Genomic DNA, 56,812 nt, shown 5'->3' on the forward strand with positions numbered 1-56,812 from the left:
GCCCTCGCCCACCTTCTCGGCGGTGACGATGCCGCCGACCAGGCCGGTCTGCGACTCCAGGTCGAAGGACTGGCGCAGCGAGCTCTCCGGCCGCAGCTTCGTGAGGTCGATCTTCATCCACGGCTTGGGGGGGGGAGGGGGGGTGGGCGCGCGCGGGGGCGGTGAGGGGGTGGTGCGGAATCGGCGGGATAGAGTCGCTGTTTGACCGTTTGCGGCCAGCGGTGGCCGCGGCGTCGTGGCTTGGGGGTAGTGGGTGAGCGAGGCGCGTACGGCCGGGGGGCGGCCCGACACCTCGGCGGAGACGGCCGGCGGGCAGCCGGCGGAGTCGGAGACCACGCTGGTGGTGGTCACCGGGCTCTCCGGCGGCGGGCGTAGCACGGTGGCGCGGGCGTTGGAGAACGTCGGCTACTACGTGGTCGACAATCTTCCACAGGCGCTCATGCTCGACATGGCCGAGCTCGCGTTCAAGGCGGGCGGGGCGGCCCGACGGACGGCCATGGTGCTGGACGTGCGCTCACGTGCGTTCTCCACCGACCTGGCGGGCGCCATCCGGGAGCTGGGCGAGCGGGGCTTCGCCCCCCGGGTGGTCTTCGTCGACGCCGACGACGAGGTGCTGATCCGCCGGTTCGAGAGCGTCCGCCGCTCGCACCCGCTGCAGGGCGACGGGCGGCTGGCCGACGGCATCGCCGTCGAGCGGGGCCTGCTGGCCGAGGCGCGCGAACAGGCCGACGTGATCATCGACACCAGCCACCTCAACGTCAACCAGCTGCGCCGGCGCATCGAGGAGCTCTTCGGCGGCGAGGACGCCCGGCGGCTGCGGGTCACCGTGCTCTCCTTCGGCTTCAAGTACGGCCTGCCGCCGGATGCCGACTTCGTGCTGGACGCCCGGTTCCTGCCCAACCCGTACTGGGTGCCCGAACTGCGCGAGCACACCGGGCGGGAGGAGGCGGTCAGCGCGTACGTGCTGGGCCAGGAGGGGGCGGACGCGTTCGTCTCCACGTACGCCGACCTGGTCAACGCCACCACCGCCGGGTTCGAACGGGAGGGGAAGCGGTACCTGACCGTTGCGGTCGGCTGCACGGGCGGCAAGCACCGCAGCGTGGCGATCGCCGAGGAGCTGGCCGACCGGCTGCGGCACTCCGGGCTCGCCGCCAACGCCCAGCACCGGGACCTGGGGCGGGAATGACGACGAGGGTGGTGGCGTTCGGCGGCGGCCACGGCCTCTCCGCCTCGCTGCGGGCGCTGCGCCGGTGCGCCCCCGAGCTGGACCTGGAGATCACGGCCGTGGTGACGGTCGGTGACGACGGCGGCTCCAGCGGTCGGCTGCGCGCCGAGCGGGGCGGCCTGCCGCCGGGGGATCTGAGGCAGGCCCTGGTCGCGCTGGCCGGCGATCATCCGGCGACCCGGCGCAGCGCGGGGCTCTTCCAGCACCGTTTCACCGAGGTGCCCGGCGTGGGCCCGGGGGACGGGCTGGCCGGGCACGCCGTCGGCAACCTGGTGCTGGTCGGGCTGATGGAGCTGCTCGGCGACCCGGTGGCGGCGCTGGAGCACGCCGGCGCGATGCTCGGCTCGGTGGGCCGGGTGCTGCCGATGTCCTGCCAACCGGTGGGCATCGAGGCGCGGGTGCGCGGCGCCGACCCGGACCGGCCCGACGACGTACGGACGCTCACCGGCCAGCACCAGGTGGCGGTCGCGACCGGGCGGGTGGAGGCGCTGCGGCTGACGCCCGGCGAGCCGGAGGCCTGCCCCGAGGCGGTCGAGGCGATCGGCGCGGCCGACTGGCTGATCTTCGGCCCGGGCAGCTGGTACACGAGTGTGCTGCCGCACCTGCTGGTGCCGCGGCTGGCCGACGCGATCGTGTCCAGCCCCGCCCGCCGGCTGGTCACCCTCAACCTGGCCGCGGAGAAGGAGACGCTCGGGCTCTCCGTGGCCGATCACCTGGCCGCGCTGCGCTGGTACCTGCCGGAGCTGAAAGTGGATCACGTGCTGGCCGACGCCAAGGCGGTCGGTGACCCCGAACCTGTCGAACGTGCGGCAGAATCGCTGGGTGCCCGGCTGGTCCTCGCCCCCGTCGCCGTCACCGACGGCACTCCTCGCCATGATCCAGCGGCCCTGGGCGCCGCACTGGTGCCTGTCCTGGGCGCCGATCGTTAGACACGTACGTAATCTCCGGCGACACGCCGGAACCGGTCCGTGAGGGGACGCACAATGGCGATGACGGCTGCGGTCAAGGACGAGCTGAGTCGGGTCGACGTGCCCAAACCCTGCTGTCGGCGGGCGGAGATGGCGGCCCTGCTGCGCTTCGCCGGCGGGCTGCACATCGTCTCCGGTCGCGTGGTGGTCGAGGCAGAGCTGGACACCGGCGCGGTGGCGCGTCGGCTGCGGCGGGAGATCGCCGAGGTCTACGGCTACCCGAGCGAGATCCATGTGCTCGCCTCCGGCGGCCTGCGCAAGGGCAGCCACTTCATCGTGCGGGTGGTGAAGGACGGCGAGGCGCTGGCCCGGCAGACCGGCCTGCTCGACGTACGGGGCCGTCCGGTGCGCGGCCTGCCGCCGCACGTGGTCGCCGCGAACGTCTGCTGCGCCGTCTCCGCCTGGCGGGGGGCGTTCATGGCGCACGGTTCGTTGACCGAGCCGGGGCGCTCCAGCGCCCTGGAGATCACCTGCCCCGGTCCGGAGTCGGCGCTCGCCCTGGTCGGCGCCGCCCGCCGGATCGGCATCACCGCCAAGAACCGCGAGGTGCGCGGGGTGGACCGGGTGGTGGTCAAGGACGGCGACGCGATCGCCGCGCTGCTCACCCGGATCGGCGCGCACTCCAGCGTGCTCGCCTGGGAGGAGCGCCGGGTCCGCCGCGAGGTACGGGCGACCGCCAACCGGCTGGCGAACTTCGACGACGCGAACCTGCGCCGCTCGGCCCGGGCGGCGGTGGCCGCCGCGGCCCGGGTGACCCGGGCGTTGGAGATCCTCGCCGACGACGCCCCGAACCACCTCACCTCGGCCGGTCAGCTGCGACTGGAGCACCGCCAGGCCTCGCTGGAGGAGCTCGGCGCGCTCGCCGACCCGCCGCTGACGAAGGACGCCATCGCCGGGCGGATCCGCCGGCTGTTGGCGCTGGCCGACAAGCGGGCCCGCGACCTGGGCATCCCGGATACCGAAGCGGCCGTCACGCCCGACATGCTCGTGGTCTGATAGGACGGTGGCGGTCAGCGGAGGCGAGCGGGCCGGCAGGACGGCCCTGCCATCCGCCGTGCCGCGCGACGGGTGCGAAACGCGAGTCGGTCGCCACCCGGCGCAGTGCCCTGTCACGCGCTCGGATAGGGTCGCAGCGTACGGCAAGGGGGCCGGCACCGGTGCTCCGCGCCGCGCGTACCGCCTCGGGCGGTCGGGTCCTCACGGATCGCGGCGGGGTGGCCGAGTTCAACTGTCAACGGCCGGCTCCAACGGTCGGCGCACATCATTCCGCCGGCGCCACGGTCTGCGACCGGCGGACCAGAACGCGAGGAGATGGGACCTGTGACCATCCGGGTTGGCATCAACGGCTTCGGTCGGATCGGCCGCAACTTCTTCCGGGCAGTGCTGGCGTCCGGCGCTGACATCGAGGTCGTGGCGGTGAACGACCTGACCGACAACGCGACGCTCGCCCACCTTGTCAAGTACGACAGCATCCTGGGCCGCCTCGGCCAGGAGGTCAAGGCGACCGCCGACGAGATCACCGTGGGCAGCAAGACCATCAAGGCGTACGCAGAGAAGGACCCGGCGAAGCTGCCGTGGGGCGAGGTCGGCGCCGACGTGGTCATCGAGTCCACCGGTTTCTTCACCGACGCCAGCAAGGCGAAGGCGCACGTCGACGGCGGGGCCAAGAAGGTCATCATCTCCGCGCCGGCGAAGAACGAGGACGTCACGGTCGTCATGGGCGTGAACCACGACCAGTACGACCCGGCCAAGCACACCATCATCTCGAACGCCTCCTGCACCACCAACTGCCTCGCCCCGATGGCGAAGGTGCTGCACGACACGTTCGGCATCCAGCAGGGTCTGATGACCACCATCCACGCGTACACGCAGGACCAGAACCTGCAGGACGCGCCGCACAAGGACCTGCGTCGGGCCCGGGCCGCCGCGCTGAACATCGTGCCGACCTCGACCGGCGCGGCGAAGGCGATCGGCCTGGTGCTGCCGGACCTGAAGGGCAAGCTGGACGGCTACGCGCTGCGGGTGCCGATCCCGACCGGTTCGGTCACCGACCTCACCGTCACGGTCGGCCGGGAGACCACCGTCGACGAGGTCAACGCCGCGCTGAAGGCCGCCGCGGACGGCCCGCTGAAGGGCATCCTCATCTACAACGAGGACGCGATCGTCTCCACCGACATCGTCACCGACCCGGCGTCCTGCATCTTCGACGCGCCGCTCACCAAGGTGATCGGCAACCAGGTCAAGGTCGTCGGCTGGTACGACAACGAGTGGGGCTACTCGAACCGTCTGGTGGACCTGGTCAAGCTGGTCGGTAGCTCGCTGTGAGCATCCGAACCCTCGACGACCTGCTCGCCGAGGGGGTCTCGGGTCGGCGCGTCCTGGTGCGCGCCGACCTGAACGTCCCGCTCGACAAGCAGACCGGTGCCATCACGGACGACGGCCGGATCCGCGCCGTCCTGCCGACCCTGAGCGCGCTCACCGGGGCCGGCGCGAAGGTGACCGTCTGCTCGCACCTGGGCCGGCCGAAGGGCGCGCCGGACCCGCAGTTCAGCCTGCGGGCGGTCGCCGACCGGCTCGGTGAGCTGCTCGGCGCTCCGGTGCACTTCGCCACCGACACCGTCGGCGACTCGGCCCGCTCCACCGTCGAGGCGCTCGGCGACGGTGCGGTCGCCCTGCTGGAGAACCTGCGCTTCAACGTCGGCGAGACCAGCAAGGACGAGGCCGAGCGGAAGTCCTTCGCCGACCAGCTCGCCGGCTTCGGCGAGGCGTACGTCGACGACGCGTTCGGCGCGGTGCACCGCAAGCACGCGAGCGTCTACGACGTGCCGGCCCGGCTGCCGCACTACGCCGGTCGGCTGGTGCTGCGCGAGGTGGAGGTCCTCTCCGCGCTCACCGGCGAGCCGGAGCGGCCGTACGTGGTGGTGCTCGGCGGCTCCAAGGTCTCCGACAAGCTGGCGGTGATCGAGGCCCTGCTGCCGAAGGTCGACCGGCTGCTCATCGGCGGCGGCATGTGCTTCACCTTCCTCAAGGCTCAGGGCCACGAGGTGGGCACCTCGCTGCTGGAGAAGGACATGGTCGAGACCTGCCGCAACCTCATGGAGCGCGCGCCGGGCAAGATCATGCTCCCGGTCGACGTGGTGGCCGCCGACGCGTTCGCGCCGGACGCCGCGCACGACACCGTCCGCGCCGACGGCATCCCGAGCCACCGGTTGGGTCTGGACATCGGCCCGGAGACCGTGGCCGGGTTCGCGGCCGCGGTCAAGGGCGCGAAGACGATCTTCTGGAACGGCCCGATGGGTGTGTTCGAGATGGCGCCGTTCGCGCACGGCACCCGGGGTGTGGCCGAGGCCATCGCCGGTTCCGGGGCGTTCACCGTCGTCGGCGGTGGCGACTCGGCCGCGGCGGTGCGGGCACTCGGGCTGGACGAGTCCTCGTTCGGGCACATCTCCACCGGTGGCGGGGCGTCCCTGGAGTACCTGGAGGGCAAGACCCTCCCTGGCATCGCTGCGCTGGAGAACTGATGGCGGGCCCCACCCGCCGGCCGCTGATGGCCGGCAACTGGAAGATGAACCTCAACCACCTCGAGGCCAACCTGCTCGTGCAGAAGCTGGCGGCGAGCCTCACCGAGAAGCAGCTCACCGACGTCGAGGTGGTGGTCCTGCCGCCGTACACCGATCTGCGTACCGTGCAGACCGCGGTGGAGGGCGACAAGCTGCTCATCGGCTACGGCGCGCAGGATCTGTCGCCGCACGCCTCCGGTGCGTACACCGGTGACATCTCCGGACCGTTGCTGGCGAAGCTCGGCTGCACGTACGTGGTGGTCGGGCACTCCGAGCGGCGGATCCACCATCACGAGAGCGACGCCATCTGCAACGCCAAGGTGAAGGCGGCGCTGACCCACGGGCTGACCCCGATCCTCTGCGTGGGGGAGGGGCTGGACGTTCGCGAGGCGGGTCGGCACGTTTCGCACTGTGCCGTTCAGCTCGAGGGCGCCCTGAGCGGCCTGACCGCCGAGCAGGTCGTCAAGATCGTCGTGGCGTACGAGCCGGTCTGGGCGATCGGCACCGGCAAGACCGCGACTCCGGAGGACGCCCAGGAGGTCTGCGGGTCGGTCCGCGAGCGCCTGGTCGAGCTCTACGACCAGGACACCGCCGCGCAGGTCCGGATCCTCTACGGCGGCTCGGTCAAGGCGTCGAACGTCGCCGCGACCATGGCCCAGCCGGACGTGGACGGCGGGTTGGTGGGCGGGGCGAGCCTGGACGCCGAGGAATTCGCACAGATCTGCCGGTTCCCGGAGCACATCGCTCGCTGATCGCTCGCTATCCTTGACTCCGCCCGTCCGCCGGTCGGTGCCACCGTGCCCGACCTGTCCGGGCGAGGATCGCTACGAGAGGACTGACCCCAGCCATGCTGCCGACCTGGTTCGCATACACGTTGATCGTGTTGCTGATCATCACGAGCGTCCTGCTCACCATGCTGATTCTGCTGCACCGAGGTAAGGGTGGTGGGCTGTCCAGCATGTTCGGCGGGGGTGTCAGCTCCAGCCTCGCCGGTTCCTCGGTGGCGGAGAAGAACCTCGACCGCTACACCGTTCTGGTGGGCATCGTCTGGTTCGCCTGCATCGTCGGGCTCGGTCTCTGGCTCCGCCTGCAGATGAGCAGCGGAGCCTGATCGGCCGGCTCGAGTCGTACAATCTGCGCGCGGTCCGTCACTCGACGGGCCGCGCGCGAACTTTTTGCTGCACCGCGTCGCCCGCCGTCCCCCCTCGCGGCGGTTCCCCTCCGACGACAGGAGCGAGCAGCCGTGCAACATGGCAACGTGATCCGGGGTGCCCGGGTCGGATCCGCCCCCGAACGCCCACCCGAGCGCTACGCGCCGGCTCCGCGCCGCGCGGTCGTCTACTGGTGCCGCAACGGGCACTGGATGGAGATCCTGATCGCCGCAGAAGCCGACGCGCCGCCCCAGTGGGACTGCCGGCGGTGCGGGCAGCCGGCCGGCCGGGACGCGGAGAACCCACCCGGGCGCCAGCGTGCCGAGCCCTTCAAGACGCATCTGGCGTACGTGAAGGAGCGGCGCACCGACGAGGAGGGCGCCGCGATCCTCGCCGAGGCTCTCGCCGCCCTGCACCGCCGCCGCGGCCGGTGACCGCCGCGCCCCGCTCGCCCGCACGAGAACACGGAAAGAGTGGTCATTCCCGAAGGAATGACCACTCTTTCCGTGAACGAGGCGGTGCGGGGGCGCCCGGCGGGTCAGCGCAGGCTGCGGAGGCGGGCCGGGACGTCGGCCGCGGCGGGCCGGTCCAGCAGCCAGAGGGTACGGCTGACGCCTCGCACGCCGGCCGCGGGCAGCTGCACCGGCCCGGCGCCGGCCAGGGCCATGCCGACCGACCGCGCCTTGTCGGCGCCGCTGGCGACCAGCCAGACCTCCTCGGCCGTGTTGATCGTCGGCAGGGTGAGCGTGGTGCGCACCGGCGGCGGCTTCGGGCTGCCCCGCACCGCGCTGACCGGCCGGCTCTCGTAGTGCACCGGGTGCTCCGGGAAGACCGACGCGACGTGCCCGTCCTCACCGACGCCGAGCATCAGCACGTCGAAGTGGGGCAGCTCGGCGGTGCCGGGCCGGGCGGCCGCGGCCAGCTCGGCGGCGTACCGGGCGGCGGCCTCCTCCGGGTCGGGCCCGGCCGGGCCGTCCGACGCCGGCATCGGGTGCACCCGGGCCGGGTCCAGCGGCACCGCGTCGAGCAGCGCCGCCCGGGCCTGGGTCTCGTTACGCTCCGGATCACCGGCGGGCAGGAACCGTTCGTCGCCCCACCAGACGTCGACCCGCGACCAGTCGACCGCGTCCCGCGCCGGCAGGGTCGCCACGGCCCGGTAGACGGCCGCGGCGATCCGGCCGCCGGTCAGCACGACGGCTGCCTGGCCCCGTTCGGCCTGCGCGTCGAGCAGCTTCACCACGAAGCGTGCCGCCACCGCCTGCGCCAGCAACTCGGCGTCCGCGTGGACGGCGACACTCGCCTCACTCATCTTGTGCCTTTTTCATGTCGAGCCGACCGTCCGGCGGTCGGTACGTCGTTGCCCGGGTGGGTGCGGTCACGTCAGCTCTGGCTGGTGCCGGTGTGCGCGGTGACCCCCGCCTCAGCCCGCTGGGCGGTGGCCGGATCCTTCCAGACGTGGACCCGGGTGGCGGGACGCTGCTCCAGCCCGGTGACGCCGGCGATGGTGCCGAGCGCCTCCGCGTAGACCTGGTCGGCGTCGAGCCGGCGCAGCTCCTCGGCCAGCTCGTCGCCGAGCGGCCGGCGGACCAGCGGCAGCTGGCGGTCGTCCTGACCGGTCCGCCGGAAGACGGCGAGGTCGTCCTCCCGGGTCAGCGCGAACTGGTCGCCGTTGGCGCAGCGCAGCTGCACCTCCCGCAACCGGGGGAACTCGTCGGTGGGCTCCAGGCGCGGGCTGATGCCGAGCCGGCTGCCCAGCCAGCCGCACATCAGCGCCGCGGTCGGGTCCTGCCGCGGCGCCACCAGGGTGGCCTCGGTGACTTGCGCCTCGGTGGTGTCGAAGACACCCGCGACGAGGGTGCGCCACGGGGTGATCCGGGTCCAGGCCAGGTCGGTGTCGCCGGGGGCGTAGTCGAGGGCCCGCTTGCGCAGCGCCGCAATCGGATCCATGGCCTGCGCGGTGTCGGTGATCCGCCGGTCGGCCACCACGCCGAGGAAGTCGGTGGCGATCTCCTCCGGCGGTTCGCCGTGCCACCAGGTCACCACGGGCACGTCCGGCACGAGCAGCGGCATGACCACCGACTCGGCGTGCAGCGCCAGCCGGCCGTACATCCGCATGACCACGGCCTCGCAGGGGCCGAGCCGGCCGCCCACGACGATCTCCGCGTCGAGCCGGCTGCGGTCCCGCTCGATCTCGGAGCGGACCACCACCAGCAGCCGGCAGGGGTGGGCGGCGGCGGCGATGGTGGCCGCCGCCTCCGCCTCGCGTACCCGCTTCTCGTCCACCACCACGATGAGCGTGAGCGCCATCCCGCTGGCCACGCCGCCCGCGCTGCGCCGTTCGGCGGCGAGCGCCTTGACCACCTCGTTGCCGGTGGTGTCCCACAGGCCGATCACTGAAGCCTCCCGCTCCGCCGGCTCGCGCCGTCGCGCCGCGACGGCGCGAGCGCCCCGCGGCTGTGCCGAATGGTCCGTCCGCTCACGCCGGTCACGCCCGCCGCCAGCTGCGGCCCTCCCGGGCCACCATCTCGTCGGCGGCCCGGGGGCCCCACTCGCCGGCACGGTACGGCTCCGGCTTGACGCCCGTCCAGGCCCGCTCCAGCGGGTCGACGACCTGCCAGCTCTGCTCGACCTCGGCGGCGTCCGGGAAGAGCGTCCGGTCGCCGATGAGGACGTCCAGCACCAGCCGCTCGTACGCCTCGGGGCTCGACTCGGTGAACGCCTCGCCGTACTGGAAGTCCATCGCGATGTCGCGGACCTCCATGGCGGTGCCCGGCACCTTCGAGCCGAACTTCAGCACCACGCCCTCGTCGGGCTGCACCCGGATGACGAGCTGGTTGTTGCCGAGCGACTCGACGTCGGTCGGATTGAACGGCAGGTGCGGCGCGTTCTTGAACATGATGGCCACCTCGGTGACCCGTCGGGGCAGGCGCTTGCCGGCCCGGATGTAGAACGGCACCTCCGCCCAGCGCCGGTTCTGGATGCCCAGCCGGACCGCCACGTACGTCTCGGTGGTGGAGTCCTGGGGGACGCCCTCCTCCTCGAGGTAGCCGACGGCCCGCTCACCGGCCACCCAGCCGGGCAGGTACTGGCCGCGGACGGTGCCCTGGGTGACGTCCTTCGGCAGGGTGATCGCCTTGAGCACCTTCAGCTTCTCGGTGCGGATCTCGTCCGGGTGGAAGCTCGTCGGCTCCTCCATCGCCACCAGGGCGAGCAGCTGGAGGAGGTGGTTCTGGAAGACGTCGCGGGCCGCGCCCGCCGAGTCGTAGAACCCGGCGCGGCTGCCGATCCCGACGTCCTCGGCCATGGTGATCTGTACCGAGTCGACGTACTTGGAGTTCCAGAGCGGCTCGAAGAGGTTGTTCGCGAACCGCAGGGCCAGGATGTTCTGGACCGTCTCCTTGCCCAGGTAGTGGTCGATCCGGAAGACGTCCTTGCTGGTGAAGACGTTGTCCACCAGGTCGTTGAGCGCCTTCGCCGACGGCAGGTCGTGCCCGAACGGCTTCTCCACCACGACCCGGCGCCAGCCGCCGGACTTGGCATTGTCCGCCATGCCGGTGCGGGCGAGCTGCTTGAGCACCACCGGGAAGGCCGCCGGGGGGATGCTGAAGTAGAACGCCGCGTTGCCGGGGATGCCGTGCGTCTCCCGCAGCTCGTCGAGCGTGCCCGCCAGCTGGTCGAAGGCCTCGTCGTCGTCGAACGACCCACCCACGAACTTGATGTTGCCGGCGAGCCGCGCCCAGACCTCTTCCCGCCAGGGCGTGCGGGCGTGCTTGCGGGCCGCCTCGCAGGCCAGCGTCTCGAAGTCGCCGTCACCCCAGTCTCGGCGCGCGAAGCCGAGCACCACGAAACCCGGGGGCAGCAGCCCACGGTTGGCGAGGTCGTAGACCGCCGGCAGCAGCTTCTTCCGGGCCAGGTCGCCAGTGACCCCGAAGATCACCAGTGCGCACGGCTCGGGAATCCGCGGCAGCCGGCGGTCCTGCGGATCGCGCAGCGGGTTCCCGGCGCTCCGCTCCGACTCTTCCACGTCGCCCATCCTCACGCCCGCAATCCCCGGGCCGCATCGAGCAGCTGGGCCACGCCCGCGGACCGGTCGGTCAGGTGCAGGCGGAGCACCGGGCGGTTCCGCCCGGCGAGCGCCTGCCGGTCACCGGCGGCCTGGGCGGCCTGCAGCTCGCCGAAGGTGTACGGCTTGCCCGGTACCGGCAGGTCCTCGCTCACCGCGCCGGTCAGCTGAAGGTAGCTGCCGACCTGCGGGCCGCCCTTGTGGTACTGGCCGGTGGAGTGCAGGAAGCGCGGGCCCCAGCCGAAGGTGACCGGTCGCCCGGAGGCCTCGGCCAGCAGCGGGCGCAGCCGGGCCGTGTCGGCGTCGGCGAACCGGTCGAGGTACGCCATCGCAGCGAGGTACCCGTCGTCGCCCAGCCCGTCGAGGAGCCAGCGCAGCACGCCGGCCAGGTCGCCCGGGGCGCCGGCCGGGGCGTACACCTCGATCGCGCCCTCGGTGAACGACGGCGTCTCCGCCGGCAGCCCCTCGGCCAGGATCTTGTTGGTGTTCTCCTTGGACTCGGTGACGTTCGGCTGGTTGAACGGGTCGATGCCGAGCACGGCTCCGGCCACCGCGGTGGCGTACTCCCAGGCCAGGAACTGTGCGCCGAGCGGGCCGTTGACCGCGACGTCCGGGTCGCCCCCGCCGCCGGGCACCTCGCCCGCGGCGAGCGCGCCGCCGTAGCTCACCGAGAGCACGTCCGCGCCCTTGGCGCCGGCGCTCTGCGGGGACTCCACCACCACCGGCAGGATGCCGACCCCGGACTTGCCGGTGGACTCGGCGATCAGCTGCTCGGCCCAGTCGCCGAGCCCGTCGATGCCGGTGCCGTCGGAGACCAGGGCGACCTTGTCCCGGCCGTCGGTGGCGGCCGCGCCGAGCGCCGCGCCCAGCGCCAGGGCGGGATTGTCCTTGTCGCCGGTGAGGGTGGCGGCCAGCGCGTCGGCCTGGTCGAGCAGTTCGGAGACCTCCACGCCGGCCAGCGCCGACGGGACCAGCCCGAACGCGGTGAGCGCCGAGTAGCGGCCACCGACGTTCGGGTCGGCCAGCACGGTGAAGGCGCCCATTCCGGCGGCGGTCTCCTCGAGCGGGGAGCCCGGGTCGGTGACGATGACGAAGTGCCGTCCGGCCTCCGCCTCGGTCATCCCGGCGTCCAGGAACGCCTGCAGGTACGCCCGGCGGTGGCTGTCGGTCTCCACGGTCGAGCCGGACTTGCTCGCCACCACCACGACGGTGCGCTCGAGCCGGTCACCGAGAGCAGCGCGTACCTGGCCCGGGTCGGTGGTGTCCAGCACGGTCAACGGCCGGCCGAGCGTACGGGTGATCACCTCGGGGGCCAGCGACGAACCGCCCATGCCGGCGAGCACCACGTGGTCGAGGTCGGCCAGCTCCGCCTTCAGCTCGGCGAGCTGGGGCAGCAGTTCCCGGCTGCGCCGGTGGGTGTCCACCCAGCCGAGGCGGACCTTCGCCTCGGCCTCGGCGTCCGGCCCCCAGAGGGTCGGGTCCTTCGCGGCCAGCTTGGCGGGGACGCCACCGCTGACCAGCGCGTCGCGGGTGGAGGCCGGGGCGGCCTTGTCGACCGCCTCCGCCCCGTGCACGGTCAGTCCCGCGGCCGACTCGGCCGGGGTGGAGAGCAAGTCGCTCACGCGTTGCCCCCCGCCTTCGCCGCCGCCTTGGCGTTGCCCTGCGCCGCCCGGCCCGGGGTGCCCACGCCCTGCGCCGCCGACTCCAGCGACTTGCGTACGCCGTCGAGCAGCTCCAGCCAGCTCGCCTCGAACTTCTCCACGCCCTCGCGCTCCAGCACGTCGATCACCTCGGCCATGTTGACGCCGGCCGCCTCGAGGTCGGAGAAGACCTTGCGAGCGGCTTCGTACTCGCCGGTGATGGTGTCGGCCTGGGTCTCGCCGTGGTCGGCGTACGCCTTGATCACCGACTCCGGCATGGTGTTGACCGTGCCGGGGGCGATCAGCTGCTCGACGTAGATGACGTCCCGGTAGTCCGGGTTCTTGGTCGAGGTGGAGGCCCACAGCGGCCGCTGCGGGTGCGCCCCGGCGTCGGCCAGCGCCTGCCACCGGTCGGAGGAGAAGACCTCGCCGTAGCGCTCGTACGCCAGCTGGGCGTTGGCGATGGCGGCCTTGCCGCGCAGCGCCTTCGCGCTCTCCGAGCCCGTCTTCTCGAGGCGCTTGTCCACCTCTGAGTCGACCCGGGAGACGAAGAACGAGGCCACCGACCCGATCTTGGACAGGTCGTGCCCGTTCGCCTTCGCCTGCTCGAGGCCGGCGAGGAAGGCCTCCATGACCTGCGAGTAGCGGTCCAGCCCGAAGATCAGCGTGACGTTCACGCTGATCCCCTCGGCGAGCGTCGCGGTGATCGCCGGCAGGCCGGCCTCGGTCGCCGGGATCTTGATGAAGAGGTTCGGGCGGTCGACCAGCCACCAGAGGGCCTTCGCCTCGGCGACCGTCTTCTCGCTGTCGTGCGCCAGCCGCGGGTCGACCTCGATGGAGACCCGGCCGTCGACGCCACCGCTCTTCTCGTACGACGGGCGCATCACGTCGCAGGCCCACCGTACGTCGTACGTGGTGAGCATGCGGACGGCCTCCTCGACCTCCACACCCCGGGTGGCGAGGTCCCGCAGCTGCCAGTTGTACTCGTCGGCGTCGCTCAGCGCCTTCGCGAAGATCGTCGGGTTCGTGGTGACCCCGGCCACGTGCTTCTCCCGGCGCAGCTGGTCCAGCCCGCCGGAGGTCAGCCGGGTCCGGGAGAGGTCGTCGAGCCAGATGGCCACGCCGGCGGCGCTCAGCTCGCTCAGTCTGTCCGTCATTTCGTCCACGCTCCCCTTCAGTTTCCGGTCGTGTAACCGGTGATCTCGCCCACCCGGGTCAGCGACGCGCGCGCGGCGGCCACGATCCGGTCGGCGGTGAACCCGAACTGCTCGAAAAGCACGCTGTGCGGGGCGCTGGCGCCGTAGTGCTCCAGGCTGACGCTCTCGCCGCAGTCGCCGACGATGTGCCGCCAGGACATCGCGATGCCCGCCTCCACGCTCACCCGTGCCTTTACCCCGCGTGGCAGGACCGACTCCCGGTAGGCCTCGTTCTGCTCGGCGAACCACTCCTGGCAGGGCATTGAGACGACGCGGGTGGGAATGCCCTCGGCCTCCAGCCGGTCCCGGGCGGTGAGGCAGAGCTGCACCTCGGAGCCGGTGCCGACGAGGATCACCTGCGGCTGGGAGTTGGACGCCTCGGCCAGCACGTACCCGCCGCGGGCCACGCCCTCGGCGCCGCCCAGCGTGCCGCGGTCCAGCGTCGGCAGCGCCTGCCGGCTCAGCGCGAGCGCGGTCGGCCGGTCGGTGTGCTCCAGCGCCACCCGCCACGCCCACGCGGTCTCGTTGGCGTCGGCGGGGCGGACCACGTCGAGGCCGGGGATCGCCCGCAGCGCGGTGAGGTGCTCCACCGGCTGGTGGGTCGGGCCGTCCTCGCCGAGGCCGATCGAGTCGTGCGTCCAGACGTAGATGACCGGCAGCTTCATCAGCGCGGCGAGCCGCACCGAGGGCCGCATGTAGTCGCTGAAGACCAGGAAGGTGCCGCCGTAGGGCCGGGTGCCGCCGTGCAGGGTGATGCCGTTGAGGATCGCGCCCATGGCGTGCTCACGGATACCGAAGTGCAGGGTGCGACCGTACTCGTGACCGGGGAACGCCTTGGTGGCGTGCGCGGCCGGAATGAACGACGGCTCGCCCTTCATGGTGGTGTTGTTGCTCTCGGCGAGGTCGGCCGAGCCGCCCCAGAGCTCCGGCAGGACCGGAGCGAGCGAGTCCAGCACCTTGGCGGAGGCGGCCCGGGTCGCGACGCCCTTGGCATCGGCGGGGAACTCCGGCAGCACGTCCGTCCAGCCCGCCGGCAGGGCCCGGTCGGCCATCCGGTCGTAGAGCGCCTTGCGCTCCGGGTTGGCCTTCGCCCAGCTGCCGAAGGTGGTCTCCCACTGCTGCCGGGCCTGCTCGCCGCGGGTCAGCGTCAGGCGGGCGTGGGCGAGCACCTCGTCGTCGACGGCGAACGTCTGCGCCGGGTCGAAGCCGAGGATCTTCTTGGTGGCGGCCACCTCGTCCGCGCCGAGCGCCGAACCGTGGATCTTGCCGGTGTTCTTCTTGTTCGGCGCGGGCCAGCCGATGATGGTGCGCAGCGCGATGATCGAGGGGCGGCCGGTCTCCGCCTTGGCAGCCAGCAGCGCCCGGTACAGCGCCTCCACGTCCTCGTGGTAGTCGCCCTGGTCGGCGTCGCCGCGGCGCCAGTCGACCGTCTGCACGTGCCAGCCGTACGCCTCGTAGCGCGCCGCCACGTCCTCGCTCTTGGCGATCCGGGTGTCGTCCTCGATGGAGATCTCGTTGTCGTCGTAGATGACGACGAGGTTGCCCAGCTGCTGGTGGCCGGCGAGGGCGCTGACCTCGTGGCTGATGCCCTCCTCGATGTCGCCGTCGGAGGCGATGCACCAGATGTGGTGGTCGAAGGGGGAGGCGCCCGAGGTCTCCGGGTCGAAGAGGCCGCGCTCGCGGCGGGTGGCCATCGCCATGCCCACCGCGTTGCCCAGGCCCTGGCCGAGCGGGCCGGTGGTGGTCTCCACGCCCGGGGTGTGCCCGTGCTCCGGGTGGCCCGGGGTGAGCGAGCCCCACTGGCGCAGCGACTTCAGGTCCTCGAGGTTCAGCGGGTAGCCGGAGAGGAAGAGCTGGATGTAGAGCGTCAGGCTCGAGTGCCCGGCGGAGAGCACGAACCGGTCGCGTCCGGGCCAGGTCGGGTTCGCCGGGTCGTGCCGCATCACCCGGTTGAAGAGGAGGTACGCCGCGGGCGCGAGGCTCATCGCGGTGCCGGGGTGCCCGTTGCCGGATTTCTCCACGGCGTCCATGGCCAACACACGTACGGTGTCGACGGCCCGGCGGTCGAGGTCGGACCAGTTGAGGTCGTTCTCAGATTGGTTGGCAGCCACGTTGGTTGTGCTCCTCGGCAGATGGGCGGAACCCTCATTGGTGACCCTATCGAGCCGTCCTAAACGTCCGCCCGGGGATCACTACATGGTCCTTGGTACTCCGCAGGGGGGATTCGTGGTAGGTCGGAACGTGTGACGACCCGCACCGTTGCCGGGTCGGCCGGGCAGCCAAAACGACAGCGCGTAGTGTGTGGGCGGTGTGGGGCCCGAATCGGGTCCGGCCGATCCGAATCTCCCGCTCCGACGCCGGAAGGTGGCAATCCGTGAGCATGATCACCGAGCGCCCCGTCAGCGACTCCGCCGGGCAGCCGCCCGTGCGGACGGTGGTGGAGGACTCGGTCGCTCCGCGTCGGGACGTCCGGGCGATCGTTGCGGCGTACGTGGCGCTGACCAAGCCGCGGATCGTCGAGCTGCTGCTGGTCACCACGGTGCCGGCGATGATGCTAGCCGCCGACGGGTTGCCCTCGCTCTGGCTCGTCGCCGTGGTGCTGGTCGGCGGATCGCTCGCCGCCGGCGCGGCCAGCGTGATCAACTGCTACATCGACCGGGACATCGACCAGTTGATGCGGCGGACGAAGCGGCGGCCGCTGCCCGCGCACACGGTCTCGCCGCGCAGCGCGCTCGTCTTCGGCCTCACGCTCGCCGTCATCTCCGTCGCGCTGATGGCCACCTTCACCAACCTGCTCGCCGCCGGGCTCACCCTGGCCGCGATCGTGTACTACGACGTGATCTACACGCTCTGGCTCAAGCGCACCACGGCGGCGAACACGTTCTGGGGCGGCGCCTGTGGGGCGGCGCCGGTGCTGATCGGCTGGGCCGCGGTCACCGGCTCGCTCGCGCCGGCCGCCTGGGCGCTCTTCGGGGTGGTCTTCTTCTGGCAGATGCCGCACTTCTACCCGCTGGCCATGAAGTACAAGGACGACTACGCCCGCGCCGGGATCCCGATGCTGCCGGTGGTGGCCTCCACCCGCCGGGTGAACGCCGAGATCCTGATCTTCGCCTGGTTGACCGTGCTGACGTCGCTGGCGGCCTGGCCGCTCGGCATGAGCGTCGTCTACGGCGTGCCGACGCTGGTGGTGGGCGGCATCTTCGTGGTCGAGGCGCACAAGCTGGCCCGGCGGGCGGCGAGCGGCCAGGCGGTCAAGCCGATGCGGCTCTTCCACTGGTCGACGACGTACCTGACCATCGTCTTCGCCGCGGTCGCGCTCGACGCGCTGCTCTGACCGCGGGGCGGCCCGGGCGGGCGGTAAGCGGCGCGATGGTCCCCGCAAAATCATCATCATGGATGAGTTGTCCGGGTTTAGTGTCACATCATCGTCTCTTTCAGCATGAGTCGGATCGGCTCAACCTGCGCCGGATCCCGCAGCCTTTGTCCTGGCGGTATGCCTTACTGAGTCCCGAAAAATCGGGGCAAAGAACCTGTGCTGTTCCTTAAACGCGCAGGTAACAGGCATCACAAAAGGTTCACGGTTCTCGCCGTTACCAGTGGCAACCTGCATAGGCTTCGCGTCATGGCAGATGGTTCCGATACGACGCTGACGGCTGAACACAGCGATCAGGCCCCGAACGGCCTGGTCTCCGGGATCAAGTCGTTCGCCGCCGGACACGGCGGTGCGAAGGCCGTCATCGAGTACGTCGGCAAGCGCGGTGCACGGATCGTCCTCGTCGGCGAGGACGGCGAGTGGGGCGACCAGATGGCGACCGACACGGTCACCGCGCGCGAGGCGTGCGCCGAGGCGGGAGTCACCGTCGAGAACGCCTGGGAGCGGGAACTGATGGACCAGATGCGGCCGAGCAACGACCTCTGGCGGTCGATGGCCCGACGCACGATGGCCCGTTGAGAACAAGTTGACCAACCACCACCAGCCGGCCCGGGGGAAACCCCGGGTCGCTCTCGTAACCTGCGGCGAACTCGCCGACCTGGACCCGGACGACCGGCTCGTGCTCGGCCCGTTGGCCGCCCGCGGGATCACCGCCGAGCCCGTGGTCTGGGACGACCCGGCCGCCGACTGGGCGGCGTACGACCTGGCGGTGCTCCGCTCGCCCTGGGACTACGCGCCGCGCCGCGACGAGTTCGTGTCCTGGGCGCAGCGCGTACCGCACCTGGCGAACCCGGCCGACGTGGTGCGCTGGAACACCGACAAGCGCTACCTCGACCAGCTGTCGAGCGCCGGGGTGCCTACGGTCCCGACGACGTGGGTCGCGCCGGGTGAGCCCTGGCGGCTCCCCGCCGACACCGGGGAGTACGTGATCAAGCCAGCGGTCAGCGCGGGCAGCCAGGACACCGGCCGGTACGACCTGGCCGACCCGGAGCACCGCGAACTCGCCGTGGCGCACGTGCGGCGACTCTCGGCCGCCGGTCGGGTGACGATGGTCCAGCCGTACCTCGCCGCGGTCGACACCGCCGGCGAGACCGCGCTGCTCTTCCTCGCCGGCGAGCAGGGGCTCGAGTTCAGCCACGCCATTCGCAAGGGGCCGATGCTGGCCGGCCCCGACCTCGGGGTGGACGGGCTCTACCGGCCGGAGGAGATCACCGCTCGTACCGCCAGCCTGGAGCAGCTCGCGGTGGCCAGGAAGACCCTCGCGACGGTGCCCGGCGGAACGGACCGGCTGCTCTACGCCCGGGTCGACGTCATCCCCGGCCCGGACGGGCAGTCGGTCCTGGTCGAGTTGGAGCTCACCGAACCCTCACTCTTCCTGATGCACGCCGCCGGTGCCGCCGACCGCCTCGCCGATGCGATCCGGACCCGGCTGACCCGCCAAACCTGATCCCGCCGCCCGCCATTTCGGCAATCATGCAGTGGTGGCACCGGACAGGACACGCGACCGTGGGCAGGGCGCCCGCGGTCGCGTGCTGGCCGGCCCGTCCCGGCGTGGTGGCGGGTCAGGCGCCGACGGCCACGGGCTCGGCCGCCGGGGCGGGCGCCGGGGCGGCGGGCACCGACCGGCGCTCCCGGGTCGACCACTGCACGTGCAGCGTGGCGAGCAGGACCAGGCAGGAGCCGAACATGTGCGCGCCGACGAGGACCCCGGGCAGATGGGTGAAGTACTGCACGAAGCCGATCACGCCCTGACCGAGTTCGACCGCGAGCAGCCAGAGGGCGGCCCGTTCGGCCCGGGCCGCGCCGACCGCGCGGAACGCGAAGAGCAGCGCCACCGAGAGGCCGAGCAGCAGGAAGACGCTGTCGGCGTGCACCTGGGAGATCGACTCCGGGTCCAGCCCGTTGCGGGCCGCGCCCTGGTCGCCGGCGTGCGGGCCACTGCCGGTCACCCAGGTGCCGATCACCAGCACCGCGACGCCGACCGCCGTGGTGAGCCGGGCCAGCGCCCGCAACGGCGCGGGCACCACTGCCACCACCGGCCCGTCCGGCTCGGCGGTGCGGCGCCAGAGGGCGTACGCGGCGGCGATCACCGCCATCGAGGCGAGGAAGTGCAGGCCGACCACCCACGGGTTCAGGTTGGTCAGCACGGTGATCCCGCCGACCACAGCCTGCGCCGGGATGCCGAAGAAGACCGCGACGGAGAGCGGCAGCACCCCGCGCCGGCGTGGGCGGTGGGCCAGCGCCGCCAGCAGGGTGGCGAAGGCGATGATGCCGACCGCGAAGGTGAGCGTCCGGTTGCCGAACTCGATCACCCCGTGCACGCCCATCTCGTCCGTGGGGACGTACGAGCCGTCGGTGCAGCGCGGCCAGGTGGGGCAGCCGAGCCCGGAGGCGGTCAGTCGCACCGCCCCGCCGGTGACCACGATCCCGACGTTCGCGATGATCGAGGCGAACGCGAGCCGCCGCAGCAGTGCCGCCGAGACCGGAAACCGGTCGAGCAGGCGGTGCAGCGCGGCGGGGACCGGGAACCGGACGTATCGCTTCACGGCCCGAATCCTACGCAACGTAGTGATCGAGGTTCGTCCGACTCCCGTACCACGGTGGTTGGAATCACCGGGACCCCGGTTTGCGGGCCCCGGACGAAATACGTAACGTGGGCGTTGTGAAAAAGGCGGCGGAGGTCTCCGCGCACCGGTCGGCGACCGTTCCGGTCGCCGGTCAGGGCGCGCCCACCGGCCTCGGCGCCGACCTGTCCACCCGTGACCGGGTGACCCAGCTGCTCCTGGAGCAGGGCGCGGCCACCGCCGCGCAGCTCGGATCGGCGCTCGGGCTGAGCCCGGCCGCGATCCGCCGGCACCTCGACGCGATGCTGGCCGACGGTGACGTGCTCGCCCGCGAGCAGGCGGTCCGCGGTCACCGGGGTCGGGGCCGCCCGGCGAAGGTCTTCGTCCTGACCGAGGCCGCCCGGGTCCGCTGCGGCACCCACCACTACGACAACATGGCCACCGCCGCGCTGCGCTGGATCGCCCGCAACGGCGGCTCGCAGGCGGTGGAGACGTTCGCCGCCGAGCAGGTCTCCGCGCTGGAGGCCCGCTGCCGGGCCGCCATGGAGGACGCCGGCGATGACCCGCTCGCCAGGGCGGAGGCGCTCGCGGGCGCGTTGACCGCCGAGGGCTACGCTGCGAGCGCGTCCGTGATCGCCTCCGGCGGCCAGCTCTGCCAGCACCACTGCCCGGTGGCGCACGTGGCCGCCGAGTTCCCTCAGCTCTGCGAGGCCGAGACCGAGGTGATCTCGCGTCTGGTCGGCACCCACGTGCAGCGCCTGGCCACCATCGCGCACGGCGACGGGGTGTGCACCACGCACATCCCGACCCAGCCGGGGCGTGCGCAGTCCGGAAATACCGTCACCACTGTGAGGACAGATAGATGACCGAGCAGATCGTCCAGCCCCTGACCCAGGAGGAGCAGCTAGCCGCCCTCGGTCGTTACGAGTACGGCTGGGCCGACCCCGACGTCGCCGGGGCGTCCGCCCAGCGTGGCCTCAACGAGGCGGTGGTGCGGGACATCTCGGCGAAGAAGAACGAGCCGGCCTGGATGCTCGACCTGCGCCTGAAGGGCCTGCGGCTGTTCGAGCGCAAGCCGATGCCGTCCTGGGGCGCCGACCTCACCGGGATCGACTTCGACAACATCAAGTACTTCGTCCGGTCGACGGAGAAGCAGGCCGCCAGCTGGGAGGACCTGCCCGAGGACATCAAGAACACCTACGACCGGCTGGGCATCCCCGAGGCGGAGAAGCAGCGCCTGGTCGCCGGTGTCGCGGCGCAGTACGAGTCCGAGGTCGTCTACCACAAGATCCGTGAGGATCTTGAGGAGCAGGGTGTCATCTTCCTCGACACCGACACGGCGCTGCGCGAGCACGAGGACATCTTCAAGGAGTACTTCGGCACGGTGATCCCGGTAGGCGACAACAAGTTCGCCGCCCTGAACACCTCCGTCTGGTCCGGTGGCTCCTTCATCTACGTGCCGAAGGGCGTGCACGTGGAGATCCCGCTGCAGGCCTACTTCCGGATCAACACGGAGAACATGGGCCAGTTCGAGCGGACGCTGATCATCGTCGACGAGGGCGCGTACGTGCACTACGTCGAGGGCTGCACCGCGCCGCTCTACTCCTCCGACTCGCTGCACAGCGCGGTCGTCGAGATCATCGTCAAGAAGAACGCCCGGTGCCGTTACACGACCATCCAGAACTGGTCGAACAACGTCTACAACCTGGTGACCAAGCGCGCCGTCTGCCAGGAGGGCGCGACCATGGAGTGGGTCGACGGCAACATCGGCTCCAAGGTCACCATGAAGTACCCGGCGGTCTACATGCTCGGTGAGCACGCCAAGGGCGAGGTGCTCTCGGTCGCGATGGCCGGCGAGGGCCAGCACCAGGACGCCGGCGCCAAGATGGTGCACGGCGCGCCGCACACCAGCAGCACCATCGTCTCCAAGTCGATCGCCCGGGGCGGCGGCCGCACCTCGTACCGCGGCCTGGTCCAGGTGCTGGAGGGCTCGACCAACAGCAAGAGCACGGTCAAGTGCGACGCGCTGCTGGTCGACACCATCTCCCGCTCGGACACCTACCCGTACGTCGACATCCGCGAGGACGACGTGGCGATGGGGCACGAGGCGACCGTCTCCAAGGTCAGCGAGGACCAGCTCTTCTACCTGATGAGCCGGGGCCTCTCCGAGGACGAGGCGATGGCGATGATCGTGCGCGGCTTCATCGAGCCGATCGCCAAGGAGCTCCCGATGGAGTACGCGCTGGAGCTCAACCGCCTGATCGAGCTTCAGATGGAGGGCGCGGTCGGCTGACCCGCCCGGCGCTCCCGCGGACCCCGACCCGTCGGGCCGGGGTCCGCGAATCCCGACCGGTCGGGCCGGGGGTTCGCGAACCCCGACCGACCCTCCGATTAGTCGCTGAACAGACCAAGGAAGAGATGACTACCCAGGCTTCCGCGCCGCCGACCACCAAGTCGCAGGCGCTGCGCTCGTACGACGTCGCCGACTTCCCGGCCCTGACGGGCCAGGAGGAGGAGTGGCGGTTCACCCCGCTCAAGCGCCTGCGGGGGCTCACCGGCGAGGTGCAGGGCGCCACCGGCACGATCCGGCACGAGTACGGCGACCTGCCGGCCGGCGTGACGGTCGGCCGGATCGCGAAGGACGACCCGCGGGTGGGCAGCGTGCTCACCCCGTTCGACCGGATCAGCGCGCTCGCGTACGGCGGCGCCGGTGACGCGCTGCTGGTCCAGGTCGCGCGGGAGGCCGTGGTCGGGACGCCGGTGACCGTGCGGGTGACCGGCGACGGCGCGGACGCCCTGACCTTCGGGCACACCTTCGTCGAGGTGGGCCGGTTCGCCGAGGTGACCCTGGTGCTGGAGCACGCCGGCTCGGCCACGCTGGCCGACAACGTCGAGGTGACCGTGGCCGACGGGGCGAAGCTGACCCTCGTCACGGTCGCGGACTGGGCCGAGGACGGCGTCCAGGCCCAGCACCTCAAGGTGAAGCTGGGTCGCGACGCCAAGGTCGTGCACATCCAGGTGAGCCTCGGCGGCGACCTGGTCCGGCAGTACACCAGCGTCGAGTACACCGACCGGGGCGGCGAGGCGGAGCTCTACGGCGTCTACTTCGCCGACTCGGGTCAGCACCTGGAGCACCGGCAGCTGGTCGACCACTCGGTGCCGGACTGCCGCAGCTACGTCGGGTACCGGGGCGCCCTGCAGGGGCAGAGCGCGCACACCGTCTGGGTGGGCGACGTGCTGATCCAGGCCGAGGCGACCGGCACCGACACGTACGAGATCAACCGGAACCTGCTGCTCACCGAGGGCGCCCGCGCCGACTCCGTACCGAACCTGGAGATCGAGACCGGCGAGATCGCCGGCGCCGGCCACGCGAGCGCGACCGGTCGCTTCGACGACGAGCAGCTCTTCTACCTGATGGCGCGGGGTATCCCGGAGGGGGAGGCCCGCCGGTTGGTGGTGCGCGGCTTCTTCGCCGAGCTGATCAACAAGATCCCGGTCGAGGAGCTGCGGGAGCGGCTCGGCGCGGCGATCGAGGAGCGGCTCGCCAAGGCGGGCGCCTGATGATCCGGATCTGCTCCACCGAGGACGTGCCGAAGGGCGCCGCGATCAGCGCGGACGTCGACGGCACTCAGATCGCTCTGGTGCACGGCGAGGACGACAACTTCTACGCCGTCTACGACGAGTGCTCGCACGCCTCGGTGGCCCTCTCCGAGGGGGAGGTCGAGGGCTGCACGCTGGAGTGCTGGCTGCACGGCTCCCGCTTCGACCTGCGCACCGGCGAGCCCACCGGGCTGCCCGCCACCGAACCCGTCCCCGTCTATCCCGTCGAAGTCCGCGACGGCGACATCTACGTCAGCCTCACGCCGAGCAATGGAGTGACCCGATAATGAGCACCCTGGAGATCCGCGACCTGAAGGTGTCGGTCAAGCTGCCCGAGGGTGAGCTCAAGCCGATCCTGGCCGGTGTCGACCTGACCGTCCGCTCCGGTGAGACCCACGCCATCATGGGCCCCAACGGCTCCGGCAAGTCGACGCTCGCGTACTCGATCGCCGGGCACCCGAAGTACGAGATCACCGGCGGTTCGGTGACGCTCGACGGCGAGGACGTGCTGGCCATGTCCGTCGATGAGCGGGCCCGCGCCGGCCTCTTCCTCGCCATGCAGTACCCGGTCGAGGTGCCCGGCGTGTCGGTGGCGAACTTCCTGCGTACCGCCAAGACCGCCATCGACGGGGAGGCGCCGAAGCTGCGCACCTGGGGTGCCGACCTGCGCGGGGCGATGGAGCGGCTGCAGATGGACCCGGCGTTCGCCCAGCGCAACGTCAACGAGGGCTTCTCCGGCGGTGAGAAGAAGCGGCACGAGATCGTGCAGCTGGAGCTGCTCAAGCCGAAGATGGCGATCCTCGACGAGACCGACTCCGGCCTCGACGTTGACGCGCTGCGCGTGGTCAGCGAGGGCGTCAACCGGGTCCGCGACACCGGTGACACCGGCCTGCTGCTGATCACCCACTACACGCGGATCCTGCGCTACATCAAGCCCGACTTCGTGCACGTCTTCGTGGCCGGCCGGATCGTCGAGCAGGGCGGCCCGGAGCTGGCCGAGAAGCTCGAGGAAGAGGGCTACGAGCGGTACGTCGCCGGGGCCGGTTCGGCGCGGGCCTGATCATGGGGGACGCGGAGATGACCACGATCGCGATTCCGCCGGGGATGCCGCAGTACGACGACGTGCCGCGTTACGACGTGGCGCGGGTGCGCGCCGACTTCCCGATCCTGGACCGGGAGGTCAACGGGCACCGGCTGGTCTACCTCGACAGCGCGAACACGTCGCACAAGCCGCGTCAGGTGCTCGACGTCCTCGCCGAGCACTACGCGCAGCACAACGCGAACGTGTCCCGCTCGGTGCACACCCTGGGCACCGAGGCGACCGAGGCGTACGAGGGCGCCCGGGCGAAGATCGCCGCGTTCATCAACGCACCGAGCCCGGACGAGGTGGTCTTCACCAAGAACTCCACCGAGGCGATCAACATCGTGGCGTACGCGTTCTCCAACGCGTCGCTGCGCCCGGACGCCGACCCGCGGTTCCGCCTCGGGCCCGGCGACGAGGTGGTCATCTCCGAGATGGAGCACCACTCGAACATCGTCCCGTGGCAGCTGCTCTGCGAACGCACCGGCGCGACCCTGCGCTGGTTCCCGGTCACCGACCAGGGACGGCTGGACGAGTCGGGCCTGGACGACCTGGTCACCGAGCGGACGAAGATCGTCTCGCTGGTGCACATGTCGAACATCCTCGGCACCGTGAACGCCACCGCGCGGATCACCGCGCGGGTCCGCGAGGTGGGGGCGCTGCTGCTGCTGGACTGCTCGCAGTCGGTGCCGCACCTGCCGATGGACGTGGTCGACTACGACGCGGACTTCATCGTCTTCACCGGGCACAAGATGTGCGGTCCGACCGGCATCGGCGTGCTCTGGGGTCGCTCCGAGCTGCTGGCGGCCATGCCGCCGGTCTTCGGCGGCGGCTCGATGATCGAGACGGTGGCGATGTCCGGCTCCACGTTCGCCGCGCCGCCGGCCCGGTTCGAGGCGGGCACCCCGCCGATCGCGGAGGCCGTGGCGCTCGGCGCCGCGGTGGACTACCTCACCGGCATCGGCATGCGGGCCATCCAGTGGCACGAGAAGGAGCTGACGGCGTACGCGCTCGACGCCCTCGCCACGGTGCCCGACCTGCGGATCTTCGGGCCGGCCGTGCCGGTGGGCCGGGGCGGCACCATCTCGTTCGCGCTCGGCGACGTGCACCCCCACGACGTGGGCCAGGTGCTCGACTCGCTGGGGGTGCAGGTGCGGGTGGGTCACCACTGCGCCCGCCCGGTCTGCACCCGCTTCGGCGTGCCGGCCACGACGCGGGCCTCGTTCTACCTCTACACCACCACCGAGGAGATCGACGCTCTGGTGGCGGGTCTGGAGCAGGTGCGAAAGGTGTTCAGCTGATGCAGCTCGACCAGCTCTACCAGGAGATCATCCTGGACCACTACAAGCACCCGCACGGGCGCGGACTGCGTGACGCCGAGGGTGGGGCGAACACCGCCGAGGCGCACCACGTCAACCCGACCTGCGGGGACGAGGTCACCATGCGGGTGGCGACCGACGGCAGTGTGCTCACCGACATCTCGTACGACGGCATGGGCTGCTCGATCAGCCAGGCCTCGGCGAGCGTGCTGCACGAGCTGCTGAGCGGTCGGCGCGCCGGGGAAGCTTTCGAGGTCCACGAGGCGTTCGTCGAGTTGATGTCCGGGCGTGGCCAGGTCACGCCGGACGAGGACGTGCTCGGTGACGGGGTGGCTTTCGCGGGTGTGGCCCGCTACCCCGCCCGGGTGAAGTGTGCGTTGTTGCCGTGGATGGCGTTCAAGGACGCCGCGGCACGCGCCGGGGTGGGCGTGAGCCCGGAGGTGAAGGCATGAGCGAGGAAGGCACCACCACCGCCGCGACGCCGGCGACCGGCGGCGGCAAGGCCGCCGTCGCCGACATCGAAGAGGCGATGAAGGACGTCGTCGACCCGGAGCTGGGGATCAACGTGGTCGACCTCGGCCTGGTGTACGGGGTGCACGTCGACGACGAGAACGTGGTCACCCTCGACATGACGCTCACGTCGGCGGCCTGCCCGCTGACCGACGTCATCGAGGACCAGGCGCGGCAGGCGCTGACCACCGGCCCGGGCGGTGGGCTGGCCAACGACATCCGGATCAACTGGGTGTGGCTGCCGCCGTGGGGGCCCGACAAGATCACCGACGAGGGGCGCGATCAGCTCCGCTCGCTCGGCTTCAACGTCTGACCGATCCCGCTCGTCGGGCGCGGCACCCAGCGGTGCCGCGCCCGACGTGTATGCGGCGCACGTGCGCCGGGCCCGTCGTCAACGGCGCTCGCTGCCAGCCGTTCTGGTCGCCGGTCGTGCTCGTTGCCGGTCGGGGTGCCGGCCGTGCTCCGGTGTGGGTCGCGGTTCGGGGCCGACCGCCGTTCTCCGGTGTCGGTCGTTCTCCGGTCTCGCTCGCGGTTTCGGCCGAGCGCCCCGTGGTGCGGCTGCGACGGCCGGACCACGGCGAGCCTGATACCTCAGGGGCATCAATATGCCTCTGAGGTATCACGCCCGACGGGATACACCCGCTCGGCGCTCGGCGCTCGGCGCTCGGCGCTCGGCGCCCGCCGCCCGGTGCTCGCCGCCGGGGGTCCACGTCGGGATGCCTGCCGCCCCGGTCTACTCGCCATGCGCCGCTCGCCGCCCGGCACCCCTCGTCTGCCGATCGGGGCCCGCCGCTCGCCGCCCGGCACCCCTCGTCCGCCGATCGGGGCCCGCTACCCGCCGCTCGGCACCCGCCTCCCGCCACCCGCCGCCGGGGGCCCTCTGCCCGGTGCTCGCCACGCGCCGCTCGCCACCCCCCGCTGCGGGCCGGAGCCGCTGGTCGGCGCATTCGGCGTGGTGGGCGTGGGTGGGAGCCGCTAGGCGACGTGGTGGGCGTGGCATCGGCCGGTGGGAGCCCTAGCCGGCGCAGTCGGCGTGGCAGGGGAGCCGGTGTGCCCGCATCGGACCCGGGCGAATTCGCTCGCGGCCACGGACACCGGTGCGCGAGGATTACGGTGTGATCGAGCCATACCGGATGAGCATCGTTCCTGTCGCCGCGGCCACCAGCGCCCGCCGACAGCAGCGGGGTCCCGGTCGTGCCTCGACCCGCCACCGGCCGTCATGACCGAGGCGTTCCTTGCCGGCCTGGTCGCCGGCTACGGCGTCGCCGTTCCGGTCGGTGCGATCGCCGTGCTGATCCTGGGGCTGAGCGCCCGCACCTCGTTCCGGGTCGGCGCGGCGGCGGCGCTCGGCGTGGCCACTGCCGACGGTCTCTACGCGGCGGTCGCGGCGCTCGGCGGTGCCGCCCTGGCTGCGGTGATCGCGCCGGTCGCTGGTCCGTTGCGAGCCGTGGCCGCGCTCGTTCTGCTGGCGATCGCCGCCCTCACCGCCTGGCGGGCGCTGCGCCCTCGGCGGGTGGACGCTCAGGGCAATGGTGGCCGAGGGCTGGACAGTCCGGGCCGGGCTTTCGCCGGTGTGCTCGCGTTGACCCTGCTGAACCCGGCGACCGTCGTCTACTTCGCCGCGCTGGTGCTGGGTCGGGGCGACGCCGCCGATCCGGATTCCAGGGCCACGGCGCTCTTCGTGCTGGGCGCGTTCGTCGCGTCGGCGAGTTGGCAGCTGCTGATCGCCGGAGGCGGGACCGTGGTCGGCCGGGCGCTCGCCGGCCCTCGGGGCCAGCTGCTCACCGCGCTCGCGTCCAGCGCCATCATCGCCACGCTGGCCATGACCACCCTGCTCACCACCTGATCCCCCCCCGCCCTCCCACCCCACCCCCACCCTCGCCCGTCGATCATGAGGTTGGCGGGGCGACACGCCGCCCCGGGCACCGTCAACCTCATGATCGGCGCGGGCCGGTGGGATCGGTGCCGGGCCAGTGGGGCCGGCGCGGGTCGGTGTGGTCGGTGCCGGGCCGGTGGGGCGGGGGCGGGGAGGGGCGGGGGTGTGCCGTACGGTCGGGCCATGTCGAGTCGACCCGCAGCCGGGGGCGGCCGGTGGGTCGAGGTCGACCCGGGCCGGGTGGCCCGCTGGGTGGAGGGCTTCGCCGGTCGCCACGGCCCGCCGACCGTCACCACCGAGGCGTACGGGCTGCTGCTCGCCGCCCCGGACGGCGCGACCGCCGAGCTGCATGCGCCGCCCGGCGCCCCGGCCGCCGCCGACGTGCCGGCCTTCGTGGCCGGCGCGACCGCGCCCCGTCGGCTCGGTCTGCTGCTCGCCCGCAAGGGTGGGGTGGCGGTCGGGATCGCCGAGGGCGCCGACCTCGTCGTGTCGAAGGTGGACACCCGTTACGTGCAGGGGCGGACGGCCGCAGGCGGCTGGTCCCAGCAGCGCTTCGCCCGACGGCGGGACAACCAGACGAAGGCGGCGCTGGGCGACGCCGCCGAGCTCGCCGTACGGCTGCTGATGCCGCAGGTGACGACGCTGGCCGCGCTGGTGTGCGGCGGCGACCGGCGGGCGGTCGACACGGTGCTTGCCGATCGCCGGCTCGCCCCGCTGGCGACGCTGCGTGCCGACCGGTTGCTCGACGTGCCCGAGCCCCGGCACGCGGTCCTGGTGGGCGCCATCGCGGCCGCGCGCGCCGTGCACGTGCTGGTACGCGAACCCGCGCCGCCCCGCTGAGCATATCTTTACGCATTGATGCAGGTCATCATCCTGGCATCCGATGTGGCCGTCGGCAAACTGATCGATCGGAATCGCCCCGACGGTCGACCGTGACCGTCGGGGCGACTCCCCGGTGCGAGGCAGCCCGCTCAGAGCCGGCCGGTGCCGAAGGTGTCGCACACCTGCGGGTCGCCCCGGTCGTAGCCCTGCCGGAACCAGCGCTGGCGCTGCTCCGAGGTGCCGTGGGTGAACTGGTCGGGGTTGATCCCCCCGCCGGAACGCTGCTGGATGGTGTCGTCACCGATCGCTTCGGCGGTCTCCACCGCCTCCTTGATGTCGCTCTCGGTGATCGAGGTGAAGAGTGCCTCCTGACCGGACTTGTCCTTGCTCTCCGTCGCGTGCCGGGCCCAGGCGCCTGCGTAGCAGTCGGCCTGCAGTTCGAGGCGGACGGAGGCGGACTCGGGGCCGGTCTGGTCGCCCTGGCCGGCCCGCTCGTTGGTGCCCAGCAGGTTCTGGATGTGGTGCCCGTACTCGTGGGCGAGGACGTACGGCGCGGCGAACTCGCCGTCGGCCCCGAACCTCGACGCCAACTCGTCGTAGAAGCTCAGGTCGATGTAGACCTGCTTGTCCGCCGGGCAGTAGAACGGCCCGACACCGGAGTCGGCCGTTCCGCAGCCCGTGCTCACCGCCTGCCCGAAGTAGTTCGTGTCGGTGGGCTCGTACTGCCGCCCGGAGATTGCCGGATACTCCTGCTTCCAGTAGTCCTGGATGCTGTTGACGTACAGCAGGTTGCGGCACTTGACGTTCCCGAACCGGTCCGGATTGTCCCGGGAGCAGGACTGCTCCAGGTCCTCGCCGCCGGCGCCGTCGCCGTTGGTGGCGGCGTTGAGGCCGATCCCGCCGCCGACCAGGGCGACGAGGACCGTGATGACGAGGCTCACCAATCCGCCCCGCCCGGTCGGCAGGGGAATGGGCATGCCCCGGCCGGAACCGCCGCCCCGTCCCAGGTCGTTGACCTGGGAGGTGTCCAGCTCAGCTCGATCGTTCAGCTCCATGATCACCTCGATCGCGACGGGGACTCTCGTGGCATGGCGCCGGCACCCGGTCCGGCTGGGTGGTTTCGTACCCGATGATCTTGATGGGTAATCCGGATCGGGCTCCGTCCGCCGGCCGGTACACTTGTCGCGTGCTGCGCTGCGAAGGCTGAACCGCCCCACGCCGCCGGGCCCGTCGCCCGCCGGCGTTTTCGCGTGCCCTGAGTCGGCCTTCCGGACCCCGAGAGCGAGTCTCACACCATGATCACTGCCACCGGCCTGGAGCTGCGCGCCGGCGCCCGGATCCTGCTCTCCGACACCACGCTGCGGGTGCAGCCAGGTGACCGGATCGGCCTGGTCGGGCGTAACGGCGCCGGCAAGACCACCACGCTGAAGGTGCTGGCGGGGGAGGGGCAGCCGTACGCCGGCCAGATCGACCGCCGCAGCGCGATCGGCTACCTGCCGCAGGACCCGCGCACCGGTGACCTGGAGGTGACCGGCCGTGACCGGGTGCTCTCCGCGCGCGGCCTGGACGTGCTGATGGCGGAGATGGCCGAGATCGAGGCCAAGCTCGCCGAGAACGCCGACGAGAAGCTGGTACGGCGCTACGGCGCGCTGGAGGACCAGTTCGCCTCCCTCGGCGGGTACGCGGCCGAGGCGGAGGCCGCCCGGATCTGCGCCAACCTCGGCCTGCCCGACCGGGCGCTCGCCCAGACCATCGGCACCCTCTCCGGTGGCCAGCGTCGCCGCATCGAGCTGGCCCGGATCCTCTTCCGCGACGCGGGCGAGAACGGTGGCGGCATCCTGCTGCTCGACGAGCCGACCAACCACCTCGATGCGGACTCGATCACCTGGCTGCGCTCCTTCCTCGCCAACCACAAGGGCGGGCTCATCGTGATCAGCCACGACGCCTCGCTGCTGGAGGCGGTGGTCAACAAGGTCTGGTTCCTGGACGCCACCCGCTCGGTGGTCGACGGCTACAACCTGGGCTGGAAGGCGTACCTGGAGGCGCGGGAGACCGACGAGCGGCGACGTCGCCGGGAGCGGGCCAACGCCGAGAAGAAGGCCGGCGCCCTGATGGCGCAGGCGGACAAGATGCGGGCCAAGGCCACCAAGACGGTCGCCGCGCAGAACATGGCCCGGCGGGCCGAGAAGCTGATCTCCGGGCTGGAGGAGGTGCGGGTCGCCGACCGGGTGGCCAAGGTGCGCTTCCCCACGCCCGCGCCGTGCGGGAAGACGCCGCTGACCGCGACCGGGCTCTCCAAGTCGTACGGGTCGTTGGAGATCTTCACCGACGTCAACGTGGCGGTGGACCGCGGCTCGCGGGTCGCGATCCTGGGGCTCAACGGCGCCGGTAAGACGACCCTGCTGCGGATGCTCGGCGGCCTGCTCACGCCGGACACCGGCGAGGTGCACGCCGGGCACGGGCTGCGGCTGGGCTACTACGCGCAGGAGCACGAGACGCTCGACGTGACCCGGACGGTGCTGGAGAACATGCGCGCCGCCGCCATCGAGCAGACCGACACCGACCTGCGGAAGATCCTCGGTGCCTTCCTCTTCTCCGGCGAGGACGTGGAGAAGCCGGCCGGGGTGCTCTCCGGCGGCGAGAAGACCCGACTGGCCCTGGCCACCCTGGTCTGCTCGGGCGCCAACGTGCTGCTGCTCGACGAGCCGACCAACAACCTCGACCCGGTCAGTCGCGAGCAGGTGCTCGACGCCATCGCCCGCTACCCCGGGGCGATCGTGCTGGTCACCCACGACCCGGGCGCGGTGCTGGCGCTGAAGCCGGACCGGGCCATCCTGCTCCCCGACGGCGACGAGGACGCCTGGAGCGACGACCTGCTCGAACTCGTCGAACTCGCCTGAGCTCCGGAGCGTCCTCACCACTGCCGCCGCCGCGCCGGGGAAGCACCGATACGGGCGGGTTCGTGCGTCACCTATCGGGAAGCTGACATCGCATAGCGTGTCGGTTGGCGAATAGTTGATATCTGGCGCATGATCGTTCGAGGCGGTCTAATAGGTGGGACCGTATCCGAACCGCACAGTCTGGGACGTGAGGACACAGCATGGCAGCCACCGGCACAGCCACCAGCACTGAGAAGGGTCGCCGGATCGTCGGAGCCGAGCGTCAGACGCTCGCGAAGGACCTGGTTAAGCGGTACACCTCGGGTGAGAGCATCCGGGCGCTCGCAGCCTCGACGGGCCGTTCCTACGGCTTCATCCACCGGGTGCTCACCGAGTCCGGGGTGCAGCTGCGCCAGCGCGGCGGCGCCCGCCGCCGCAAGAAGGCGTGATCGAGCCCGTTACGTCGTTCCATCAGCGCCGCCCCCGGGTCGTCCGGTGACCGCCGACGCGACCGGAGTGCGGTTGGAATACGACGGGCCGGTCGCGACGGTCACGTTGTGCCGGCCCGACGTGCTCAACGCCCAGACCCCGGCGATGTGGCGCGCGATGAGCGCCTTCTCCCGGGACCTCCCCGGCGACGTGCGCGTGGTGGTCGTACGGGGCGAGGGGCGCGCGTTCTCGGCCGGCCTCGACCTGTCGGTGGCCGGTGCCTCCGGGGCGGGCTCCTTCGCCGAGCTCGCCACCCTGCCCGAGCAGGAGTGCGCGGACCGGATCGCCGAGTTCCAGGCCGCCTTCACCTGGCTGCACCGTCCGGATCTCATCTCCGTCGCGGCCGTGCAGGGGCACGCCATCGGGGCCGGTTTCCAGCTGGCTCTCGCCTGTGACCTGCGGGTGCTCTCCCAGGATGTGAAGTTCTCCATGGCCGAGGTGACGCTCGGTCTCGTGCCGGACCTCGCCGGCACCAAGCGCCTGGTCGAACTCGTCGGCTACTCCCGCGCGCTGGAGATCTGTGCCACCGGACGCCGCATGGACGCCGCTGAGGCGGACCGGATCGGGCTGGCCACTCTCGTCGTACCGCCCGCCGAGCTGGACGAGGCGGTGCGCGATCTGACCGTCGGGCTGCTGGCCGGGAACCGGGACGCCGTGGTCGAGATCAAGGCGCTGCTCGCCGGTGCCGCGGGTCGCTCGCACGCGGAGCAGCAGCGGGCGGAGCGCGAGGCGCAGACCCGCCGGCTGCGTGACCTCGCCGGGCGCGGCGAGTAAAGGTAAGGACCGTTCGGGAAGATCTGGGTTACGGCTTAGGTTGTCAGTGTCGTCGGGAGAATTGACCTGGGTGTGGTCGGCCCGACGATCCTGGAGGTGAGCGTGTCCAACCCGATGGGCGGCGGTGGCATGGGCATGGGCGGCTGGAGCATGCTCCGGTCGATGCGCAGTCAGGACGAGGTCTCTGCGCACCAGCTCAAGCGAGGCACGGCGAAACGGATCCTCGCCTTCGCCCAGCCGTACCGGCGCGACATCGTGGTCTTCCTGATCACCGTGGTGATCGCCGCGATCATCGGCGTGGCCACGCCGCTGCTCGCCGGTGACGTCATCGACGCCATCAACCGGGGCGGGTCCGAGGCGGGCTCGCTGGTCGTACGCCTCGCCCTGATCATCGGGGGCCTCGCGATCGCCGACGCACTGCTCTCCCTGGCGCAGCGCTGGTACTCCGCCCGGATCGGCGAGGGCATCATCCTCGACCTGCGCACCCGGGTCTACGACCACGTGCAGCGCATGCCGTTGCAGTTCTTCACCCGGACCCAGACCGGCGCGTTGGTCAGCCGGCTCAACAACGACGTGCTCGGCGCGCAGCGGGCCTTCACCTCGACACTCTCCGGCATCGTCAGCAACGTCATCCAGCTGGTGCTCACCGCCGGCGTCATGTTCACGCTCTCCTGGCAGATCACCGCGCTGTCACTGGTGCTGCTGCCGGTCTTCATCATTCCGGCCCGCCGGGTCGGTCGGCGTCTCGCCGACATCACCCGGGAGGCGTACAACCTCGACGCCCGGATGAACGCGACGATGACCGAGCGGTTCAACGTGGCGGGGGCGCTGCTGGTCAAGCTCTTCGGCCAGCCGGACGGCGAGGCGCGCCGGTTCGCCGGCCGGGCGGAGCGGGTACGCGACATCGGCATCCAGTCCGCGATGTACTCGCGGACCTTCTTCGTGGCGATGCTGCTGGTCGCCTCGCTGGCCCAGGCGCTCACCTACGGCCTCGGCGGCTGGCTCGCGGTCGCCGGCAGCGTCAGCGCCGGTACGGTCGTGACGCTCGCGCTGCTGCTCACCCGCCTGTACGGCCCGCTCACCGCGCTCTCCAACGTCCGCGTCGACGTGATGAGCGCCCTCGTCTCCTTCGACCGCGTCTTCGAGGTGCTCGACCTGCGCCCGTCGATCGAGGAGAAGCCCGACGCCGTGCCGGTGCCCCGGGGCAACGGCCGGGTCGAACTCCGCGACGTGCGGTTCCGCTACCCGAGCGGCGCCGACGTCTCGCTCGCCTCGCTGGAGGAGGTCGCCACCCTCGACCGGACGATCAGCGAGCCGGTGCTGCGGGGCGTCTCGTTCACCGCCGAGCCGGGACAGATGGTCGCCCTGGTCGGCCCCTCGGGCGCCGGTAAGTCGACGCTCTCGATGCTCATCCCGCGCGTCTACGACGTCAGCGACGGCCAGGTGCTCGTCGGCGGCGTCGACGTACGCGACGCCACGCTCGCGTCGCTGCGCGACGAGATCGGCGTGGTCACCCAGGATTCGCACCTGTTCCACGAGTCGATCCGGGAGAACCTGCGCTACGCCAAGCCGGAGGCCACCGACGACGAGCTGTGGACGGCGCTGGCCGGCGCGCAGATCGCCGACCTGGTCCGGTCGCTGCCCGACGGGCTGGACACCACCGTCGGCGAACGCGGCTACCGCTTCTCCGGCGGCGAGAAGCAGCGGATCGCGATCGCCCGGCTGCTGCTCAAGGCTCCCTCGATCGTCATCCTCGACGAGGCCACCGCCCACCTCGACTCGGAGAGCGAGGCGGCGGTCCAACGGGCGCTGTCGGTGGCGCTGGCCGGGCGTACGGCGTTGGTGATCGCGCACCGGCTCTCCACGGTCCGCGACGCCGACCAGATCCTGGTCCTCGACGGCGGCCGGATCGTCGAGCGGGGACGGCACGACGAGCTGGTCGCGGTGGGCGGCCTCTACGCCGAGCTCTACCGGACGCAGTTCGCGGTCGCCGACTCGCCCGCCCCGTACACGGACGCGACAGGCCCCGAGCCGGTGGTCATGCCGATGGGCACGTACCTGCCCGAGGAGGCGCTGCCCCCGGCCGCCGCGAACTGAACGGGGCTGCGGCGGCTCCCCGGGTCAGAGCGCGGTCGACGCCTGGCGCAGCTCGGCGAAGGCGGCACCGAGGCTCTCGGGCGTGAAGTGCGCGTTGAGGCCGCTCGGGTTGGGCAGCACCCAGAGCCGGGCGTCGGCGAGCCGCTCCGGCTGCGGGCCGAACGTCGCCTTCGGGCGGGCGAACCCGATCCGGTAGGCGGTCACGCCCACCACCGCCACCCAGCGCGGCCGGTACCGGGCCACCTTCTCCCGCAGCGTCTCCGCCCCGGCCACCAGCTCGGCGGCGGTCAACTCGTCGGCGCGGGCGCTGGCCCGCTCCACCAGGTTGGTGATGCCGATCCCGTAGCCGAGCAGCTCGTCCTGTTCGCTCGGGTGCAGCAGTCGTGGGGTGAAGCCGCCCCGGTACAGCGCCGGCCAGAACCGGTTGCCCGGCCGGGCGAAGTGCCAGCCGACGGCGGCCGACCAGAGGCCCGGGTTGATCCCGACGAAGAGCACGTCGAGGCCGGGCGCGATGAGGTCGGGCAGGAGGCGGTCGGCCGCCGCCGCGAGCTCCTCCCGGGTGGGACGCGGATACCGGCCGGCGGGAGCGGTGACGGGGCCGGGGCGGCGGTCGCCGAGCCCTGGCCCGGAGCTGGGGCGGCGGTCGCCGGGGGCGGGTGCGCCGGGGCGTGGCCGGCCGGGCCGCCGACCGCCGGGCGGGTCGGGAGTCACAGCCCGCGCAGCGAGCCGCCGTCAACGGGGATGGTGACCCCGGTGACGTAGCCGGCGGCGGGGGAGAGGACGAATGCGGCGACGCGGCCGAACTCGGCGGGATCGCCGATCCGGCGCAGCGGAATGCCCGCCTCGATCTCGGTGAGCGCGCGGTCCGGGTCACCCGTGGCGGCCAGCAGCTCCCGGCTGCGGTCGGTGAGGATGCGGCCCGGGAGCAGGCCGACGACCCGGACGCCGCGCGGGCCGTACTCGTCGGCGATGTCCTTCGCCGCGCCGGCCAGTCCGGGCCGCAGCCCGTTGGAGATGCCGAGCCCGGCGAGCGGGCTGCGCGCCGAGCTGGACAGGACCAGCCCGATCGCCCCGCCGTCGGGCAGGTTGGCGGTGATCGTCCGGATGGCGCGGATCGTGCCCAGGAAGATCGTCTCGAAGGAGGTGCGCCACTGCTCGTCGGTGACCGACGCGGCGTTGCCGGGCGGCGGTCCACCTACCGAGATCAGCGCGCCGTCGAGCCGTCCGAAGTGGTCCTTGGCTGTCGCGACCAGGCGCTCCGGCAGGGTCGGGTCGCCCAGATCGCCCGGCAGCCCGACCGCCTGCTCCGGCCCGCCGAGGCGCTCCACCGCGGCGGACAGCGTGTCGGCGTCCCGGGCGGAGAGCACCACGCGCGCCCCGTCGGCGACGAGGCATTCGGCGGTCGCGTAGCCGAGGCCCCGGGAGGCGCCGGTCAGCACGTACACCCGTTCGCGGAGTCCGAGATCCATGGTGCCGATCCTGCCGCACCGAGTCAGCGGTCGCGACCCGCTGTGTCGAGGCTCGCCCGGGAGGCGGGGCGGAGCAGGCGTACCCGGCCGGCGAGCTGGACCGCCACCGCGCCACGTACGCGGCCCAGGGCCGGCAGTCGGCGGGGGCGTGGCGTACGCCGCCCGTCGTAGCGCGCGCCCGCCTCCCGGACGGCCAGCTCCTCGGCGCCCAACGGTGGCAGCGTCCCTTCGTCGCGTAGGGCGCGGGCCAGGTCCCAACCGTCGCGCAGGGATCCGTGGGTCGGCCGGTCGGTCGCCCAGGCCGCGAACCTCGCCGGCCACTCCGCGCCGAGGGCCGCGGCGAGCAGTGGCCAGTGCCGGGCCACCTCCCCGGCGCGTTTGCGCAGCAGGGCCGCCCGGGCCGCGGCGAGCGGCGCGGGCGCGAATCCGGGCGGTACCGGCCCGCCGGTGACCAGCGCGGCGACCAGCTCCGCCTGGCGGGCGGCGAGGTCGTCTGTCCGGCCCGGCGCGTCGCCGGTCATGTGACCGCCGGGAACCCGGACGCGGCCGCGACGGCGTCGAGTTCGGTGCGCAGCACCTGCGCCGGCGGGTACGCGCCGTCCCGCTCCAGCAGCAGAGCCGGTGGCCGTCGCCGGGCGCAGAGTTCACCGACCAGCTCCAGCACCGGCGGGGGCACCGGGTCGGTGTGCGTGTCGTGGTAGAAACCGCCGTGCTCGGCGCCCCCGGCCACGTGCACGTACGCGACCCGTTCCAGGGGCAGCCGGTCGAGCAGGTCGAGCGGGTCGGCGTGCCGGTTGCGCGCGTTCGCGTACACGTTGGCGATGTCGAGCAGCAGCAGCGCGCCGGAGCGGTCGAGGATCTCGGTGAGGAAGGCGGCCTCGTCCAGCTCGTCGTCGGGCCAGTCGAAGAGCGCGGCGATCGGTTCCAGCGCGATCGGCACCGGCAACCGCTCCTGGACGCGCGCGACGTTCGCGCAGACCGCGTCGACGGCCGCCCGGCTGCGCGGTAGGGGCAGGAGGTGGCCGGCCTCCAGCCCGCCGGCCCGGACGAAGGCGATGTGTTCGCTGACCAGGGGTGCGTCCACCAGCTCGGCGACCTGGGCGAGCTGCTCCACTCGCTCCGGGTGCACCGGCTCCGCGCCGCCGAGGGAGAGCCGCACCCCGTGCGGCACGACGGTCACCCCTCGCTCGCGCAGCGCGGCGAGCCCCGCCGGCAGCGGTCGGGACGGTGCCAGCGACTCGGCCACCACCTCGACGAAGCGCAGTCCGGGCAGTTCGGCGACGAAGCCGGCGATCTCGGGGCGCCAGCCGATGCCGACCCCGGTCGGGCCGTTCACCCGCCGCACCCGCCCCCACAGCCGCCGCCGCCGCCGCAGGAACCGCCGCCGCAGGAGCCGCCGTCGCCGCCGGAGCCGCTGTCACCACCGGACGCGCCGACGCCCCCGTCGGAGATCGCCTGGCGTGGGATCTCGGCCCCTTCGGCGAAACCCGGGTCGAGCGCCCAGAGCGAGGCGGCGCCGAAGAGCGCCACGCCCGCGGCCGCGCCGACCGCGCCATAGGTCGCGTACGCCGGGGCGGAGGAGGGCGCGAGGTGGGCGTGTTGCCGGCGCAGATCGCGCAGGGCCTGTCGGCCGGCGCGGCTCACTCGCGGAACCCGGCTCAGGAACAGGAAGACCACGAAGAGCGGCAGCAGGCTGAGGAACAGGTAGCCGACGGGCCGGCTGTCGGAGAGCCCGACGAACGTGCGCACCACGCCGATGGCGATCAGGGCGAAGAGGGCGAACGAGGCGCGCCGGGCGGTCGTGCGGTGGGCCGACGACAGGAGCAGGCCGCGCTGTTCGAGACCGGCGCGCAGGTCGGTGAGCGCCCGGTCCACCCACTGGTCCCGGCGTAGCTCGCGGACCCGGGCCCGCTGCCCGGCCGCGTGGTGCACCGCCCGGTCCAGCGGCGTCGCCCCGGCGGGCAGCGGGCCGGTCGCCTTCAGCTGGTGGTTCGCCCCGACGTCGATCGCGCCGACGGCGCGCAGCCCGGCGAGCGCCGCGTGCACGGTGAGCGTGTCGCCGCCGTTGAGGTACGCGGCCTGCTGAGGGTCGAGCGGGTTGCGACCGCCCTCCCGCCCGACCGCGCGCAGCCGGATCCGGTGGAGCACGGCGACGGCCACCAGCACGGCCGCCGCGGCGAGGTAGAACCGGAGGAAGGTCGGACCGGAGATGCCCCACGTGTCGCCCGAAGCGGCGAGATCGAACTCGTTCATCGGCTGCTCCTGTCACCGAAGGGTCGGCGAACTCATTGTGGAGCAACCCGGCCAACGCCACGACCCCGTACGAGGGCGTGCCAGCCGCCGGTTCAGCGCCGGCGGACCGCCTCCTCGACCAGGTCGAGGACGGGGCCGAGGTCGCCGGCGGGGCGCCCCATCGCCAGGTGCAGCACGAGGCCGTCGTAGGCGAGTTCGAGGAACTGGGCCAGCACGTCGATCGGGACGTCCTCGCGCAGCACTCCCGCGTCCCGCTGGCGGGCCAGCCGGTCGCGGGTCGCCTCGGCTATCGCGGCGGACCGCTCGGCCCAGCGGCGGGCGAAGGCCGGGTCGGTACGCAGTCGGCGGGAGACTTCGAGCTGGGTGCCGAGCCAGCCGGTGGTGTCCGGGGACATGGCACCGGCCAGCAGGTCCCGCATCACCTGGACCAGACCGTTGCGGGCGACCGTCTCGACCATGGCGGCGGCGTCGTCCTCGGCGACGGCGAGGAAGAGCGAGTCCTTGTCACGGAAGTGGTGGAAGATGGCGCCCCGGGACAGCCCGGTGGCCTCTTCGAGGCGGCGCACGGTCGCGCCCTCGTATCCGTGCCGCGCGAAACACGCCCGCGAGGCGGCGAGGATCTCCTGGCGGCGCGCATCGAGCTGGTCCTGGCTTACTCTGGGCACGCGTCGATCGTCCCAGGTGACGGGACGTCACGCAAACCGTACGTACGGCTTGGGATTGGGGGCCGTGGCCGTCGGCCCGCCCGTCTAGCATCGCCCCCGTGATGCCACCCCTCGCCCCCCTGCCCTCCGCCCCGCTGACCGTCGCCGCCGTGCAGGCCGAGCCGGTCCCCGGAGACGTCGCAGGCAACGCGGGCACCGCCGCCCGCCTGGTCGCCCGGGCCGCCGACGCCGGTGCCCGGATCGTCGTCCTGCCGGAGCTCTTCCTGCCCGCATACCACCCGCCGACCCTCGCCGCCGACCCAGTCGGCACCGACGTGGCCGCGGCCGGCGACCGTACCGTCGACGATCCGCGACTCACGGCGTTGAGCGAAGCGGCGGCGGCCGGCGGCGTGACCGTGGTGATCGGCGCCGCGGTACGCCATCCCGACGGGCGGCGGACCATCTCCTCACTGGTCGTCGACCGCGCCGGCGCGGTCCGGGCCGGGTACGACAAGCAGCAGCTCTGGGGCGGGGAACGCGAACTCTTCGTGCCCGGTACGCAGGGCGCCACCCTCTCCGTCGGCGACTGGCGGTTCGGGCTGGGCATCTGCTACGACGGCTGTTTCCCGGAGCACGGGCGGGCCGCCGCCCTCGACGGCGCGCACGGCTACCTCTGCCCGAGCGGCTACCTCACCGGCTCCGAGCACCGCCGCGACCTCTACTATCCGGCCCGCGCGCTGGACAACACCATGTACGTCGTCTTCGCCAACTCCGTCGGGGGCGCCGACCCGTGGCACTTCAACGGCGGAGCGGCCGTCTACGACCCGGAGGGGCGTACGTTGGCCCGGGCCACCGACACCGGCGAGGAGGTGCTGGTCGTGACGCTGCGCCCGGCTCAGCTGGCGGCCACCCGGGCGGCGCACTCGATGCTCGTCGACCGGCTGCCCGACCAGGGCTCCGCCCGGCTGTTCCTGTTGGGTTGAGGAGTTCACGTAACGGATCTGTCGCTGGGTGCGCTGATTACCGTAAGGTGCCCGAGTGCCACTGCTCCTCATGGACCTGGACAACACCCTGCTCGACCGGGCCGGGCCGTTCCGTGCCTGGGGGCAGGGCTTCCTTGACGGCATCGGCGCGCCCGCGGCCGACATCGAGTGGTTGCTCTCCATCGACGCCGACGGGCTGACCGACCGCTGGGACGTGGCCGACGCGATCCGGGACCGGTACGACCTGCGCGTGCCCTCGATCGACCTGGTCGAGGAGCTGCACGACGGGCTGGTGGCGCACACCCGGCTGGACCCGCTGATCGCCTGCGCGCTGCGGATCGCCGACCAGGCCGGCTGGGTGCCCGTGGTGGTCGCCAACGGCGCCGTCCGGCAGCAGGAGGCCAAGATCCGTGAGACCGGGCTGGACCGGTACGTCGCCGACTGGGTGATCTCCGAGGAGGCGGGCGTCAGCAAGCCCAACCCGAGAATCTTCGCGCTCGCCGCCCAGCGGGTACGGATGCCGCTGCGGGGCGCGTGGGTCGTCGGCGACGGCCCGGAGGCGGACATCGGCGGCGCGGCGGCGGTCGGCCTGCCCAGCGTCTGGCTGCACCGGGGGCGTACCTGGTCCGACGGCAGGTTCCGGCCGACCCGTACGGCAGACGGCCTGATCGCCGCGGTCGCCGCGGTGCTCGCCGGCTGAGCCCCGGCCACGCTGCCGGCCGGCTGAGGTTCGGCCGCCCCGTTGTTTCGGCGTGCCCGCCGGATCCGCCGCCGTGGCCCTGCTCCGGCCCGGCGGACGGCGCGAAGGTGACCGTCTGCTCGCACCTGGGTCGGCCGGCCAAAGGGCGCGCCGGCCGACGGGCCGTATTTCGGTTGACGGTCGCTCGGCGGGCGGCCAGCATGATCCGCGCATGGTGCACCCCGGGCGTTGGCCCGGTCGAGGAGAGGGGGTCGGTCATGGCCGTCTTCGCAGGTCGTTCCCACCGGCCTTCATTCACCTCGAACAAGGGACGAGCACCGCAGTGCGCGATCATGACTTCCCGGCGCAGGAGCGCCGGGCGGGCGGCCGACGCCGCTTCGACGACGACGAACCACAGTTCCTGAAGCGCGGCCGGCACGCCGAGCCGGCCGCCATCGACCCGGTCGACCACTCCGATCCGGAGACCGACCAGCGCTGGTCGTCCTGGGACGACGCCGTGCACGGGCCGCAGCCACACCCCGACTGGCTCGTCACCGAGCTGGCGGCGAAGGACACCGAACTCGGTGTGCTCAAGACCGGCAAGGAGGCGGACGTACACCTCGTCCGCCGGGCGGTCCCCGGCACCGACCGGGCCTGCCTGCTGGCCGCCAAGCGCTACCGGGACGCCGAGCACCGGCTCTTCCACCGGGACGCCGGCTACCTGGAGGGGCGGCGGGTCCGCCGGTCCCGGGAGAACCGGGCGATGGCCGGTCGGACCGCCTTCGGCCGACAGTTGATCGCCGGGCAGTGGGCGGCGGCCGAGTTCGCCGCGCTCGCCCGGCTCTGGGAGATCGGCGCCGAGTACGGCACGATCGCCGTGCCGTACCCGGTGCAGGTGCGCGGCACCGAGTTGATGCTCGAGTTCGTCGGTGACCCGGAGGAGGGGCAGGCCGCGCCCCGGCTGGCCCAGCTTCGGCCGGACCGGGCCGCTCTGCGCGACCTCTGGGGCCAGCTGGTCGACGCGCTGGTCGTACTGGCCCGGGCCGGGTACGCACACGGCGACCTGTCGCCGTACAACCTCCTGGTGCACCGCGACCGGCTCGTCATGATCGACTTGCCTCAGGTGGTCGACGTGGTGGGCAACCCGCAGGGGCCCGAGTTCCTGGCCCGGGACGTCCGGGTGGTGAGCACCTGGTTCGTGGCGCGGGGACTACCGGCCGACCTGGCCGACCCGACCGCGCTGACGGGGGAGTTGCTGCGGGAGGCGGGGCTCCGCTGAACCGGGTGGGCCGGGCGGTCGCGCCACGGGCGCGGCGTCGCCGGGGGCCGGCCGCCGGCCGGCGCCGTGGTGGCGGACCCGCCCGGCCCACCCGTCGGGGTCACTGGAGGTAGCGCTCGACCTCGGGCTTGGGGCGGGTGCCCTGGGAGTCCGGGTCGCCGTGGTTGGCCCGGGCCGCGCGGCGCCGGCGCAGCAGGTCCCAGCACTGGTCGAGGGACTCCTCCAGCTCGCGGAGCCGGTTCTGCGCCTCCTCGTCGGTGCCCTTCTCGTGGGCCTGCGCCGCCGCGCGCAGCTGGTGCTCCTCGTCGACCAGCTCGGAGATCCGGTTCAGGATGTTCTTGTCGTCCATGACCATGAGCCTGGCACAGGGTGCCCGGGGCCGCGCGGGTTACCCCGCCGATCAGGGCCGCTGACCTGCCGGGTATGCCTGATCCCGGCCTGGCCTGGCCCGGCCCGGCGAGCCCTGCTCACCGCCCGCCGCTCCGGCCGGTCCACGTCCCCGGGCCGGCTGGTTCGTCGAGCGGGCCGGCTGCTTCGTCCGAGCGGGCCGTCTCCGGCGGGCAGCCTCGCCGAGCGGCCCCGTCGCCGCGGATCGGGCCGGAGCGCGTCCGGCAGGGCGGCGCTCGCGCGTACCCGGGCCGGGCGTGCCGCACCGTCCCACGCCGACCCGGAGGGCGTGGTCGGTCGACGTCCCGGGCGCGCTCCGGGCGCGTCGCCGCCTCCCGGCGGGCCGGTACGCGTACCCGCTGGACCGTCGCCCCGTGGGAACCGCGCAACGCGTCACTGCCGTCGCACGGTCTTGCCGGTGGGTGCCACCTGTGGCGCGTGAAAATTTCTCCGGATGCGACTAGAGAAGTTCCACGGTGCGGTGGCATGCTCGCTGAGTCCTGACTCCACATAGTCGATCCACGACAGACAGTTGCAATAAGGGGGTTCGGCGCCGGTGCAATCGCCAGATACCGGGCAGTCCCGCGTCCGACGAGCGCGCACCGTGCCGCTGCACCAGATGGTGCCGAGCCTGCTCCGAGACCCGGCCCGTGCGCTGATAACCGTCGGCAACCGCACCGGCGGTGAGCTGATCCGCCTCAACCTCGGCTCGTTCCGGCCGTACCTGGTGACGGATCCCCGGCACGTGCAACACGTACTGCGCGATCGGTCGGAGAACTACGAGCGGGCCGGCGACGGGCTGTTCTGGCGACCCGTGAAGCGCCTCTTCGGCGAGGGGATCCTCGGCGAGGGGCAGATCTGGTCGGCCAGCCGGCGAATGCTCCAGCCGATGTTCACCGCCAAGCGCGTCGAGGCGCTGGTCGACGGGATGGCGGAGGCGATCGGGCAGGCCGTCGACGAGCTCGACGAGCCGTCCCGGGACGGCCGCACCGTCGACATCGGAGTCGAGCAGACCCGCATCGTGTGTCGAGCCATCATGAAGGTGCTCTTCGGCGAGAAGATCTCCGTACCGGACGCGATGCGGGTGGTCGACGCGCAGGACGTCATCGCCACCGCCGTCATTCCCCGCATCGTCGTGCCGTTCGCGCCGCTGTCGCTGCCGATGCCGGGCGACCGGCCGTTCCGGCGGGCGAAGAAGGTCGTGGACGACGTCCTGCTGCCGATCGTGCGCGCGTCCAGGGCGACGGCCGACGAGGGAGACGATGTCATCTCCACGCTCTGGCAGGCGCGTACCGAGGACGGTCGGCAGCTCAGCGAGCAGCAGGTACGCAACGACACGGTGGCCATGTTCGCGGCCACCACGGAGACCACCATCAACGTGCTCACCTGGCTCTGGCCGCACCTCGACGACCGTCCCGACGTCGCCGAGCGGCTCTACGACGAGATCGCGCGGGTGGTCGGCGACGGGCCCGTCAAGCGGGAGCACCTCAACCAGCTGCCCTACACGCGGATGGTCCTGGACGAGCTGCTGCGGCTCTATCCGATCGGCTGGATCATCCCGCGGCGCGCGGTCGCGGACGACGTCATCGACGGGGTGCAGGTGGAGGCCGGCGCCACGATGGTCGCCAGCCCGCTGATCACCCAGCGGATGACGGCGTTCTGGGACCGGCCGGACGAGTTCGACCCCGACCGGTTCACCCCGGAACGGATCCGCGCCCGGCACCGCTACGCCCACTTCCCGTTCGGGGGTGGCCCGCACCAGTGCCTCGGCATGTACCTCTTCTACCTGGAGGCGCAGCTGATCCTCGCCACCATGCTGAGCCGTTACCGGTTCCGGCTGCGCCGATCCGGCGTACCCGGGCTGCGCCTCGCCGCCGCCCTGCGGCCCCGCAGGCGGGTGGAGCTGACCCTCACCAGCACGGCGGACGCGGCCTGAGGATGGAGATGCACCGATCTGACGACGACCTGTCCCTCGCGGCCGAGCAGGGCCGCATCTGCGCGCTCGTCGCGAAGGGGCAGCGTGACCTGCAACGGCGGGCCGCCGAGCACTCCGAGCTCTTCTCCGCGCGGCCGTTCGACCCGGCGCTGTACAGCAGCATCGCGATGGCGATGGCCTTCAGCTCCCCGTGGTGCACGGTGGAGGAGTTGAGGTTCGCCAACCGGATGGTGCTCTGGGGCTTCGCGCTCGACTTCCAGGTCGACTACCTCGCGAAGTCGCGCGAGGAGGTCGACCGGGTCACGGCGGAGACGCTCGCCGTCGTCGACGGCGCCGCCCCGGCCGCCGAGGATCCGCTGGGACGGTTCCTGGCCGAACTGTGCGGCGAGTTGACCCGGTCGCCGGGCTATCCCGAGGCCCGCGCGCTGTGGCGGGAGGCGGTCCACCGCACCCTGGCGGCGATGGCGCGCGAGTACGACTGGCGTGAGTCGACGGCGGCCGGGCAGCCGCCGAGCTACGAGGAGTACCTCGACAACGCGGACAATCTCGCCTGCACCGTGGTCAACGTGGCGCACTGGATCCGTACCGGAGACGCCGACGTGCACCGCCGGCTGCCCGAGCTGGTCGCCGCCAGCGACCAGGTGCAGCAGGTGCTGCGCCTGGTCAACGACCTGGCCACCCACGAGCGGGACCGGGAGTGGGGCGATCTGAACGCCATCACCCTGGTCGGTGACCCGACCGAGGTGGCGCGGCGGGCAGCCGAGTTGACGCAGAGCTGCCGTAAGACGCTCGCGGACCTCGCCGACCGGTGCCCCCGGGAGGCGACCTACCTGACCCGACAGCTCGGTTACACGAGCGGTTTCTACGGCTCCACCGACTTCTGGGGCAGCCGGTGAGCGCGCCCTCGTACGACCTGTCCCGACCCGAGCGTGGAGGTCAGGCCGGCGCGGCGGTGGCGGAGCGGTCACCGGCGTCCGATCTGGTGGCGGAGATGCTCGCGGCGCCGTCCGGACGCTCCTCACCGTCGGTCTACGAGACCGGGCGCCTGGTCAGTCTGGCGCCCTGGCTCGCGGGGCACGACGAGCGGATCGACTGGCTGCTGCGTCGGCAGCGTCCCGACGGCGCCTGGGGCGGTCCGGACGGCTACGCCCTGGTGCCGACGCTCAGCGCCATCGAGGCGCTGCTGACGACCCTGCGTCGCGACGACGGCGGCCCGGCGACCCGCGACCGGATCGACGACGCCGTCGACAGGGGACTCCGGGCGCTGCACGCTGCGCTCACCGGCCCGGCCGCCGCCCCACCGCCCGACCTGCCGGCTACCGATCTGATCGTGCCCGCCCTGACCGAACTCGTCGCCGAGAACCTCGACGCGCTGCGCGACCGGCCGGGCCTCACCCGCTGGCGTGCGGCCCGGCTGCCCCTGCCCGAGGGGATGGACCATCGCCGGCTGGCGGGGGTCCGGATGCTGCTCGCGGGCGGCCGGCCGCTGCCGGAGAAGCTCGCGCACGCGCTGGAGGTGGTCGGCCCGGCCGCGCGGCGGGTCGCCGGGTTCGGCCCGGTCGGCCCGGGCACGGTGGGGGCCTCTCCGGCGGCGACCGCCGCCTGGCTCGGCCCGGAGCCCGGCGCCGAGGAGCCGGGCCGGGCCTACCTGGAGGACCTGGTCCGGCAGTATGGCGGACCGGTGCCCAGCGCCAGCCCGATCACCGTCTTCGAGCGCTCCTGGGTACTCGGCACGCTGACCCGGGCCGGTGTCCCGATCGGGGTGCCCGCCGCGCTCACCGCCGGGCTGCGCGCCGCCCTCGGTCCGGCCGGCACACCCACCGGACCCGGCCTGCCGGCGGACGCCGACACGACCTCGGTGACCCTCTACGCGCTCGCCCGGCTCGGCCACCCGGTCGATCCGATGGTGCTGCGGCCGTACGACACGGGGGAGCACTTCTGCACCTGGCCGGGGGAGGACGGCGCGTCGGTCACCACCAACGCCCACGTGCTCGACGCGCTCGGGCAGTCGCTGCCCCACGGCGGCCCGGCCACGCCCTGGCTGGGGTCCGCGGTGCGGCGGCTGACCCGTTGGCTGCTCGACCAGCAGGAGCCGGACGGCCGCTGGCCGGACCGGTGGCACGCCTCGCCGTACTACGCCACCTCCTGTGCGGCGGCGGCGCTCAGCGAGTACGGCGGCACCGAGGCCGCCCGGCAGTCGGTCGACCGGGCGGTGGCGTGGGTGCTGGCCGGTCAGCGGGCGGACGGGTCCTGGGGCCGGTGGGCGGGCAGCGCGGAGGAGACCGCGTACGCGGTGCAGACGCTGCTCGCCGCGGAACGCCGGAGCGCACCGATCGCCGCCGCTCTCGCCCGCGCCGAATCCTGGCTCTCCACTGTGGATGTCGATGAGGACGGCCCGGAGTTGTGGCACGACAAGGATCTCTACCGGCCGACCCTGATCGTGCAGGCAGCGGTGCTGACGGCCCGGTGGCTCCTCCGTTCGGCCGATGTGGACGACTGACCGGCGGCCGAGCGTAGTCCGCACAGTCATGATCAGGACCGCTTGAGTGAAGAACCCGACACTGCTAGCGTGCGCCGGTGTCGATTTGTGCGCCGATACCCATGCTCGGGCACATGACCAGATATCCGGCCAGGACGGTGTGATGGGTTCCCGCAGTACGAATCTCCGTACCAAAGTCGTTGCCCTGCTCGTCTCGCTGGTTGCGCTCTGGGCCTTCGCCGCGTGGGTGACCGTCCGGGACGGGTTCAACCTGCTCGGCGTGCAGGCGCTGAACGCCCGCGTCTTCGAGCCGAGCGACCCGCTGCTGACGCAGCTGCAGAAGGAGCGCCGGCTCTCCCTGGCCTACCTGGGCGGCCCGGACGCGGCGAAGCTGGAGGAGCTGGCCGCGGAGCGGCGACGCACCGACGGCTACGCGGCGACGTTCCGCGAGTCGGTACGGGACTGGCGTACCGAGGTGCCGGCGAGCGCGCAGCTGGAGCTGCGCATCGACGACCTCCTCACCGACCTGGACCGGCTGAACGAGACCCGGGCCGGCGTGGACGCCCGCAGCATCGACCGCACCACCACGATGACGTCGTACGTCGGCGTGATCGACTCGATCTTCAACGTCTTCGACGCGCTCGGCGGTCTCGACGATCGGCAGATCGCGCAGGAGACCGCGGCGCTCATCGACCTGAACCGCGCCCGGGAGCTGATGTCCCAGGAGGACGCCCTGCTCACCGGAGCGCTCGCCGCCGGCCGGCTCACCGCCGCGGAGCAGGCCCAGTTCGCCCAGCTCGTCGGCGCGCAGCGGTTCACCGTCTCGCAGGCGGCGGTCGACCTGGCCCGCGTCGACCGGGAGCGCTACGACGCGGTGATCGCGGGCGACGCGTCCCGCAAGTTCCGCGCCCTGGAGGACGAGATCGTCCGGGAGCGCGACGTGCCCGGACGCCCACCGGTGCAGGCCGCCGAGTGGGACGGCGCCGTCACACCCGTCGAGCAGAGCCTGCGCGACGTCATCATCGCCGGCGGCGAGGACGTCGTCTCCCGCGCGATGCCGGTCGCGATCGGGGTCATCGTGCGGCTGGTGCTCGCCGCGGGTCTCGGCCTGATCGCCGTCGTCGCCTCGATCATCGTGTCGATCACCACGGCGCGCGCCCTGCTGCGTCAGCTCGAGCGGCTGCGCGAGGCGGCCTTCCGCCTCGCCAACGAGCGCCTGCCCAGCGTGGTGGAGCGGCTCGGCCACGGCGAAGAGGTCGACGTGGCCAAGGAGGCGCCCCCACTCGAGTTCGGCGACGACGAAATCGGCCAGGTGGGTAAGGCCTTCAACGCCGTGCAGGAGACGGCGATCCGGACCGCCGTCGAGCAGGCCGAGCTGCGCCGCGGCGTCCGCGAGGTCTTCCTCAGCCTGGCCCGGCGTACGCAGGCCCTGGTGCACCGCCAGCTGACCCTGCTGGACGCGATGGAGCGGCGCGAGCAGGACGCCGAGGAGCTCGAGGACCTGTTCCGGGTCGACCACCTGGCCACCCGGATGCGGCGTAACGCCGAGAACCTGATCGTGCTCTCCGGCTCCACGCCCGGTCGTGCCTGGCGGCGCAACGTGCCGATGGTGGACGTGATCCGCGGCGCGGTCGCCGAGGTCGAGGACTACACCCGGGTCAACGTGCTGCCGATCGGACGGGTGTCGCTCGCCGGCCGGGCGGTCGGTGACATCATCCACCTGCTCGCCGAGCTGATCGAGAACGGACTGTCGTTCTCGCCGCCGAACACGACCGTCGAGGTCCGGGGCCAGATGGTGGCGAACGGCTTCGCCGTCGAGATCGAGGACCGCGGCCTCGGAATGACGCCGGAGGACCTGGCGGCGGCCAACGACCGGATCACCGATCAGTCCGAACTGAACCTCGCGAACGCCTCCCGGCTCGGTCTCTACGTGGTGAGCCGGTTGACCGAGCGGCACGGTGTCAAGGTGCAGCTGAAGGAGTCGGCGTACGGCGGCACGACCGCCGTCGTACTCATCCCGATCGACCTGGTCACCGACGCGGGCGACGACCCGGAGATCTCCGGTGGCCTGCCGGCCGCCCGCACCGGCGGGGCACCCGCCGAGTCGTCCGGCGCGACGCCGCTGGCCTCCGCCCCGGCCGTCGCCCAGCCGTCGGCCCCGGTCGCGCTCGCCGAACCGCCCGCCCCGCAGCCGGAGGTGTCCGAGCCGGCCGGTCAGGCCGACGACGCCGGAGCCTCGCTGCCCACCCGGACCCGGTCCGGGCCGGCGACCGCCGAGGGACTGCCGAGCCGTACCCGACGGGTGCCGGAGCAAGCGGCGCTGGAGGGGCCGACGGTGCCGACCGGGCTGCCGCTGGCCGTGCCCCGCGCCGCGGCGGACGCGCCGGCGCCCACCCGGCCCGAGGGTGGTCCGCTTCCGTCCCGGACCGAGCCTCCGCAGACGGACTCCGGCCTGCCGGTGCGCGTCCGGCAGGCGAACATCGTGCCGGAGCTGCGTGACGACCCCGCGGCGACCGTCGCTGACGAGGACGAGGAGACGGTGCGGCAGCCCGAGCAGGTGCGCCGGATGATGAGCTCGTACCAGAAGGGGACCCGCCGGGGCCGGACGGAGGCGGCGCGCCTGCTCGGCGACGACGACGCGCCGGAGCCCGAGCCGGGCCCGGACGCTGACGAGCAGCAAACGACCTGACCAGTGCCGACGGCGCGGAAGTCCGCCCGGGACGGAACGGTCAGCACCAGACGAAGACGGCTACATCAGCCGTGGGAGAAGAGGACGACGAGTGGCCCAGAAGACGGCATCGGGTGCCGACCTGACGTGGTTGCTGGATGACCTGGTCGGCCGGGTGAAGCAGGCCGAACATGCGGTCGCGCTCTCGACGGACGGCCTGTTGATGGCCTCCTCACAGGGGCTCAGCCGGGACGACGGTGAGCACCTGGCCGCGATGGCGGCCGGGATCCAGAGCCTGGCCCGGGGTGCGGGGAAGCGGTTCGGGGGTGGTCAGGTACAGCAGACCATCATCGAGATGCAGTCCTCGTTCCTCTTCGTCACAGCCGCCGGGCGCAACGCCTGTCTCGCGGTGCTGGCCACCGAGGACGCCGACGTCGGGCTGATCGCCTACGAGATGGCGATGCTGGTCACCCGGGTCGGCAAGCACGTGGCCTCGCCGACCCGGACCGCCGAGCAGTCGACCGGCGAGAAGTAGCCGCGATGACCGTGCAGGGGGAGTCCGCGGAGCAGCAGTGGGTGGACGACCATGCCGGGCCGGTCGTGCGCCCGTACGCGGTCACGCGCGGCCGGGCCCGCCCGGTCACCGGCACGTTCGACCTGATCTCGCTGGTCACGGCGACCCGTGCCGACGTGAGCGCGGAGATCGGCCTGGGGCCGGAGCACGTGGCGATCGTGGGACTCTGCCAGCGCATACAGTCCGTCGCCGAGATCGCCGCCCACCTGGACCTCCCGGTGGGCACCATCCGGGTCCTGCTGGGTGATCTGGTGGCCCGCAACCTGGTCCAGGTCCGCGAGCCGCGCACCTCGGCCGGGCTTCCCGACAACAGTGTTTTCGAGGCGGTTATCAATGGACTACGGGCCCTCTGAGCGGCCGGCGGGAGCCACCCCACTGCCCACCGCGATCAAGATTCTGGTCGCCGGCGGGTTCGGGGTGGGCAAGACCACCATGGTCGGCGCGGTCAGCGAGACACGCCCGTTGCGTACGGAGGAGGTGCTGACCGAGTCCGGGGTCGGCATCGACGACCTCTCCGGTGTGGAGAGCAAGAGCACCACCACCGTCGCGATGGACTTCGGTCGCATCACGATCAGCGACGACCTGGTGCTCTACCTCTTCGGTACGCCGGGGCAGGACCGGTTCTGGTTCGTCTGGGACGAGCTGGCGCTCGGCGCGATCGGTGCGGTGGTGCTCGCCGACACCCGGAGGTTGGCCGACTGCTTCCCCTCCATCGACTACTTCGAGGGGCGGGGCACGCCCTTCGTGGTGGCGGTGAACTGCTTCGAGGGGGCCAAGCAGTACCGGCTGGACGAGGTGCAGGCGGCGCTGAACCTGGACTCGGGTGTGCCGGTGCTGCTCTGCGACGCCCGGCAGCGGGAGTCCAGCAAGGAGGTGCTCATCACCCTGCTGGAGCACGCCATGAAGACCCGCGACGCGCGCCGCGTGGCCGACTGACCGGGGCGGTGCCCTGATGCCGGCGCGCGTGCGCCGGTAGGGGGCGCGGAACCCGGGTGTACGACGACGAGAGGGCCCCTTCCCGCCGATGCGGGAAGGGGCCCTCGTCCGTGACGCGTCAGTTGTTGATCATCCGGCGCAGTACGTACTGCAGGATGCCACCGTGCCGGTAGTAGTCCGCCTCACCGGGGGTGTCGATCCGGACGACGGCGTCGAACTCGATGCCGCTGTCGGTGGTGACCTTGACCGTACGCGGCGTCGGGCCGTCGTTCAGCGCGGTCACCCCGGAGATGGCGAACGTCTCCGTGCCGGTCAGGCCCAGCGACTCGGCGGTCTCACCGGCCGGGAACTGCAGCGGCAGCACGCCCATGCCGATCAGGTTCGAGCGGTGGATGCGCTCGTACGACTCGGCGATGACCGCCTTGACGCCGAGCAGCATGGTGCCCTTCGCCGCCCAGTCCCGCGAGGAGCCGGAGCCGTACTCCTTGCCGGCCAGCACCACCAGCGGCACGCCCTCGGCCTGGTAGGCCTGGGAGGCGTCGTAGATGCTGGTCTGCTCGCCGGTGAGGTGGTTGACCGTGAAGCCGCCCTCGACGCCGGGGACCAGCTGGTTGCGCAGCCGGATGTTGGCGAACGTGCCGCGGATCATCACCTCGTGGTTGCCCCGGCGGGAGCCGTACGAGTTGAACTCGTGCCGGGCCACGCCGTGCTCCGCCAGGTACTTACCGGCGGGGGAGTCGGCCTTGATCGAGCCGGCCGGCGAGATGTGGTCGGTGGTCACCGAGTCGCCCAGCTTGGCCAGCACCCGCGCGCCGGCGATGTCGTTGACGGCCTTCGGCTCCCGCTGCATGCCCTCGAAGTACGGGGGCTTGCGCACGTAGGTGGAGTCGCCGGCCCAGGCGAAGGTGTCACCGGTCGGGGTGGGCAGCGACTGCCAGCGCTCGTCGCCGGCGAAGACGTCCGAGTACGCGGAGCTGAACCCGGTGGCGCCGATCGCCGAGGCGATGACGTCCTGGATCTCGGCGGTGCTCGGCCAGAGCTCGCGCAGGAAGACCGGCTGCCCGGCGCTGTCCTCGCCGATCGGCTCGTTGGCCAGGTCGATGTCCATCGTGCCGGCCAGCGCGTACGCGACCACCAGCGGCGGGGACGCCAGGTAGTTCATCTTGACGTCGGGGTTGATCCGGCCCTCGAAGTTCCGGTTGCCGGAGAGCACCGAGACGACCGAGAGGTCGGCCTCGTTCACCGCGGCGGAGATCTCCTCCGGCAGCGGGCCGGAGTTGCCGATGCAGGTGGTGCAGCCGTAGCCGACCAGGTGGAAGCCGAGCTTCTCCAGGTACGGCGTGAGACCCGCGCGCTCGTAGTAGTCCATGACGACCTTGGACCCGGGGGCGAGCGTGGTCTTGACCCACGGCTTGCGGTTCAGGCCCCGCTCGACGGCGTTGCGGGCCAGCAGCGCCGCGCCGATCATGACCTGCGGGTTCGAGGTGTTGGTGCAGGAGGTGATCGCGGCGATCACCACGGCGCCGTGGTCGAGCTCGAACTCGGTGCCGTCCTCGCCGGTCACCCGGATCGGGTTGGTCGCCCGACCGCCGGCGCCGACCGCCGCGGTCTCCAGGTCGCGCGGGGCGTCGGCCGGGTCGTCGACGCCGTTGGCGGGGGAGTCGCTGGCCGGGAAGGACTCGGCGCTCGCCTCGTCGGCGTGGCCGACGACCCCGAACGGCTTCTCCTGCTGCGGTACGCCGGCGGCGCGGCCCTGGTCGCCACCGGTCTCGTCGGCGGCCACGTAGTCCTTGAGCGCCGAACGGAAGAGCGTCTTGGCGCTGCCCAGCGGCACCCGGTCCTGCGGACGCTTCGGGCCGGCCAGCGACGGCTCGATCGAGCTCAGGTCCAGCTCGAGGTGCTCGGAGTAGTCCGGCTCGGCGGCCGGGTCGTGCCAGAGGCCCTGCTCCTTGGCGTACGCCTCGACGAGCGCGACCTGCTCCTCGCTGCGCCCGGTCAGCTGGAGGTAGCGGATGGTCTCACCGTCGATCGGGAAGATCGCCACGGTGGAGCCGTACTCCGGCGACATGTTGCCGATGGTGGCGCGGTTGGCCAGCGGCACGGCGCTCACGCCGGGGCCGTAGAACTCCACGAACTTGCCGACCACGCCGTGCTTGCGCAGCATCTCGGTGATGGTGAGCACCAGGTCGGTGGCGGTGGTGCCGGCCGGCATCTCGCCGGAGAGCTTGAAGCCGACGACCCGCGGGATCAGCATGCTGACCGGCTGGCCGAGCATGGCGGCCTCGGCCTCGATGCCGCCGACGCCCCAGCCGAGCACGCCGAGGCCGTTGACCATCGTGGTGTGCGAGTCGGTGCCGACCACGGTGTCCGGGTACGCCTGGCCGTTGCGCTCCATGATCGTGCGGGCCAGGTACTCGATGTTGACCTGGTGCACGATGCCGGTGCCCGGTGGGACGACCTTGAACTCGTTGAAGGCGGTCTGGCCCCAGCGCAGGAACTGGTAGCGCTCCTTGTTGCGCTGGTACTCCAGCTCGACGTTGCGCGCGAAGGCGTCCTCGCGGCCGAAGAGGTCGGCGATGACGGAGTGGTCGATGACCAGCTCGGCCGGGGCGAGCGGGTTGACCTTGGTCGGGTCGCCGCCGAGCTCCCGCACGGCCTCGCGCATGGTGGCCAGGTCGACCACGCAGGGCACGCCGGTGAAGTCCTGCATGAGCACCCGCGCGGGGGTGAACTGGATCTCCACGCTCGGGTCGGCCGTGGGCTCCCACGCGCCGAGCTGGCGGATGTGGTCGGCGGTGATGTTCGCGCCGTCCTCCGTCCGCAGCAGGTTCTCCAGCAGGATCTTCAAGCTGTACGGCAGCCGGTCGTGGCCGTCCACCTTGTCGATCTTGAAAATCTCGTAGCTCGCGTCACCGACGCGTAGCTGGGTCTTCGCACCGAAGGTGTCGAGGCTCGCCACGTCGTACTCCTTCACACCAGCGACCGTGTCCTGAGCAGTTTGTCGCACCGGTAGGGGGGCCGCCGAAGTTAGGCGACACTTACCCGGCACCGTACGTCAAACCAAACCGTACGTCCGTCTTGCTATTAACGCAACCTCGTGCCACCGTGAGGCACGAGGAGGTACCAAATGATCCACCACGTTCAGCTCGCCTGTCCGCGCGGCTCCGAGGAGGCCTCCCGCGCGTACTACGTCGGCCTGCTCGGCATGACCGAGAAGGCCAAGCCGCCGGTGCTCGCGGCCCGCGGCGGCTGCTGGTTCACCGGGTACGGCGCCGAACTGCACCTCGGTGTCGAGGACGACTTCCGCCCCGCCCGCAAGGCCCACCCCGCCCTGATCCGCCCCGACCTGGACGAGCTGGCCGCCCGGCTCGCCTCGGCGGGCGCCCCGGTGACCTGGGGCGACGACGAACTGCCCGGGATGCGCCGGTTCCACACCGAGGACGCGCACGGCAACCGGCTGGAGTTCCTCGCGCCGGTGGCCTGACCGACGAGCCTCCACGCCTCGCTACGCGGTGGCCGGTGGGCCTCGGTGTCTCGCTACGGCGTCGTGGTGGCCGGTGGGCCTTGGCGTCTCGTGTACGACATGGCCGTGGCCGGGAGCAACCCGCCCGCCGGCGGGTCACGTCGTTCCCGGCGGCACGCTCGTAGCGAGGGGTCGGTTCGGCCGCGCCGCGACGGGGTTGCGGCGTCCGCGTAACGCCGATTTGGCCCGCGCCTGAGCAGCGAACGGCGTGACGGGAAACGCCCCGATGCGGTTCGCCGGTCGTTACCGGGCGCAGGTAGCGTTCGAGCGCCGAACCGGGGAGGCTGGCGTGCTGGACGTACAACATTGGCTCGGGGCGCTGCCACCGCTGGCGGTCTACCTGACCGTCGCCGGCATCATCGGGGTCGAGAGCATGGGCGTGCCGCTGCCCGGCGAGATCACCCTGCTCAGCGCGGCGCTGCTGGCCGCGACCGGAGTCGTCGAGCCGGAGTGGGTGGCTATCGCCGCCGCCCTCGGCGCCATCGTCGGTGACTCACTCGGCTACACGGTGGGCCGCCGGGGCGGTCGACCGTTGCTCGCCCGGCTCGGCCGGCGCTTCCCCCGGCACCTCGGGCCGGACCAACTCGCCCGGGCCGAGCAGACCTTCGCCCGGCACGGCGTCTGGGCGGTCTTCTTCGGCCGGTTCGTCGCGCTGCTGCGCATCCTCGCCGGTCCGCTCGCCGGCGCGCTGCACGTGCCCTACCGCCGGTTCCTGCTCGCGAACGCGGCCGGCGGCCTGGTCTGGGCCTTCGCCACCACGTACCTGCTCTTCCACCTCGGGCGGGTCGCCGAGCACTGGCTCAAGAGCTTCTCCTGGGCCGGGCTCGCCCTGGCGCTGCTGGCCGGGGTTGGCAGCACCTGGTGGCTGCGGCAACGCGCGCACCGTACGCCGCAGCCGGAGCGCGACGAGACGGTCTCCGCGGGCGGCCGCTGAGACGAGGGCTGACCCCGGTCGGAGCCGGCCCCCGCGAGTGCGGCCAGCCGGCCCCCTCGGCGGTGGGCGTGAGGCCTGCGTCGGCCCGCCGGGTGTCGGTCCTGATCGTGGTGGTCCCGGTCCGCTTTGTCGGGTCGGGCCCCGATCGTGGCCGGGCGCCCCTCCGGTGGGTCCGGGCGCGGGTGGTGTGGAGACGGCGAAGGGCCGGCCCCGGATGGGGCCGGCCCTTCGGTCGGGGTGGCTGCTCCAGGTCAGTTGGTGGAGTAGCCGCGGGTGGCGATCCAGTCGGCGAGGTGCTCGACGCTCATCCGGTAGGAGGCCATGTTGGGGTTGGCGCTGTCGGCGATGGTGACGGTCTTGCCGCCGTCGCGGTAGCCGATGACGCTGACGTAGTGCCCGCCCTCGTAGGAGTGGACGTTGCCGTCGGTGTCGGTGGCGGTGCCGAAGATGTTGGCGACCACGGCGCGGCCGTCGTCGACGGTGCGGACGATGTCAGCCTGGAGCTGATCGGTTTGCTTGTCGTCGGCGGTGGGGCTGGACATCTCGACGCTGTGGTAGGCGTTCTTGCCGGTCTCCTTGTTCAGCACCGGCGTGATGTCGAAGATCGAGTTGGTGCCGTGCACGTTGGTGCCCATCTCCTTGGCCATGGCGTCGATGCTGATGTCCTTGCCCTGGACGGAGAGGGCGTTGCGGGCGGCGGCGGGGCCGCAGTAGAAGAAGTTCGGCTGGGCCTCGTAGCGCACGTCCAGCTCACGCTCGCTGTGGCCCTTGCGGTCGCTCTGGACCTGCGCGGGCTTCTCGGCGGGGGCGGCGTTGGCGGC

At 72.3% G+C, this 56,812-nt stretch carries 54 protein-coding genes (1 of these 54 cut by a window edge); 37 read left to right on the top strand and 17 right to left on the bottom strand.

Going from position 1 to position 56,812, the window contains the following annotated elements:
- Positions 1-337 precede the first annotated feature (337 nt).
- From rapZ to D7147_RS28595, 8 genes are all read left to right on the top strand, one after another.
- Complete coding sequence (gene rapZ / locus D7147_RS28560) at positions 338-1,186, top strand: RNase adapter RapZ (RefSeq protein WP_120683444.1); 849 nt, start codon at positions 338-340, stop codon at positions 1,184-1,186.
- Positions 1,183-2,154, top strand: a complete 972-nt coding sequence (locus D7147_RS28565; RefSeq protein WP_120683197.1) for a gluconeogenesis factor YvcK family protein — start codon at positions 1,183-1,185, stop codon at positions 2,152-2,154. Before rapZ ends, D7147_RS28565 begins: the two co-directional genes overlap by 4 nt.
- 54 nt (positions 2,155-2,208) lie before the next feature.
- Complete coding sequence (gene whiA, locus D7147_RS28570) at positions 2,209-3,189, top strand: DNA-binding protein WhiA (protein WP_067304387.1); 981 nt, start codon at positions 2,209-2,211, stop codon at positions 3,187-3,189.
- A 324-nt stretch (positions 3,190-3,513) separates the two neighbouring features.
- A complete protein-coding gene (gene gap, locus D7147_RS28575; protein WP_120683199.1) occupies positions 3,514-4,518 on the top strand; it encodes a type I glyceraldehyde-3-phosphate dehydrogenase in 1,005 nt (334 codons plus the stop codon).
- Positions 4,515-5,714: a phosphoglycerate kinase gene (locus D7147_RS28580; RefSeq protein WP_120683201.1), complete on the top strand. Its 1,200-nt coding sequence runs from the start codon at positions 4,515-4,517 to the stop codon at positions 5,712-5,714. Before gap ends, D7147_RS28580 begins: the two co-directional genes overlap by 4 nt.
- Positions 5,714-6,505 carry a triose-phosphate isomerase gene (tpiA, locus tag D7147_RS28585; protein WP_120683203.1) on the top strand — a complete coding sequence of 264 codons (792 nt, stop codon included), beginning with the start codon at positions 5,714-5,716 and terminating at the stop codon, positions 6,503-6,505. Before D7147_RS28580 ends, tpiA begins: the two co-directional genes overlap by 1 nt.
- 98 nt (positions 6,506-6,603) lie before the next feature.
- Entirely contained in the window at positions 6,604-6,864 is a 261-nt protein-coding gene (gene secG / locus D7147_RS28590) for a preprotein translocase subunit SecG (protein WP_120683446.1), read from the top strand.
- A 132-nt stretch (positions 6,865-6,996) separates the two neighbouring features.
- Complete coding sequence (locus tag D7147_RS28595; protein ID WP_120683205.1) at positions 6,997-7,338, top strand: RNA polymerase-binding protein RbpA; 342 nt, start codon at positions 6,997-6,999, stop codon at positions 7,336-7,338.
- 104 nt (positions 7,339-7,442) lie between these two features.
- On the opposite strand, the gene pgl is transcribed toward D7147_RS28595, so the two are convergent.
- The 6 genes from pgl to tkt all read right to left on the bottom strand — a co-directional run bounded on the left by pgl (position 7,443) and on the right by tkt (position 15,935).
- A complete protein-coding gene (gene pgl, locus D7147_RS28600) occupies positions 7,443-8,213 on the bottom strand; it encodes a 6-phosphogluconolactonase (protein ID WP_120683207.1) in 771 nt (256 codons plus the stop codon).
- Between the two features lie 71 nt (positions 8,214-8,284).
- The gene (locus D7147_RS28605; protein WP_120683209.1) at positions 8,285-9,298 is read right to left on the bottom strand and encodes a glucose-6-phosphate dehydrogenase assembly protein OpcA; all 1,014 of its coding nucleotides are present in this window, start codon (positions 9,296-9,298) and stop codon (positions 8,285-8,287) included.
- 91 nt (positions 9,299-9,389) lie between these two features.
- The gene (zwf, locus tag D7147_RS28610) at positions 9,390-10,937 is read right to left on the bottom strand and encodes a glucose-6-phosphate dehydrogenase (RefSeq protein WP_120683211.1); all 1,548 of its coding nucleotides are present in this window, start codon (positions 10,935-10,937) and stop codon (positions 9,390-9,392) included.
- 2 nt (positions 10,938-10,939) lie between these two features.
- Positions 10,940-12,589, bottom strand: a complete 1,650-nt coding sequence (locus D7147_RS28615; RefSeq protein ID WP_120683213.1) for a glucose-6-phosphate isomerase — start codon at positions 12,587-12,589, stop codon at positions 10,940-10,942.
- On the bottom strand, positions 12,586-13,764 hold the full coding sequence (tal, locus tag D7147_RS28620; RefSeq protein ID WP_120683215.1) for a transaldolase: 1,179 nt from the start codon (positions 13,762-13,764) through the stop codon (positions 12,586-12,588). The genes D7147_RS28615 and tal overlap by 4 nt, the downstream gene beginning before the upstream one ends.
- 17 nt (positions 13,765-13,781) lie before the next feature.
- Positions 13,782-15,935, bottom strand: coding sequence for a transketolase (gene tkt / locus D7147_RS28625; protein ID WP_407663399.1), 2,154 nt, complete (start codon positions 15,933-15,935; stop codon positions 13,782-13,784).
- Positions 15,936-16,177: 242 nt separating this feature from the next.
- Here tkt and D7147_RS28630 point away from each other — a divergent pair, with 242 nt between their 5' ends.
- From D7147_RS28630 to D7147_RS28640, 3 genes are all read left to right on the top strand, one after another.
- Positions 16,178-17,137: a heme o synthase gene (locus tag D7147_RS28630; RefSeq protein WP_120683219.1), complete on the top strand. Its 960-nt coding sequence runs from the start codon at positions 16,178-16,180 to the stop codon at positions 17,135-17,137.
- Positions 17,138-17,425: 288 nt separating this feature from the next.
- On the top strand, positions 17,426-17,755 hold the full coding sequence (locus D7147_RS28635; protein WP_120683221.1) for a hypothetical protein: 330 nt from the start codon (positions 17,426-17,428) through the stop codon (positions 17,753-17,755).
- 7 nt (positions 17,756-17,762) lie between these two features.
- The gene (locus tag D7147_RS28640; RefSeq protein ID WP_120683223.1) at positions 17,763-18,683 is read left to right on the top strand and encodes an ATP-grasp domain-containing protein; all 921 of its coding nucleotides are present in this window, start codon (positions 17,763-17,765) and stop codon (positions 18,681-18,683) included.
- 115 nt (positions 18,684-18,798) lie between these two features.
- On the opposite strand, the gene D7147_RS28645 is transcribed toward D7147_RS28640, so the two are convergent.
- Positions 18,799-19,746, bottom strand: coding sequence for a COX15/CtaA family protein (locus D7147_RS28645; protein ID WP_120683448.1), 948 nt, complete (start codon positions 19,744-19,746; stop codon positions 18,799-18,801).
- 152 nt (positions 19,747-19,898) lie between these two features.
- Between D7147_RS28645 and D7147_RS28650 the strand changes: the two genes are divergently transcribed.
- The 10 genes from D7147_RS28650 to D7147_RS28695 all read left to right on the top strand — a co-directional run bounded on the left by D7147_RS28650 (position 19,899) and on the right by D7147_RS28695 (position 29,026).
- Complete coding sequence (locus D7147_RS28650) at positions 19,899-20,666, top strand: helix-turn-helix transcriptional regulator (protein ID WP_120683224.1); 768 nt, start codon at positions 19,899-19,901, stop codon at positions 20,664-20,666.
- Positions 20,663-22,093 carry a Fe-S cluster assembly protein SufB gene (gene sufB / locus D7147_RS28655; protein ID WP_120683226.1) on the top strand — a complete coding sequence of 477 codons (1,431 nt, stop codon included), beginning with the start codon at positions 20,663-20,665 and terminating at the stop codon, positions 22,091-22,093. Before D7147_RS28650 ends, sufB begins: the two co-directional genes overlap by 4 nt.
- A gap of 125 nt (positions 22,094-22,218) precedes the next feature.
- Complete coding sequence (sufD, locus tag D7147_RS28660; protein WP_120683228.1) at positions 22,219-23,361, top strand: Fe-S cluster assembly protein SufD; 1,143 nt, start codon at positions 22,219-22,221, stop codon at positions 23,359-23,361.
- Positions 23,361-23,687, top strand: a complete 327-nt coding sequence (locus D7147_RS28665; RefSeq protein ID WP_120683230.1) for a non-heme iron oxygenase ferredoxin subunit — start codon at positions 23,361-23,363, stop codon at positions 23,685-23,687. Before sufD ends, D7147_RS28665 begins: the two co-directional genes overlap by 1 nt.
- Positions 23,687-24,460: a Fe-S cluster assembly ATPase SufC gene (gene sufC / locus D7147_RS28670; RefSeq protein WP_120683232.1), complete on the top strand. Its 774-nt coding sequence runs from the start codon at positions 23,687-23,689 to the stop codon at positions 24,458-24,460. The genes D7147_RS28665 and sufC overlap by 1 nt, the downstream gene beginning before the upstream one ends.
- 17 nt (positions 24,461-24,477) lie before the next feature.
- Positions 24,478-25,782: a cysteine desulfurase gene (locus D7147_RS28675; RefSeq protein WP_120683450.1), complete on the top strand. Its 1,305-nt coding sequence runs from the start codon at positions 24,478-24,480 to the stop codon at positions 25,780-25,782.
- Entirely contained in the window at positions 25,782-26,252 is a 471-nt protein-coding gene (gene sufU / locus D7147_RS28680) for a Fe-S cluster assembly sulfur transfer protein SufU (protein ID WP_120683234.1), read from the top strand. The genes D7147_RS28675 and sufU overlap by 1 nt, the downstream gene beginning before the upstream one ends.
- Complete coding sequence (locus D7147_RS28685; protein WP_120683236.1) at positions 26,249-26,623, top strand: metal-sulfur cluster assembly factor; 375 nt, start codon at positions 26,249-26,251, stop codon at positions 26,621-26,623. Before sufU ends, D7147_RS28685 begins: the two co-directional genes overlap by 4 nt.
- Before the next feature lie 906 nt (positions 26,624-27,529).
- Positions 27,530-28,156 (top strand): LysE family transporter, encoded by a 627-nt coding sequence (locus tag D7147_RS28690; protein WP_120683238.1) that lies wholly within the window; start codon positions 27,530-27,532, stop codon positions 28,154-28,156.
- Between the two features lie 213 nt (positions 28,157-28,369).
- Positions 28,370-29,026 (top strand): acVLRF1 family peptidyl-tRNA hydrolase, encoded by a 657-nt coding sequence (locus D7147_RS28695; RefSeq protein WP_120683240.1) that lies wholly within the window; start codon positions 28,370-28,372, stop codon positions 29,024-29,026.
- Between the two features lie 131 nt (positions 29,027-29,157).
- Here D7147_RS28695 and ypfJ read toward each other — a convergent pair whose 3' ends face one another.
- Complete coding sequence (gene ypfJ / locus D7147_RS28700; RefSeq protein WP_120683452.1) at positions 29,158-30,063, bottom strand: KPN_02809 family neutral zinc metallopeptidase; 906 nt, start codon at positions 30,061-30,063, stop codon at positions 29,158-29,160.
- Between the two features lie 240 nt (positions 30,064-30,303).
- Here ypfJ and D7147_RS28705 point away from each other — a divergent pair, with 240 nt between their 5' ends.
- The 4 genes from D7147_RS28705 to D7147_RS28720 all read left to right on the top strand — a co-directional run bounded on the left by D7147_RS28705 (position 30,304) and on the right by D7147_RS28720 (position 35,247).
- The gene (locus D7147_RS28705; protein ID WP_120683242.1) at positions 30,304-31,908 is read left to right on the top strand and encodes an ABC-F family ATP-binding cassette domain-containing protein; all 1,605 of its coding nucleotides are present in this window, start codon (positions 30,304-30,306) and stop codon (positions 31,906-31,908) included.
- Between the two features lie 200 nt (positions 31,909-32,108).
- Positions 32,109-32,336 carry a helix-turn-helix domain-containing protein gene (locus tag D7147_RS28710; protein WP_007462679.1) on the top strand — a complete coding sequence of 76 codons (228 nt, stop codon included), beginning with the start codon at positions 32,109-32,111 and terminating at the stop codon, positions 32,334-32,336.
- A 46-nt stretch (positions 32,337-32,382) separates the two neighbouring features.
- Positions 32,383-33,150 (top strand): enoyl-CoA hydratase/isomerase family protein, encoded by a 768-nt coding sequence (locus D7147_RS28715; protein ID WP_120683244.1) that lies wholly within the window; start codon positions 32,383-32,385, stop codon positions 33,148-33,150.
- A 114-nt stretch (positions 33,151-33,264) separates the two neighbouring features.
- Positions 33,265-35,247: an ABC transporter ATP-binding protein gene (locus D7147_RS28720; protein ID WP_120683454.1), complete on the top strand. Its 1,983-nt coding sequence runs from the start codon at positions 33,265-33,267 to the stop codon at positions 35,245-35,247.
- Positions 35,248-35,271: 24 nt separating this feature from the next.
- Here the strand turns inward: D7147_RS28720 and mug are convergent, their stop codons facing one another.
- The 6 genes from mug to D7147_RS28750 all read right to left on the bottom strand — a co-directional run bounded on the left by mug (position 35,272) and on the right by D7147_RS28750 (position 39,634).
- A complete protein-coding gene (gene mug, locus D7147_RS28725; protein ID WP_120683246.1) occupies positions 35,272-35,958 on the bottom strand; it encodes a G/U mismatch-specific DNA glycosylase in 687 nt (228 codons plus the stop codon).
- Positions 35,955-36,716 carry an SDR family oxidoreductase gene (locus D7147_RS28730; RefSeq protein ID WP_120683248.1) on the bottom strand — a complete coding sequence of 254 codons (762 nt, stop codon included), beginning with the start codon at positions 36,714-36,716 and terminating at the stop codon, positions 35,955-35,957. Before D7147_RS28730 ends, mug begins: the two co-directional genes overlap by 4 nt.
- 23 nt (positions 36,717-36,739) lie before the next feature.
- Positions 36,740-37,237 carry a hypothetical protein gene (locus D7147_RS28735; RefSeq protein WP_120683250.1) on the bottom strand — a complete coding sequence of 166 codons (498 nt, stop codon included), beginning with the start codon at positions 37,235-37,237 and terminating at the stop codon, positions 36,740-36,742.
- Positions 37,234-38,052: a DUF692 domain-containing protein gene (locus D7147_RS28740; RefSeq protein WP_120683456.1), complete on the bottom strand. Its 819-nt coding sequence runs from the start codon at positions 38,050-38,052 to the stop codon at positions 37,234-37,236. Before D7147_RS28740 ends, D7147_RS28735 begins: the two co-directional genes overlap by 4 nt.
- Positions 38,049-38,969: a TIGR04222 domain-containing membrane protein gene (locus D7147_RS28745; protein WP_120683252.1), complete on the bottom strand. Its 921-nt coding sequence runs from the start codon at positions 38,967-38,969 to the stop codon at positions 38,049-38,051. The genes D7147_RS28740 and D7147_RS28745 overlap by 4 nt, the downstream gene beginning before the upstream one ends.
- 92 nt (positions 38,970-39,061) lie before the next feature.
- Positions 39,062-39,634 (bottom strand): TetR/AcrR family transcriptional regulator, encoded by a 573-nt coding sequence (locus tag D7147_RS28750; protein ID WP_120683254.1) that lies wholly within the window; start codon positions 39,632-39,634, stop codon positions 39,062-39,064.
- A gap of 101 nt (positions 39,635-39,735) precedes the next feature.
- Between D7147_RS28750 and D7147_RS28755 the strand changes: the two genes are divergently transcribed.
- The 3 genes from D7147_RS28755 (at position 39,736) to D7147_RS28765 (ending at position 42,554) form a co-directional block, all read left to right on the top strand.
- Complete coding sequence (locus D7147_RS28755) at positions 39,736-40,596, top strand: carbon-nitrogen hydrolase family protein (RefSeq protein WP_120683256.1); 861 nt, start codon at positions 39,736-39,738, stop codon at positions 40,594-40,596.
- A gap of 55 nt (positions 40,597-40,651) precedes the next feature.
- A complete protein-coding gene (locus tag D7147_RS28760) occupies positions 40,652-41,296 on the top strand; it encodes an HAD family hydrolase (protein WP_120683258.1) in 645 nt (214 codons plus the stop codon).
- 322 nt (positions 41,297-41,618) lie between these two features.
- Positions 41,619-42,554 carry an RIO1 family regulatory kinase/ATPase domain-containing protein gene (locus tag D7147_RS28765; protein WP_120683260.1) on the top strand — a complete coding sequence of 312 codons (936 nt, stop codon included), beginning with the start codon at positions 41,619-41,621 and terminating at the stop codon, positions 42,552-42,554.
- A gap of 100 nt (positions 42,555-42,654) precedes the next feature.
- On the opposite strand, the gene D7147_RS28770 is transcribed toward D7147_RS28765, so the two are convergent.
- Positions 42,655-42,909, bottom strand: a complete 255-nt coding sequence (locus D7147_RS28770; RefSeq protein WP_199716516.1) for a DUF2630 family protein — start codon at positions 42,907-42,909, stop codon at positions 42,655-42,657.
- Between the two features lie 636 nt (positions 42,910-43,545).
- On the opposite strand from D7147_RS28770, the gene D7147_RS28775 reads away from it, so the two are divergent.
- From D7147_RS28775 to D7147_RS28805, 7 genes are all read left to right on the top strand, one after another.
- A complete protein-coding gene (locus tag D7147_RS28775; protein WP_199734293.1) occupies positions 43,546-44,877 on the top strand; it encodes a cytochrome P450 in 1,332 nt (443 codons plus the stop codon).
- An 8-nt stretch (positions 44,878-44,885) separates the two neighbouring features.
- Positions 44,886-45,773: a terpene synthase family protein gene (locus tag D7147_RS28780; protein ID WP_233563545.1), complete on the top strand. Its 888-nt coding sequence runs from the start codon at positions 44,886-44,888 to the stop codon at positions 45,771-45,773.
- A complete protein-coding gene (locus D7147_RS28785; protein ID WP_233563546.1) occupies positions 45,770-47,377 on the top strand; it encodes a prenyltransferase/squalene oxidase repeat-containing protein in 1,608 nt (535 codons plus the stop codon). Before D7147_RS28780 ends, D7147_RS28785 begins: the two co-directional genes overlap by 4 nt.
- Before the next feature lie 142 nt (positions 47,378-47,519).
- Positions 47,520-50,045 carry a sensor histidine kinase gene (locus D7147_RS28790; RefSeq protein WP_120683264.1) on the top strand — a complete coding sequence of 842 codons (2,526 nt, stop codon included), beginning with the start codon at positions 47,520-47,522 and terminating at the stop codon, positions 50,043-50,045.
- 91 nt (positions 50,046-50,136) lie between these two features.
- Positions 50,137-50,559: a roadblock/LC7 domain-containing protein gene (locus D7147_RS28795; protein ID WP_120683266.1), complete on the top strand. Its 423-nt coding sequence runs from the start codon at positions 50,137-50,139 to the stop codon at positions 50,557-50,559.
- 5 nt (positions 50,560-50,564) lie between these two features.
- Positions 50,565-50,951, top strand: coding sequence for a DUF742 domain-containing protein (locus D7147_RS28800; protein WP_120683268.1), 387 nt, complete (start codon positions 50,565-50,567; stop codon positions 50,949-50,951).
- Positions 50,932-51,534, top strand: a complete 603-nt coding sequence (locus D7147_RS28805) for a GTP-binding protein (RefSeq protein ID WP_120683270.1) — start codon at positions 50,932-50,934, stop codon at positions 51,532-51,534. The genes D7147_RS28800 and D7147_RS28805 overlap by 20 nt, the downstream gene beginning before the upstream one ends.
- 118 nt (positions 51,535-51,652) lie before the next feature.
- Here the strand turns inward: D7147_RS28805 and D7147_RS28810 are convergent, their stop codons facing one another.
- Positions 51,653-54,508 (bottom strand): aconitate hydratase, encoded by a 2,856-nt coding sequence (locus D7147_RS28810; RefSeq protein WP_120683272.1) that lies wholly within the window; start codon positions 54,506-54,508, stop codon positions 51,653-51,655.
- Positions 54,509-54,661: 153 nt separating this feature from the next.
- On the opposite strand from D7147_RS28810, the gene D7147_RS28815 reads away from it, so the two are divergent.
- Positions 54,662-55,018, top strand: a complete 357-nt coding sequence (locus tag D7147_RS28815; RefSeq protein WP_120683274.1) for a VOC family protein — start codon at positions 54,662-54,664, stop codon at positions 55,016-55,018.
- 328 nt (positions 55,019-55,346) lie between these two features.
- Positions 55,347-55,991, top strand: coding sequence for a DedA family protein (locus tag D7147_RS28820; protein WP_120683464.1), 645 nt, complete (start codon positions 55,347-55,349; stop codon positions 55,989-55,991).
- A gap of 251 nt (positions 55,992-56,242) precedes the next feature.
- Here the strand turns inward: D7147_RS28820 and D7147_RS28825 are convergent, their stop codons facing one another.
- Positions 56,243-56,812 carry the 3' portion of a C39 family peptidase gene (locus D7147_RS28825; protein ID WP_120683276.1) on the bottom strand. It continues 84 nt past the right edge of the window, so the window shows 570 of its 654 coding nt (coding positions 85-654); its start codon lies off the right edge, out of view; the stop codon is at positions 56,243-56,245.

Origin of the sequence: Micromonospora musae (genome assembly GCF_003626545.1) — a bacterium.
Classification (GTDB): Bacteria; Actinomycetota; Actinomycetes; order Mycobacteriales; family Micromonosporaceae; genus Micromonospora; species Micromonospora musae.

Excerpts from the sequence above, each read along its gene's own strand:
- tal (WP_120683215.1), bottom strand. The coding sequence starts at position 13,764 with ATGACGGACAGACTGAGCGAGCTGAGCGCCGCCGGCGTGGCCATCTGG.
- D7147_RS28565 (WP_120683197.1), top strand. The coding sequence starts at position 1,183 with ATGACGACGAGGGTGGTGGCGTTCGGCGGCGGCCACGGCCTCTCCGCC.
- D7147_RS28675 (WP_120683450.1), top strand. The coding sequence starts at position 24,478 with ATGACCACGATCGCGATTCCGCCGGGGATGCCGCAGTACGACGACGTG.
- D7147_RS28805 (WP_120683270.1), top strand. The coding sequence starts at position 50,932 with ATGGACTACGGGCCCTCTGAGCGGCCGGCGGGAGCCACCCCACTGCCC.
- D7147_RS28780 (WP_233563545.1), top strand. The coding sequence starts at position 44,886 with ATGCACCGATCTGACGACGACCTGTCCCTCGCGGCCGAGCAGGGCCGC.
- D7147_RS28665 (WP_120683230.1), top strand. The coding sequence starts at position 23,361 with ATGATCCGGATCTGCTCCACCGAGGACGTGCCGAAGGGCGCCGCGATC.
- D7147_RS28770 (WP_199716516.1), bottom strand. The coding sequence starts at position 42,909 with ATGGTCATGGACGACAAGAACATCCTGAACCGGATCTCCGAGCTGGTC.
- D7147_RS28790 (WP_120683264.1), top strand. The coding sequence starts at position 47,520 with ATGGGTTCCCGCAGTACGAATCTCCGTACCAAAGTCGTTGCCCTGCTC.
- D7147_RS28690 (WP_120683238.1), top strand. The coding sequence starts at position 27,530 with ATGACCGAGGCGTTCCTTGCCGGCCTGGTCGCCGGCTACGGCGTCGCC.
- pgl (WP_120683207.1), bottom strand. The coding sequence starts at position 8,213 with ATGAGTGAGGCGAGTGTCGCCGTCCACGCGGACGCCGAGTTGCTGGCG.
- whiA (WP_067304387.1), top strand. The coding sequence starts at position 2,209 with ATGGCGATGACGGCTGCGGTCAAGGACGAGCTGAGTCGGGTCGACGTG.
- D7147_RS28720 (WP_120683454.1), top strand. The coding sequence starts at position 33,265 with ATGGGCGGCGGTGGCATGGGCATGGGCGGCTGGAGCATGCTCCGGTCG.
- sufC (WP_120683232.1), top strand. The coding sequence starts at position 23,687 with ATGAGCACCCTGGAGATCCGCGACCTGAAGGTGTCGGTCAAGCTGCCC.
- D7147_RS28705 (WP_120683242.1), top strand. The coding sequence starts at position 30,304 with ATGATCACTGCCACCGGCCTGGAGCTGCGCGCCGGCGCCCGGATCCTG.
- ypfJ (WP_120683452.1), bottom strand. The coding sequence starts at position 30,063 with ATGGAGCTGAACGATCGAGCTGAGCTGGACACCTCCCAGGTCAACGAC.
- D7147_RS28755 (WP_120683256.1), top strand. The coding sequence starts at position 39,736 with ATGCCACCCCTCGCCCCCCTGCCCTCCGCCCCGCTGACCGTCGCCGCC.
- D7147_RS28735 (WP_120683250.1), bottom strand. The coding sequence starts at position 37,237 with ATGACCGGCGACGCGCCGGGCCGGACAGACGACCTCGCCGCCCGCCAG.
- D7147_RS28685 (WP_120683236.1), top strand. The coding sequence starts at position 26,249 with ATGAGCGAGGAAGGCACCACCACCGCCGCGACGCCGGCGACCGGCGGC.
- sufD (WP_120683228.1), top strand. The coding sequence starts at position 22,219 with ATGACTACCCAGGCTTCCGCGCCGCCGACCACCAAGTCGCAGGCGCTG.
- D7147_RS28745 (WP_120683252.1), bottom strand. The coding sequence starts at position 38,969 with ATGAACGAGTTCGATCTCGCCGCTTCGGGCGACACGTGGGGCATCTCC.
- tpiA (WP_120683203.1), top strand. The coding sequence starts at position 5,714 with ATGGCGGGCCCCACCCGCCGGCCGCTGATGGCCGGCAACTGGAAGATG.
- D7147_RS28635 (WP_120683221.1), top strand. The coding sequence starts at position 17,426 with ATGGCAGATGGTTCCGATACGACGCTGACGGCTGAACACAGCGATCAG.
- sufU (WP_120683234.1), top strand. The coding sequence starts at position 25,782 with ATGCAGCTCGACCAGCTCTACCAGGAGATCATCCTGGACCACTACAAG.
- D7147_RS28730 (WP_120683248.1), bottom strand. The coding sequence starts at position 36,716 with ATGGATCTCGGACTCCGCGAACGGGTGTACGTGCTGACCGGCGCCTCC.
- D7147_RS28710 (WP_007462679.1), top strand. The coding sequence starts at position 32,109 with ATGGCAGCCACCGGCACAGCCACCAGCACTGAGAAGGGTCGCCGGATC.
- sufB (WP_120683226.1), top strand. The coding sequence starts at position 20,663 with ATGACCGAGCAGATCGTCCAGCCCCTGACCCAGGAGGAGCAGCTAGCC.
- D7147_RS28815 (WP_120683274.1), top strand. The coding sequence starts at position 54,662 with ATGATCCACCACGTTCAGCTCGCCTGTCCGCGCGGCTCCGAGGAGGCC.
- D7147_RS28695 (WP_120683240.1), top strand. The coding sequence starts at position 28,370 with ATGTCGAGTCGACCCGCAGCCGGGGGCGGCCGGTGGGTCGAGGTCGAC.
- D7147_RS28800 (WP_120683268.1), top strand. The coding sequence starts at position 50,565 with ATGACCGTGCAGGGGGAGTCCGCGGAGCAGCAGTGGGTGGACGACCAT.
- zwf (WP_120683211.1), bottom strand. The coding sequence starts at position 10,937 with ATGGGCGACGTGGAAGAGTCGGAGCGGAGCGCCGGGAACCCGCTGCGC.